The following is a 57671-nucleotide window of genomic DNA, read 5'->3' as shown; positions in this document are numbered from 1 at the left end:
ACATGGGGATATATCCGTTTCTGCCGGACGCGATACATCGCGCAGTGAGAGCAGCGGCAGCAGCAAATTGCTGGGGACTCTGGGAGGCGATGGTTACAGCGCCACGGCAGGCTACCGCCATGAAAAAAACAGCAGTCGGGAAGATAGCAGCCTCGAAAACGGATTGCGCAGCCAGCTAAGCAGCAAAAACGGTAACGTTGTCGCGCAGGCCGGTAACGATCTCTCCCTGTCAGGTACGGATATCCGTGCCGGTAAATCGGTCTCACTCAGTGGCGAAAATGTCCTCATGGGGGTGAGCCGGGATACCCGTGACGGTGAAAACCACAGCAGCAGCGCCCAGTATGGTGTGACGGCATCTGCTGGCGGCTGGGCTGTTGAGGCTGCTAAAGCCGCAGAGACGGCTGCCCGCAGCGCAGAAAACGGCGATGATCCACGGCTGACCGCCATCAGAACAGGCCAGTCGGCGGCAACCGCGGCGCAGGGCGCTATGTCGGACTCGTCGCTCATCAAGGCTAAAGTGTCTTTAACGGCGGGGGCGTCATCTCAGGACAGTCGTTACCACAGTACCGACACGCAGGGCACCACCATTAATGCCGGCGAGAATGTCTCTGTTCGTGCCGGAAATGACATTGCCGGTATGGGGGTACAGATCGCGGGTAAACACGTGGCGCTGGATGCGGGGCGGGATATTCTGCTGTCTGCCTCCCAGAACACAACCCACTCTGAGAGTAAAAACAGCGGCAGCCAGTTCAGCGTCGGTGTCGGTGTGAGCCTGATTGGTGCGCAAAACGGCATCTCGGTGGAGCTGGGAGCGTCACAGCATAAGGGCAAGGAAAACAGCCAGTCGCAGCGCAATACGAACAGCGTTGTCCATGCTGATGAACAGCTTACGGTGAACAGCGGACGCGACACCACCCTGAAAGGTGCGGAGCTGGAAGGTAACCGTGTGGTGGTCAACACCGGGCGCGATCTCACCATCAGCAGCGTGCAGGATACGGCCAGTTATGACAGCAGGCAGTCTTCGTCAGGCGCGTCCCTCAGCCTGTGCATACCGCCGCTGTGTTATGGTGCCTCTTCCGGTAGCGTCAGTGCATCGGGTGAGAATATCACCCAGAATGGTAAGAGCGTTGCTGAACAGAGCGGGATATTCGCAGGCAAGGGCGGCTTTGCTGTCACCACCGGAAATCATACCCAGCTTGACGGCGCGGTGATTGCATCCACGGCGTCTGCAGATAAAAATAGCCTCGACACGGGAACGCTGGGTTTCAGTAATCTCCACAACGAGAGCCAGACCAGCGGCAACGGCTACACGGTGGCGCTTTCCGGCAGCGCGGGCGGCAGCGGCAACGGTGAAAACCGCAACCTGGCACCGGCCATCGGTACGGGCCTGGCAGAAGAGAGCCACACCGGCACGACCTCATCAGCGGTGAGTGGCGGTAGCATTGTCATTCGCAACCCGGCGGGACAGAAACAGGATATTGCTGACCTGAGCCGTGATACGGCTGACGCCCACCACGGCGTGGACGTGAGCGGCGATGTGCAGAAGGTCAGGGATAACCTGGCGGTCCAGAGCGAAGGCGCGGCCCTGGCTACCTCTGCGCTGGATGCTTACGGCAAGTATGCGGAGCAGAAAGCGCGGGAATCCAATGCGGCGCTGGGCGCGAAGCTGGCGTCAGAAGGAAAACTGCAGGGCGATACGCCGCAGGAGCAGGAAGCGTTCCTGAAGACGCAGCCCGGATATCAGAATACCGAATACGGTCCGGGGAGTGCCTTCTGGACGAAGGGCAGCGCAGCGGCAGGATTACTGGCAGGTGCGCTTGGCGGTAACCTGAAGGCAGGCGCGGCAGCGGGGGCGGCCCCTCTGCTGGCGACCCTGGTCAAGGAGCAGAAAGACCCGACAGCCCGTGCCGCGCTGCACGGTATTGTGGCTGCGGCGCTGACGCAGCTGAGTGGCGGGAGCACTGCGGATGGCCTGAAGGCCGGTGCTATAGGGGCTATTACGGCCTCGGCGATGACCGACCATCTGGTCAGTGCGCTGTATGGAGATAAAAAATCCAGTGACCTGACGCCAGAGGAGAAACGGCTGGTCAGTAGTCTCGTGAGTATCGCGGGTGGTCTGGCGGGCGCTGCGGTGACGGATGGTAGCGTCTCCATGGCGGCGATGGCGTCGGAAACGGCGAAGGTGGAGGTTGAGAATAACTCGCTGAGTGTCGTTATACAGGGCGGTAAACTGGCTGCACAGGGATGTCTGAAAATTTCTGCTTGCCGTGATCGCCTGGTTGCCAGTGGTCTGGGTGCTTTACTGGGGATTGGTGCATCCACATCAGCAATGGATACATTGTCACAAGATGAGCAGTTGCATCTGATCTATGTGGCCTCGCTCAATGATCCTTCCCAGCTCAGTCAGTTAAATGATGCTCAGAAAGCGGCCTATGAGTCCCTGACAGGTAAGACGATCACCAGTACTGGTGGTACGCAGGTCATCAACCCGGGACCATCAAACACTGGTGGAGACCAGACTGTAACCGGAAATACGCCCTCCAACACAGGGAATGATAGTGTAGCAACCGGAGGGATAAATCATACTGGTAATACCAACGGTGATGGAGCGTCAAACAATAATGGCTGGACGACAACTACGCCGGTTCCGGATTCTCCTTCAATGGATGATCTTTTCTATCAGAACGAGAAGATCCCCGGCCTTGAAAATGTTCGCCCTGAAAATCCCGGTTATCCAGCCAATCAGAGTGTTATTGAAAAAATGAACGAACCTAAGTTTATTGCCTGGATAGGCAATACAGATTGTACGGATTGCTCAGATATCGCACCTAAGCTTCTCGATGCAGCTGGCGGGCACGGGAAAATTATTGAAGCAAGGCCGACGACTCCGTACAATTTAAATGTGTATGAAAATGGAAAAATTGTACATGAACAAGCTTTCCATCAGGTTTATACCGATGGTCAGTATGTTTACGATCCAAGAGTGTCCTTAAAACCGATTCCTAAAGGAGATTGGGAAAAACATATCAAATCTATAAATCAGGGAAGTGTTACGATCTCTGATAAATTACAGGGGTTAAAATAATGTTTCCGATAGGTAAGAAAGAAACTATCTTGTTGGACTTCATTGGTTCTCTTGGAAAACTGGAGTGGTTACATTATCAGAGCCGTATCGAAGATGAATGGATAAATGACCATTTTGAAAAAATTGATCGCTCTAAGTACCCTCCTTATACCAGTTTTCGATTTGAAAAAGAGGTTCCAGAAGTTATTACCTTACTGGAAGATGCGATTCAATCATATAAAGGTAAAGTTGAGTGGTGTATGACCCATCATCCGAAAGAGTATGGTACTGGTGTTAATCATCGTATTTTGCCTACATTTGTTAAGAATCTCAGAGTCAGTGAAGGTATGGAAGATGTTAACGAGTATATTGAAAACCATTATCCTGATTTTGGCCCAATCGCCTATGAAGATCTTGTTGGACTGACGGAGCATGTTCAATCAGTTTTCAAAAATGCTGGATATGATGCATAAATTTTCTTTATATGCTCTGTAATAACATTTTGATATGGAGCCTTAACCCGTTATGCGTACGGACGGAAAGAAGTGTCAGGTGACTATTTTAATGAGAATGCCTTAACAATAATGGCTAGCGCCACCAATCCTGGCATCTGTCATTTCTCTATCCCGTCGACCCGGTAAGCGAAGCGCCACCGGGCCATGGCAGATTAATATTGACTCATCACCCTTTCGGGAACACCCAAACATGCTTCTCAGGCAACGAAAGATGGCAGTGCTGCGGATCCCGAACCTCATGCCCATACGCGCGGATCACAAAATCATCTCCCACCGTGCGGAACAGGTACTCCCAGCGGTCGCCGAGATACATGCTGGTGAGCAGCGGCAGCTCAAGCTGATTTTCCCCTGGTCCCTCGACCACCGCCACGCGCTCGACGCGGATCACAGCCGTCGCTTCTTCACCGCTCTGCACCCCTTCACCGGCCTGGCCCCACAGCACCCAGCCTTTTCCTTCGATACGCGCTTTGCCGTCGCGCACTTCGGTGACTTTGCCGTGCAGGCGGTTGTTGCTGCCCATAAACTCGGCGGTAAAAAGCGTTTTCGGCGAGCCGTACATCTCCTGCGGCGTGCCCTGTTGCTCAATTTTGCCGTTGTTAAGCAGCAGGATGCGGTCGGAAATCGACATCGCTTCGTTCTGGTCGTGCGTCACCATCAGCGCGGATAACCCGAGCTTGATAATCAGTTCGCGCAGGAACACGCGGGCCTCTTCGCGCAGCTTGGCGTCGAGGTTAGAGAGCGGTTCATCCAGCAAAATCACCGGCGGGTTGTACACCAGCGCCCGGCCAATCGCCACGCGCTGCTGCTGCCCGCCGGAGAGCTGGTGCGGGTGACGTTTGCCAAGATGACCCAGACCAAGCTGGTCCAGCACGTCCTGCACGCGCTGCTGGATCTCTTTGGCCGGGACTTTGCGCAGCTTGAGCGGATAGGCCACGTTCTCAAACACGGTCTTGTGCGGCCACAGGGCATAGGACTGGAACACCAGCCCAAGGTTACGCTCTTCCGCCGGGACCTCGCTGCGCGGCGTGCCGTCGTAAACTTTATTATTGCCAATGACAATGGACCCCTGCGTCGGTTTTTCCAGACCCGCAACGGCGCGCAGGAGGGTGGTTTTACCGCTGCCAGAGGGGCCTAACAGGGAGACCACTTCGCCGCGCTTCAGGTTCATGGAGACACCTTTTAAAACAGGATTGTCGCCGTAGGTTAAGTGCAGATCGTCAACCGCTAATTCAATCATGTATTTTCACTCCGAAACGAAGGGCAATGCCCAGACCTACCACGACCAGCAGGATGTTAATGAAAGAGAGCGCCGCCACGATATCGATGGCACCCGCGGCCCAGAGGGAAACCAGCATCGAGCCGATGGTCTCCGTGCCGGGTGAAAGCAGGTACACACCCGTTGAATATTCGCGCTCAAAGATCAGGAACATCAGCAGCCACGAACCGATAAGACCGTAGCGGGAGAGCGGGATGGTGACGTGGCGGGTGATCTGCCCGCGCGTCGCCCCGGTGCTGCGCGCCGCTTCCTCAAGCTCTGGCCCTACCTGCAGCAGCGTGGAAGAGATCAGCCTCAGCCCGTAAGCCATCCACACCACGGTATAGGCCAGCCAGACGCTGAAAATGGTGCTGCGCAGCGAACGCAGCCAGACGATGACGTTTTCACGCATCCAGTCGGTCCAGGCGAACCCGGAAAGCCAGCCGGATTTCAGCGAGTTATCCAGCCACATCGGCAGGAACAGGAACACCCACAGGAACGCCAGACCCGCCAGCAGGCCAGGCACGGCGCGCGGCACCAGCACGCTGTAGTCCAGAAAACGCGTGGTGTTGTCCGGCTTGCGGTGCATGGCAATGCCGACAAACAGGTAGCACACCACGGCCAGCGCGCCGCCAATCACGCCAATCGCCATGGAGTTGACGATGGCGCGCAGCAGGTTGGGCTGCGCCCAGATGGTGCGGAAGGTGTTCAGAGAAAGCTCGTCCCACAGCGAAACGCCCACGCCCCAGTTGGAGATAAACGCGCGCAATACCACGCCGAGCAGCGGAACGCCGATGGTGACGGTGAGCCAGAAGGCAATCACTCCGCCAGCCACCCAGCGCCATTTACCCAGCGGCAGCGCGCGGGCCTGCGAAGCCTTGCCCTTCATGGTGACGAAGCGGTTGGCGGTGCGCATCAGGCGACGCTGGAGCATCACCAGCGGGATGGTGATGCAGATCAGCACCACGGCAACCGCCGCCATCAGGTTATAGGATGGGGTGCCCATCTTGTTCGTCAGCTTATAGAGATAGGTCGCCAGCACCATGTTGCCTTCCGGGTCGCCGAGGACCAGCATCAGGCCGAACACTTCCAGCCCGAGGAAGAACAGCAGCACGGTGGCGTACAGAATGGACGGGCGCACCATCGGCAGGCTGACGGAGGTCATGACCTGCCAGGGCGACGCGCCCGCGGTGCGTGCGGCTTCTTCCACATCGGAGCCCACGCTGCGCAGCGCAGACGAGATATACAGATAGGCGTGCGGGACGTGCGTCAGGCCGGCGATGACCACAATGCTCGACATGTCGTAGATATTCCACGGCACAAAACCAATCAGCGCCTGAGCCCACTGGGAGAGAAAGCCCACCGGACCGGCGGCCACCACGTAGCCAAAGCCCAGCACCATCGGTGAAACGAAGATCGGGACCAGGATCAGCGGCTCAATCAGCCGGCGGCCGGGCAGGTCGGTACGCACCATCAGAAACGCCAGCACGCCGCCCAGCGGAATGGAGATAAAGACCAGCCCGAAAGCAAGAATAAAGCCGCTTTTCAGGGCCTTATAAAAATCAGGGTCGGTGAAAATAAACTCAAATGATTCAAAGCTCCACTCTTTTGACGGCGAAAAGAACGGGGCGGACAGGAAGCTCTGTATCACGATAAACGACAGCGGCGTATAGATAACCAGGGCGGTTATCAGCACGACGATGCCTCGCGGCAGACTTTGCCACTTTCTGCGTAATGTATTCATGGGGTATCCCTGGTGTTGCGGCCCAGAAAAACGAACTCAGTCGATAAGGGAGCGCGGCGGCCTGCGCCGCGCTCAGACGCTTATTTACCGGCGGCGGTACGCCACTCTTTGATGTACTCCAGGCGTTTTTTCGGCTGCAGGTATTCCAGCAGCGTTTCATCAACCGGAATTGGCTTCAGCGCGTTGCCGAGGATTTTGGTCAGGCCGTCGATATCGTTTTTCCCTTCGATATCGTTACGAATGGAGGGAATATCCGCCTGATTGGCCAGAATGTTTTGCCCTTGTTCAGACAGCACATAGTCCAGCCACAGCTTCGCGGCGTTGCTGTTTTGCGATTGCTGGCTGATGAACGACACGCGCGACAGCACCAGGGTGTAATCTTTTGGATAGGAAATGCCGAGCGAAGGATCGTTCTTCGCGCGCGCTTCCGCGTAGGAACCGAGGATGTTGAAGCCGATCAGGTTTTCACCGGAGGAGACGCGCTCCATCATGGTGCCGGTAGACGACTGCACTGATAAGCCACCTTTGGCGACGTCGGCCAGGGTTTTGAAGTAATTAGGATCGGCGTTGTGATCCTGAACCGAAAGCATAAAGCCCAGACCCGATTTTTCGATGTCGTAGGTGGTGACTTTGCCCTTGAATTTGTCCGTCTGGCTGGCAATCAGCTTCGCCAGCGCGGCGTGAGAATCCGGCACGTCGCCAGCCGGGATCAGGCGCTTGTTGTAGATAAAGACCACCGGCTCATAGGTAGTGCCATAAGCCTTATCCTTCCAGACCGCCCATTTCGGCAGCTGGCTTTGCTCCGGCGATTTATACTCCATGGCGTAGTCGGTGGCGAGCTTCAGGCCGGTGTCCATAGAGGAGCTCCAGACCACGTCGCCGCTCACGCCACCGGAGGCCTGTTCGCTGATGAAGCGGTTGTACAGCTCGGTGCTGTTCATGTCGTTGTATTCGACTTTAATGCCCGGGTAGGTTTTTTCGAAGCCCTGGATCAGCGGTCCGGCGGCCTTGATGTCGGTGGTGGAGTAAATAACAACCTTGCCCTCTTTCGTTGCGGCATCAACAACTTTTTGATACTCAGCAGGATAGCCCTGCGGCAGGGCAGAGAGTGCAGAAGCAGAGAACAGTACAGTAGCGGTAAGCAGAGAAATTCGGAACGTGTTCGACATTATAGTTAACCTTTTAGTTACATTTGAGGAACTAATTGTCAACATAGCGTATCGGGCTCCACCCACAAGAGGGGGAAGCGGGCAATGATTCCGAAGTGTGATTGTCGCCGTCGTTTCAGCAATTAACACCATAAAATCCGCGAACGTTAGCCTGTGAACGATTCTGGATTACGGTTTATCGGGCGCTTTGCGGTATAACCTTCGCGGATGACCTATATTGCCATACAGCATTTCGACGCTGATTAACCCGCTCTCCACGCAGTATTCAAGGTAGCGACGCCCCGTGGTTTTGCTGATCCCCACGTTTTCCACCACCTCTTCAACCGACATCGCGGTATCGGGATGCTCGGCGAACAGGTTTTTAATCCGTTCCAGCGTTTGGGGTTCAATGCCCTTCGTCGACGGCGTAATGGAGGCTTCCGCGGCGGGAAGATTAAACAGGCGATCCAGCGCATGCTGGTCGACCACCTTCACCTGCTGCACGGTGTGGATGAAACGCATAAACCGCTCCAGCGAGGCGTGCAGGCGCTGGAAAAAGACAGGCTTAATCAGGTAGTCAAACGCGCCGCTGCGCATGGCGTGGCTGCAGGTCTGCATATCGCTGGCGGCGGTGATGAAAATCACCGAGCATTCGTAGCTTTTCAGCAGCGGATTATCGATGAGCTCAACGCCTTTACCGTCCGGGAGATAGTTGTCCAGCAGGATAAGTCGCGGCTGGTGCTGACGAATCAGGCTGCATGCCTGCTCAATCGACGCGGCGATGCCCACCACGCGCAGATGGAAATTCTGCTCGATATACTCGCGATGCAGCTCCGCCAGGTGCGGCTCATCTTCAACTATCACAACGTCAAGTGGTCGGGTCATGCTGTCGCCCATTCGGAATAAACACAGAAAAAATAGTGCCCTGCGGCGTGTTGTCGGCAATCTCAATGCTGCCGCCGGCCTTGTCGATATATCCTGCCACCAGAAACAGGCCAATACCGTGCTCGGTACCCACAATGTCGTTTTCGCTGTCCGGCTTGCTGCTGAATCCCTGGCGGAAAATGTGCGGCTTCAACGCATCGTCCACCCCGCAGCCCCGGTCAGCCACCTCGATCAGCAGCTCCTGGTTACGGTCAGAAATGTAGAGTTCTACCGGCGCGTGGACCGGCGCGTTGAGTGTCGCCTCCACGGCGTTGTCCAGCAGGTTACCAATAATGGACATCAGCTCCGTTTCACTCAGCGCGGCAGGCATCCGGGTGAGCTGGCAGGCGGGGTCAAACAGCAGCTCGATGCCTTTTTCGCGCGCGCTGACGTATTTTCCGAGCAGCAGCCCGCACAGCGCCGGGGAGACAAAATGGGCTGAGACAAAGTCCAGCACGCGCTGGGCGCCTTCTGACTGCACCTGAATGTAACGGATCGCCTCGTCATAATGTTTCATCTGCAGTAGCCCGACGAGAGTGGCGGTCCAGTTCAGCTGTTCGTGGCGCATAATGCGCAGGTTATCCGCATAGCGTTTGATCTGACTGAGCTGGCTGCTGAGCGTGTTGATGTCATTTTTGTCGCGAAAGCTGTATACCCAACCGCTTTCAACGCCCGGTTCGACCTCAATGGCTACCCGGTTGACGATCACCTCGCGCTGGTTCAGCACCGCAATCTGGTCGTGGCTGCCAGCGCTCACCGAGGCGTAGCGCTGGGATAAAAACCCCGGCGCCGTCTGCAGAATGTCTTCCAGCGGTTTCCCGATAAGTTCATTCTCACTTTGCCGAATATCCAGCATTTCGCGTGCCGCGCGGTTAATTAAAATCAGCTGCTTCTCGCCATTAACGGCAAATACCCCTTCGTACATGGCTTCTAATAGCGCGCGCTGCTGCAAAACCAGCTGAGCGATATCTTTCGGCTCCAGCCGGAACATCTGTTTTTTTAAATTGCGGGTAAACAGCCAGGAGAAAATAAACAGCAGCAGCAGCAGCGCAGCGCCGTATAGCCCGGACTGCCAGAGAATGCGGGCGTTAATATTGGCAATATACGACGTCAGATAGCCGACCGAGACAATACCAATTACCTGATGCTGCGCGTTGAAGATGGGCGCTTTGCTGCGTAGCGACACGCCAATTCCGCCCTGACGCACGGAAATAATGGTTTTGCCCTTTAACACCTCGGCATTATCCCCGCCGATCATCGGTAAATTAATACGCTCCGGGGATTCCGAATGATAAAGGTGCTGCTCCTCGGTATCGCCAATCACAATGTAGCTGGCATCGCTTTCGGCGCGCAGCGGCTGAATTAACCGGGCTATTCCCGGAATATCTCTGGCCGCTACCATTGCCGCCAGACCCGGCATCAGCGCGATCTGGCTGGCCTGAACCCGGGCGCGCTGGCCGAGATCGTGATGGAGCTGTCGGTCAATAAAATGGAACAGGATTGTTCCCAGCAGAACTAACAGCAGGCAGGAGAAGCACACCAGCGCTAAAAACAGCTTTACCTGAAAAGAGAGTCTGCGTTTCATTCAACCTGCGGAAGTTATGTAAAAGTGACATTTGCCGAGCCTGACATGGGCCAATAGCGGACGCAATCTGGCGAGAAAAGAGTTGTGACCTGGCTTTTCGTTTTCGGCGTTATAGCCATCAGGATCCCGTAAGGCTATGCTTCATTCAGCACGATAATAATTACAGAGGCAATGTCATGGATAAAGAACTACTGGATGCGGGTTACCGGGCCTATACCGGCGAGAAAATTGACGTTTACTTCAATACCGGGATCTGCAAACACTCAGGTAACTGCGTGCGTGGGAGCGCAAAGCTGTTTAATCTGAAACGTAAGCCGTGGATCATTCCCGATGAAGTGGACGTTGAAACGGTTGTACGCGTGATTGATACCTGCCCGAGCGGTGCGCTGAAGTATCGCCAAAAATAAGCGAGGAACCATGGATATTCTGGAAGGCCATAACAAGTTTTACGTCAATGATGCGAACGGCAACCAGGTCGCGGAGATTGTCTTTGTACCGACCGGCGAGCACCTGAGCATTATCGAGCACACCGATGTGGATGAAAGCCTGAAAGGGCAGGGCGTCGGTAAACAGCTGGTGGCGAAAGTGGTGGAGAAGATGCGCGGTGAGAACCGTAAAATTATCCCGCTGTGCCCGTTCGCGAAGCATGAGTTTGATAAAACGCGGGAATATGACGATATTCGGGCGTAAATAACACCGGCGATGGCCGGTGTTTTTTTATCTTACCTGCTCAAACAGCAATACCATCGCGATCAGCACCATTATCCCTCCTGACGCCATGCTCACCCTACGCGCCGCCTGTGGCCGGGTCGCCAGTACCGCTTTCGAACCATACCCCACCAGCAGATAGACCAGCGTACAGGTGATAAGGTGCATCACGCCAAGCGCGGACATTTGCATCGCTAGCGACCAGCTTCCGGTCGGGTCGGTAAACTGCGGAAGCAGCGCCAGGAAAAGCAAAAAGACTTTCGGGTTAAGGCCGCTAATGCAGAGCCCTTTCACCGCCCACTGTCTCCAGTTTCCCGCATGGTGGGTGGCCTTTTCCGGTGCGGCCGGGTGACGCAACAGCCCGATGCCAAGCCAGAGGAGATACACGGCCCCCGCAACGGTCAGCCCGGTTAACGCCAGCGGATGCTGAGCAATCACTACGCCCACGCCAGCCACCACAATCAGCGTAGCTAACAGATGCCCGGACATTAACCCCATCACCGCCGGTACCACGCGTCGCCCGTTAATCCCGGCGCTAATGGCGTAGGCCCAGTCGGCGCCCGGCGTCATGATGAGCAGAAAAGAAACCACCCAAAAGCCGGCCACAATACTCATTTCCATCGTCGTGAAAACTCCCGCAGTGCGTCAAACGTTGAGAAAAAGAATATCGCTAACCCTGCGAAATAGGCTTTCAATGTTATGCTCATAACACCGTGAAAATGAGAAAATCTTCCACATGGATAGCATCGATCGAAAAATTCTTGCTGAGCTACAGTCTGATGGCCGTTTATCCCTGACCGAGCTGGCGGAAAGAGTGAATCTGAGCCTCTCGCCGTGCCATCGTCGCGTGCGGGCGCTGGAGCAAAGCGGGGCGATAACGGGATACCGTGCCAGCCTCGACCCCGCCAAAATGGGGTTCAACTTCCTGGCGATAGTGTTTGCGACGCTGAAGGAGGGTGACAGAAAGGCGGTTAGCGCGTTTGAAGCGGCGGTGGAGGAAATCCCGCAGATCGTGCTGGCACAGCGTCTGTTTGGCGATCCCGATTATCTGATGCACGTCGTGACCCGCGACCTGTCCGCTTTCCAGAAACTCTACGACGAGAAGCTCTCCGCCATGCCCGGCGTGCAGCACCTTCGCTCTACGCTTGTGATGAAAACGGTCGTGCAGGACAGACCTTTTCCGCTGGAATCAGCAGGGCGAGACTGAGAGGCATGCCCGGCAGAACGCCGGGCATGCAGGGCGTTTAGCCGACAAACATCACCGACACGCACAGCACGCCGACGATCAGCGTCAGCAGGTTGCCAATGGAGCGGTACTGTTTCAGTGACGGGATCAGATACGTCGACAGCGTCGGCATGATAAACAGGATCATGGCGATAAGCGGGCCGCTGATGGCGTAAATCATCGAAATGGCGTTCGGGTTAATGCAGCAGACGGCAAAGGTGATTAACGACACCCCCATAATGGAAATCGCGCGGTTAAAGGCGCGGCTCTTTTTCACGCCCACCTGATTGAGCGACGACTTCACGATCTCCGTCGCCCCTTCAATCACCCCAAAATAGGTGCCGAGGAACGATTTCGACATCGCAATAATCGCCACGATAATCCCGGAAATGCCCAGCCACGCCGGAGAAGAAGGCATCATCGACAGCGCGGACAGGATCGTTACCCCTTGCTCTTTGGCGGCCACAATGTACGACGGCGGAATTGAGAGCAGACAGCTGAAGACAAAAAACAGCACGCTCAGGCAGATGATCAGGTATGCCACCTTCATGATTTTCTTGCATTTATCCATAGCACCGTCGGCAAATTTCTCGCGACGGTCAACGGCAAACGTTGAGATAATCGGGGTATGGCTGAAAGCAAACACCATCACCGGAATCGAAATCCATACCTGATGCAGCGTATGACGATCGAACGCCATCTGGCTGGTCAGCAGCGAGGGTTGCCAGCTTCCGGTCAGGTAGAGCGAGACAAACAGAAAATAGGCAATCAGCGGAAACACCAGGAAGCCCATCACTTTTATCGTGATATGGCGCCCCATCAGGAAGATCAGATTCAGAACCAGCACCACCCCCAGGCTGACCAGCACGCGAACGGCGGTATCCACCGTCAGGTGTTTCGCCAGCTGCTCCGTGAGCGAGTTGGTGATGGCCACCGCATAAATCTGTACCACCACAAAGAAGGCGATGAAATAGAGCGTGGTGATCAGGTTGCCTATCTTCCTGCCGTAATAGTGCGAGACGGCGCCGGTGATCCCTTCGTTGCCTTTTGTTTTCGACGACAGGATAAATTGCGCCAGCGCCCGGTGCGGCCAGTAGGTTAAGGGATAGGCCACGAGGGCGGTAATAAACAGGACGATAGCGCCTGCGGAGCCCAGCTGAATGGGCAAGAACAGCGTTCCTGCGCCCACGGCCGTGCCATAGAGAGCGAAACTCCAGAGAGTCTCATCTTTTGACCAAATTTTCGACATTAGAGCAACGTATCAACTATCAAACCATCGGAATGGCGTGCAATTTACCATAGTTATGCCTGAAGAGCGCAGTTGCTTCGACGGAGTTTGGCCGGAACGGGCGTCCGGCCAGAGGCGGTTTAGCCTGCCAGGGCGCGCCGTTGCTGGCGACGCTTAAGAAATTTCTCGCGCAGGCTATCGTATGCCCAGTTATAGAACATGGTGTACGGCAGGAAGAACAGGAAGAAACCTATTTCAAGCGTGAATGCCTGAAGCAGCGTAACGCCCAGCACGGCGGCGACAATCGACACGCCAATCACGATAAACCCGCATTCGAACCCCAGCGCATGCAGCGCGCGCACTTTCGCAGTACGTTTGACGCGCTGAACCGGCCAGAAACGGTCGAAGCCGAAGTTATAAAGAATGTTCCACAGCATGGCGGTGGTGGCCAGAATAATGGTCAACCCCCCCATCTCCACCACGGAACGCTGCATGAGCCACGCCGCCGTAGGGGCGAGGATCGCCGTCGCAATCCCTTCGAAACAGACAGCATGAAAGATCCGCTCCGGCAGTTTACGTTGGAGTGCATCCTGATGTTGCATAGTCATAGACCTCATTAATTCGCCGGTATGGGCGTTGATGCAACCTATTTTCATCGCTAAAGCTGATATATTAAAGATAGTATCCATCGCTAAAGTAGATAGGTTATGCGCTATTCACCCGAAGCCCTTAAGGCGTTTGTCGAGACCGTTGCGGCGGGCTCTTTTTCCGCTGCCGCACGCCGGCTGCGTAAAAGCCAGTCGACGATCAGCACGTCGATTGCCAATCTTGAAGCCGATCTCGGTTTCGAGCTGTTTGACCGCTCGGCGCGCCAGCCGGTGTTAACGGTCCAGGGAGAACAGGTGCTGGGCTACGTGCAGGCTATCCTGGCCGCCAGCACGCGGCTGGATGAGCTGGCGGTGTCGCTAACGGCGCAAACGGAGGCGCGTCTGACGTTTGTCCTTTCCGATACCCTCAACCCGGACGTGCTGGAAGAGATGATGAAGCAGTTTGACGCGCGTTTTCCCCATACGGAATTCGAATGTCTGATTGGCGAGGAAGAGGACGTGATCGATCTGCTGCAAAAGGAGCGAGCGCAGATTGGCCTGACGGAAGCGCGTGACAGTTACCCTACGGATATTGGCGTCACCCGCCTGCCGATGCAGACCCGCATGGCGATCTATGTCGCGACCACGCATCCGCTGGCCGGACAACATGACGTTCAGCATGACGAGCTGCACGGCTGGCGAGAGCTGCGGCTCAGCACCTATCTTGAGCGCGAGGCTGAGATCGCGCGCGGGCCCGTCTGGTCAGCACCGAATTACCTGTTACTCTTGAGTATGGCGGTACAGGGATTTGGCTGGTGCGTGCTGCCGTGCGCGCTGGTGGATGAATTTGCCGCCGCGAAATCCCTGGTACAGCTCAATGTTCCCGGCTGGCCGCGGGCGATCGGCATCGATCTGCTGTGGAATAAACGATCCCCTCCCGGCGTTGCCGGCAGCTGGCTGCGGCAGTATCTGCAGGATGCGCGCTGATCCTTGTGATTAAACTCACTATTTTTAAACAATTAAGATAATTGCCAGTAACAATCCTCTACTATCGTCATGTCATTTAACACAGAGGTCGTGATGAAAGATGTCGTAATAGTGGGTGCGTTGCGTACAGCTATCGGCTGTTTTCAGGGAGCGCTCGCGCGTCACTCGGCGGTTGACCTGGGCAGCGTGGTGGTAAAAGCGCTGGTGGAACGCAGCGGGATCGCAGCACATGAAGTTGATGAGGTGATCCTGGGACAGGTCCTCACGGCCGGTGCCGGGCAAAACCCTGCGCGTCAGGCGGCGCTGAAGGGCGGGCTGCCCAATACCGTTTCGGCCATCACCATCAACGACGTCTGTGGTTCAGGATTAAAAGCGCTGCATCTCGCGACGCAAGCCATTCAGTGTGGTGAAGCGGACGTGATCATCGCGGGCGGGCAGGAGAATATGAGCCGCGCGCCGCACGTGTTGACCGACAGCCGGACCGGCGCACAGCTTGGCAACAGTCAGCTGCTCGACAGCCTGGTGCATGACGGGCTTTGGGATGCGTTCAATGACTATCATATGGGCGTGACGGCGGAAAACCTGGCGCGCGAGTACGGCATCAGCCGTGAGGTGCAGGATGCCTATGCGCTAAGCTCGCAGCAAAAAGCGCGTGCGGCGATTGATTCCGGTCGCTTTCGCGACGAGATTGTCCCGGTCAGCACGCAGCGTCAGAGCGGCGAGCGTATCCTCGTGGATACCGATGAACAGCCGCGCACCGACGCCAGCGCTGAAGGCCTGGCGAGGCTGAACCCCACGTTTGAAATGCAGGGCTCGGTGACGGCGGGAAATGCCTCTTCCATTAACGACGGCGCTGCCGCCGTTATGATGATGAGCGAAAGCAAAGCCCTTGAACTCGATCTTCCGGTCCTGGCCCGCATCAAGGCGTTCGCCAGCGTAGGGGTTGATCCTGCGTTGATGGGGATCGCTCCGGTCTACGCGACCCGCCGCTGCCTGGAGCGCGCGGGGTGGCAGCTTTCGGATGTGGATCTGATCGAAGTGAACGAAGCCTATGCCGCGCAGGCGATCTCCGTCGGAAAAATGCTGGAGTGGGATCCCCTGCGGGTCAACGTTAACGGCGGCGCGATCGCGCTGGGCCATCCTATCGGTGCGTCCGGCTGCCGAATCCTGGTTTCGCTGGTTCACGAAATGAAAAAACGCAATGCCCGCAAAGGGATTGCCACACTCTGTATAGGCGGCGGGCAAGGGGTGGCGCTGGCTATCGAACGCTAACCTCTTCTCATTAAAAATGACCTCCTCCGGGAGGTTTTTTTTCGCGTTTTTTTTCTCCCGGCGGCTTAATTGTGATCCGAACATCATTTTCGCTATAAACAAAAATAAAAATGAAACGTTGTTTTAAATATAATTGAAAAGCCCGCTTTATGCCGATAGTATGTGCTCATTATGAAAAACGGAACGCTGTTTCGTTTATTTCCGCCTTCGGGCATGACCACATCTGGAGGTTACCGTGGACGTCAGAGAAAGCATCCACAGTGCGCACGCCAAAACGCTGGATACTCAGGGGCTGCGCAATGCATTTTTAGTCGAGCAGGTATTCGAGGCCGACAGGTACACCATGGTTTACAGCCATATCGACCGCATCATTGTGGGCGGGATTCTGCCGGTCACGAAAAGCGTCTCCGTGGGCGGTGAGGTCGGTAAACAGCTGGGCGTGAGCTACTTCCTCGAGCGTCGCGAGCTGGGGGTGATAAACATCGGCGGGCCGGGCACCATCACCGTAGACGGAAAATGCTATGAGATTGGCCATCGCGAGGCGCTGTACGTGGGTAAAGGGGCGAAAGACGTGGTCTTTGCCAGCATCGACGGCAGCAGGCCCGCGAAGTTTTACTACAACTGCGCGCCGGCTCACTCCACCTACCCAACCAAAAAAGTGACCACCGCAGACGTCGCACCCGTGACGCTGGGCGATAACCTCACCAGCAACCGCCGCACCATCAATAAATACTTCGTGCCGGACGTGCTGGAGACCTGCCAGCTCAGCATGGGATTGACCGAGCTGGCACCGGGCAACCTGTGGAACACCATGCCGTGCCATACCCACGAGCGCCGCATGGAAGTCTACTTCTACTTCAACATGGATGAGGACGCCTGCGTGTTCCACATGATGGGACAGCCGCAGGAAACGCGCCATATCGTGATGCACAACGAGCAGGCGGTGATTTCACCGAGCTGGTCCATTCACTCCGGCGTAGGGACGAAAGCCTACACCTTTATCTGGGGAATGGTGGGTGAAAACCAGGTCTTTGATGATATGGACCACGTTGCGGTCAGCGATCTGCGCTAGTCGCGGGCGGTGAAGCATAAACCTGCCTGTGAGTGACAGGCTCTGAAAGAGTAAGGAATAAACATGATTCTGGATGCATTCTCTCTGCAGGGGAAAGTGGCTGTGGTTTCCGGGTGTGACACCGGGCTGGGTCAGGGAATGGCGTTAGGCCTGGCGGAAGCGGGCTGCGATATCGTCGGAATTAATATCGTTGAACCGACTGAAACCATCGAACGCGTGACGGCCCTGGGCCGCCGTTTCCTGAGCCTGACCGCTGACCTGCGTAAAATCGATGCCATTCCTGAACTGCTGGACCGCGCAGTGGCTGAATTCGGTCATATCGACATTCTGGTGAACAACGCCGGGCTGATCCGCCGCGAAGACGCGATCAGCTTCAGCGAGCGCGACTGGGATGACGTGATGGATTTGAACATCAAGAGCGTATTTTTCATGTCCCAGGCGGCGGCGAAGCATTTTATTGCCCAGGGGAAAGGCGGCAAGATCATTAACATTGCCTCTATGCTCTCGTTCCAGGGCGGCATCCGCGTGCCGTCTTACACCGCGTCCAAAAGCGCCGTAATGGGCGTGACCCGCCTGCTGGCAAACGAATGGGCGAAACATAACATCAACGTGAATGCGATTGCGCCGGGCTACATGGCGACCAACAACACGCAGCAGCTGCGTGCTGACGAAGAGCGCAGCGCGGCGATCCTGGAGCGTATCCCTGCGGGACGCTGGGGTCTGCCGAGCGATCTGATGGGGCCGATTGTCTTCCTGGCCTCCTCCGCATCGGATTACATCAACGGTTACACCGTGGCTGTAGACGGCGGCTGGCTGGCGCGTTAATTCCACCTGTATTAAGAACCTCTGCCTGTGGGCGGAGGTTTTTTTGCGCAATAATTGGCTTAGTCCATATCGATAAAGATGAAAAATCCATACTAAAAAATCGCAAATGACGGCAATCACACTTTTATTGCTTAAATATTAACTGATTAGTAAAAATACGTGATTATTCGCCACGAGTTGAAATTGTAATGTCCATCACAGAACCGTATGCCGTAGCGGAATAATCCATAACTTCGCGATTTCCTGCCTGACACTTTTCCTCGCTTTCTCGTAATTTCAGTTAACGAATTTTGCTGTTGAGGCAGGAAAAATATGACATCGATAAATGACTCTACCCTAATGCCCGCTGCGCTGCGTGATACTCGCCGCATGAACCAGTTTGTCTCCATTGCCGCCGCCGTGGCGGGCCTGTTATTTGGACTGGATATCGGCGTCATTGCCGGCGCACTACCGTTTATTACCGATCACTTTACCCTCAGCAGTCGCCTGCAGGAGTGGGTGGTGAGCAGCATGATGCTCGGCGCGGCCATCGGCGCGCTGTTCAACGGCTGGCTGTCGTTCCGCCTGGGGCGCAAATACAGCCTGATGGTCGGGGCGATTCTGTTCGTTGCCGGCTCCATTGGCTCGGCGTTTGCCGCTAATGTTGAAATCCTCCTGCTCTCCCGCGTGCTGCTGGGCGTGGCGGTGGGGATTGCCTCCTACACCGCGCCGCTTTATCTCTCCGAAATGGCGAGCGAAAACGTGCGCGGCAAGATGATCAGCATGTATCAGCTGATGGTCACGCTGGGTATTGTGCTGGCGTTCCTGTCTGACACCTACTTCAGCTACAGCGGGAACTGGCGCGCGATGCTGGGCGTGCTGGCCTTACCGGCGCTGGTGCTGATCGTCCTGGTGATTTTCCTGCCAAACAGCCCGCGCTGGCTGGCGCAAAAAGGGCGTCACGTAGAGGCAGAAGAGGTTCTGCGCATGCTGCGCGATACCTCGGAAAAAGCGCGCGAAGAGCTGAATGAAATCCGCGAAAGCCTGAAGCTAAAGCAGGGCGGCTGGGCGCTGTTTAAGATCAACCGCAACGTGCGCCGCGCGGTCTTCCTCGGCATGTTGCTGCAGGCAATGCAGCAGTTCACCGGCATGAACATCATCATGTATTACGCGCCGCGCATTTTCAAAATGGCCGGATTCACCACCACGGAACAGCAGATGATTGCAACCCTGGTGGTCGGGCTGACCTTCATGTTCGCCACCTTTATTGCGGTATTCACCGTGGACAAAGCCGGGCGTAAACCGGCGCTGAAAATTGGCTTCAGCGTGATGGCGCTCGGTACGCTGATTCTGGGCTACTGCCTGATGCAGTTTGATAACGGCACGGCCTCAAGCGGGCTTTCCTGGCTTTCTGTCGGTATGACCATGATGTGTATCGCAGGTTACGCGATGAGCGCCGCGCCGGTGGTGTGGATCCTGTGCTCCGAAATTCAGCCGCTCAAATGCCGTGACTTTGGAATCACCTGTTCCACGACCACCAACTGGGTGTCGAACATGATCATCGGCGCGACGTTCCTGACGCTGCTGGACGCGATTGGCGCTGCCGGAACCTTCTGGCTCTATACGGTGCTGAACGTAGCGTTTATTGGCGTTACGTTCTGGCTGATCCCGGAAACCAAAGGCGTGACGCTGGAACATATCGAGCGCAAGCTGATGGCAGGAGAGAAACTGCGAAACATCGGCGTGTGATTGTTTTGCCTGTTCGAAGGCTTCACTCTATGCCGTAACTGGAAAAGAAAAAGGTGGCTTAGCCACAATAATAATGTGACTAAGATCACTACTAACTCTGGTAGGGAGTAGACACAGAGAGGGAACTGGCATTAGGATTTTTCTTAGATTGTTGAATTGTCGGGCCACCGCTATCAATTGAGCAAAGACGCGTTGCATCCGGAAAAAGAAGAATCACTATGTCAGAAATGGATTTAAGAAAAAGCACGGACCTCGACTTTCACCGTTTTGCCGCCCCGGCTGTAAGCGCAAAAGAGATAGATCTTCTGGGATTGTTTGAGGTCCTTCTGGCGGCGAAAAAACGTATCGCCGCCATTATCTTTACTTTCGCGCTGGTGGGGCTGGCCGTTTCATTTTTACTGCCGCAGAAATGGACCAGTAAAGCGGTGATCACCCCGGCAGAACAGCTGCAGTGGAACCCACTGCGCCAGATGATGGTGGCGTTACAGGTGCTTGATGTGGACGTGAAGATCACCCGTCCGCAAACTTTTGACCTGTTTATTAAAAAGTTCCAGTCACAGTCATTGCTCGAAGAGTATATGACAACCTCTCCTTACGTAACATCGAAGCTGCAAGGCACCACGGTGGATCCGCTTGAGCTGCATCGCGCGATAGTCAACATTTCAGATCGAATGAAAGCGGTGAATAACGCTCAGGGAAAAGAGGCGGATAAAACGCCTTATGTTTCCTGGACATTGAGCTTCACTGCACCGACAGCTGACGATGCGCAAGCCGTCCTGGCGGGGTACATTGATTATATCGCGGCTATTGTAGAAAAAGAGACGGTGCAGAATATCCGCAACCTGATCGCCCTAAAAACGAACGTCGTTGAGCAGCAGCTGGAACTGGATCGAGTTCGTCTGACCAATATTCACAATACCAACCTGCAGCGACTGAATTATTCGCTGGAAGTGGCAAATGCCGCAGGCATCAAGAGGCCGGTTTACAGCAACGGGCAGGCCGTAAAAGATGACCCGGATTACTCCGTTGCGCTCGGTGCTGACGGTATCGCGCAAAAGCTGCAGATTGAAAAAAATTTGAAGGACGTGACCGAGCTGAATGCGGATTTCCAGAACAGGGAATACTACCTCGCACAGCTGAAAAAGCTCTCCTTCGCCGATGTTAAACTTGAGCCATTCAGGTACCAGCTTTCTCCCTCCATGCCGGTGAAAAAGGATGGCCCGGGCAAGGCTCTGATTGTTGTTCTGGCGGCGCTTCTGGGGGGGATGTTTGCCTGCGGTAGCGTTTTACTTCGCGAGGCGATGCTCACCCGTACTTCGCCGCCAGAGCCGGTAGCGAAATAAGCTCTGCAGTTTAAAAAGGCGCTGAATACAGCGCCTTTTTTTATGTACTTCGGTTGTGTTAAAAAAGAAACAAAGAAAAGGAGGGATGATGAAAACGATCGGCCTGTTAGGTGGAATGAGCTGGGAATCGACAATCCCTTATTACCGCCTGATTAATGAAGGGGTAAAGCAGCGTCTGGGTGGTCTGCACTCCGCAAGCCTGCTGCTGCACAGCGTTGATTTCCATGAAATCGAAGCCTGCCAGTCGAGCGGGGAGTGGGGTAAAGCCGGAGAGATCCTGGCCCAGGCGGCGCTGGGACTGGAGCGTGCCGGCGCCGAGGGTATCGTGCTTTGTACCAATACCATGCACAAAGTGGCGTCGCATATTGAGGACCGCTGCTCGCTGCCGTTTCTGCATATCGCGGACGCGACCGGTCGTGCGATTGCCGCATCCGGTATGCGCCGCGTAGCGCTTTTGGGCACACGCTACACCATGGAACAGGATTTTTATCGCGGGCGTTTGCACAGTGAATTTGGGATCGAGAGCCTGATCCCGGATGAAGACGATCGGGCGCGCATCAATCAGATTATCTTTGACGAGCTCTGCCTCGGCACCTTCAGCGAATCTTCTCGGGCGTATTACGTCAGCGTGATTGAAAAGCTGGCGCAGCAGGGGGCAGAAGGGGTGATCTTCGGCTGCACCGAGATTGGCCTGCTGGTGCCGGCCGATCGAAGCCTCGTCCCGGTATTTGATACCACCGCCATTCACGCGGCAGATGCCGTGGCGTTTATGCTGTCATAACGGGTTTTGCAGGTCAGGTAAGCGAAGCGCCACCTGACGCGCGTGCTCCATTAAGTGTTCGGTGAAAGCGTCCACCAGCGCGGAAGCCGGACGGTGCAGCGGGCGGATCAGACTCACGGTGAACGGGACGGAGACGCTAAAGCGGCGGATGACGATCCCGCTTCCGGCATAGTCCAGCGCCGTGAGCGGATTCACCACCGCGACGCCGACGCCTGCACGCACCATCGCGCAAATCGAAGCCGCACTGTGCGTTTCCACCACCATTCGCCGTTTGATCTGATGCTCGGCAAACAGCGTATCCAGCAGCTGTCTGTAACTGTCTGTCTGCGAAAGGCTAATGTAGTTTTCCCCGTGGAAATCCTCCGGCGTGAGCACTGCCTTACCGGCAAGCCGATGTCCTGCGGGCAGAACGCACACTTCATCTAACGAGATCAGCTCCGTGCGTGCCGTTCCCGCTGGCGTGGAAAGGGTTTCGGTTAGCCCTAAATCATGGCGCTGGGCCGAAAGCCACTCTTCAAGCAGGGGGGATTCCTGAGGAACGATAGTGAGGCTGACCTCCGGGTATCGGGCCAGAAAGGGCTGCAGCAGCATCGGCAAAAAGGATTGCGAAAAGACGGGCAGACAGACGATCGACAGCTCGCCCTGGCGAAACTCGCGCAGGCTTTCCGCTGCACTCACTATTCTGTCCAGTCCGTACCAGGAGCGCTGGACTTCCTCGAACAGGCGCAACCCCTGCACCGTCGGGTGAAGCCTGCCCCGGGTACGCTCGAACAGCTTCAGCCCCAGCACTTTCTCGAAGCGCGCCAGCTCGCGGCTCACCGTCGGCTGTGAGGTATGCAGCATCTGTGCGGCTTCGGTGAGATTGCCGGTGGTCATCACGGCGTGAAAAATCTCGATGTGGCGTAAATTGACGGCGGGCATAGGGCACCTGAAAGCAGATAACTGTCCATATCATTTTTGCATAGACTCGCGATAAAACGATATTTTTTATTCTCTTCGCGCTGTGGCGTAATCTTCAAAACGCATTTACCCGGAGAAGACCATGCCACGCCCGCTGAACCAGACTGAGACCGATTTGAACGCCGACAACCTGCTGCGCCTGCCTGCCGAGTTTGGCTGCCCGGTGTGGGTCTACGACGCGCAGATCGTTCGCGAGAAGATCGCCGCCCTGCATCAGTTTGACGTGGTGCGTTTTGCCCAGAAGGCGTGCTCCAATATTCATATTCTGCGCCTGATGCGTGAGCAGGGCGTGAAGGTCGACTCCGTCTCGCTTGGCGAAATCGAGCGCGCGCTGGTGGCCGGATTCGATCCGAAAGCCGACGGCGACGCGATCGTCTTCACCGCCGATGTGATCGACGATGCGACGCTTGCGCGCGTCCACGAACTGCAGATCCCGGTGAATGCCGGTTCTGTAGATATGCTGGAGCAGCTGGGTCAGGTTTCTCCCGGCCATCGCGTCTGGCTGCGCGTGAATCCGGGCTTTGGTCATGGTCACAGCCAAAAAACCAATACCGGCGGTGAAAACAGCAAGCACGGGATCTGGTATGCCGATATGCCTGCCGCGCTGGAGGTATTACAGCGCTATGGCCTGAAGCTGGTGGGGATTCATATGCACATTGGCTCTGGCGTCGATTACGTCCACCTGGAGCAGGTGTGCGGCGCGATGGTGCGCCAGGTTATCGACTTCGGTCAGGATCTGGAGGCAATCTCAGCCGGTGGCGGCCTCTCTATTCCATATCGCGAAGGCGAAGAGGCGATCGATACCGATCACTATTACGGTCTGTGGAGCGCCGCGCGTGACCAAATTGCCGCGCATCTTGGTCACGCGGTGAAGCTGGAAATTGAGCCGGGTCGTTTCCTGGTGGCGGAGGCCGGCGTGCTGGTTTCGCAGGTGCGCAGCGTCAAAGATATGGGGTCTCGCCACTTCGTCTTGATTGATGCAGGCTTTAACGATCTGATGCGTCCGTCCATGTACGGCAGCTATCACCACATTACCGCCCTGGCCGCCGACGGCCGTGATTTAACGCAGGCGCCGCGCGTTGAGACAGTCGTTGCGGGACCGCTGTGCGAGTCGGGTGACGTGTTTACCCAGCAGGAAGGCGGCAAAGTGGAGACCCGCGCGCTGCCAGAGGTCAAACCGGGTGATTATCTTGTGCTGCATGATACCGGTGCCTACGGGGCGTCGATGTCATCTAACTACAACAGCCGCCCGCTGCTGCCGGAAGTGCTGTTTGATAACGGCAAGGCACGGCTGATCCGTCGTCGCCAGACCATTCAGGAACTGCTGGCTTTAGAACTCATCTGATGAAAGTACGGCCCCGTTGTGACCGAATCGCGTAACACCAGCGTGCCGGTAAACGGCGGGATAGCATCGACCGGCTGGTTTTTTGCCAGCCGGATCGCCTGATCGATGGCCGTGACAATCATATTGTCGATGGGCAGATAAACCGATGAGAGCGCAGGCTCCAGCCATTTCGCGCTTGGGGCATCGTCAAAGCCGAACAGTGAAATATCATGCGGAATTTTAAGCCCCGCCTGGTGTAACGCTTTGGATGCACCCAGGGCCATATCGTCGTTACAGGCAAACAGGGCGCTAAACGGCACTCCGTCGGCAATCAACTCCTTGCACAGCTCGTATCCCCGCGTCATTCCCGCATCGCCGTACTTTATCCGACGTTCGTCCAGGCGAATGCCGTGCTTTTCCAGCGCTTTACGGTAGCCCATCAGCCGCGCTTTCCCGGTTGGGGTATGGATCGGAACGGTGATACAGGCGATCTCCCGATGGCCCTGGGCGATCAGGTAATCCACGGCCTTAAATGCGGCATCCTGCTGTTCGAAAAACACGCAGCGATCCGGCGCCTGGCTCACTTCGCGGTTAATGACCACCAGCGGCGTTTTCACGGTGTTCATCAGTTTGACGATCGCTTTTTCGCTCATATAGCGCGTGTAAAGCACGATGGCATCGCACTGGCGATCGGCCAGCATCTGCACCGCCTGTTCTTCCTGTTCCGGCGCGTCGTGACCGTCGGTGACGATCAGCTGTTTCCCGTGAGTTTCCGTCTGCCGCGACGCCTGCTGGAGAAGACGACCAAAGTAAAAGCCGTCGAAGGTCGAGACGACCAGGCCAATGCTGTTGCTGGTCTGGTTAGCCAGCGAACGCGCGAGAAAGTTCGGGCGATAGCCCAGCTCTTCCATCGCAGCAAAGACCTGCTGACGCGTACTCTCTTTAACCTGACCTGTGCCGTTCAGCACGCGCGAGACGGTAGCCTTCGACACGCCCGCACGCAGTGAGACATCCAGCATTGTTGCCATTCTACATTCCTGCTTCCACGTAATGATTTGCAGTTTAACACAGACCTCACGGCGTATAAGCGATGCGGGAAGCGCAAAACTTCTGCCACGATCACGCTTTTTGGTCACGATTCGTCTGGCCTGCGTGAAGTAAAACTAAATAGTCTGACTCTGGTAAAATAATCGCCGAACCGAGCTGGGGCGACAGGCCAGCAAATACATGAGAAAACGCAGGTGAAACGTGAAAAACATAGCCATCCTCCCGCTTTACCAGGCACCGCACTATGCGGAGCAGGTCACCGACTGGCTCTGGCAGGCCTTTGGCGAAGGGCTTTCTCGGGAATTTTTCCACAGCATCATTGAGCACAGCCAGACGCCGGGAGCATTACCGCTGACCTTTATCGCCGTAGAAGACGAACAGCTTGTTGGTACGGTAGGGCTCTGGCGCTGCGATTTGATCACCCGTCAGGATCTCTTTCCGTGGCTGGCGGCGCTCTACGTTGACGACGCGGCGCGAGGCAAGGGGCTGGCAGGAAAGCTACAGCAGCACGTTATTACCTGGGCCGCGCACGCGGGATATGAAGAACTGCACCTCTGGTCTGCCTGCCGCGACTTCTACGAACGTTACGGCTGGCAGTATATCGGTGATGGGCTGGAATACCCCAACACGCGGGTTCACCTCTATCGCTATTCGCTCTGCGCTTCCGCAGGTGACGCAACGGAGTGACGGCGAACCAGCGTCGGGCTAAACAGATGCGTAATATCCGGCGGCTGGCGCTGTTCAGCCAGAGCTAGCGCGAGCTCGGCGGCCTGCGTTGCCATGGTGATAATCGGGTAGCGTACGGTGGTCAGACGCGGGCGCACGTAGCGAGAGACCAGCACGTCATCGAAGCCAATCAGCGAAATTTCTGCCGGTACCTCAATCCCGTTGTCATTCAGCACCCCCATTGCCCCTGCGGCCATCGAGTCGTTATAGCTGGCAACCGCCGTGAAATTTCGTCCGCGACCCAGCAGCTCGGTCATGGCCTGTTCACCGCCGCTCTCATCCGGTTCACCGTAGGCCACCAGACGGTCATTACACGGCAGGCCGTTTTCGCGCAGGGCGTCGTAGTAGCCCTGCAGACGGTCTTCCGCATCAGAAATCGGGTGATTGGAACAGAGATAGCCAATCCGGGTATGGCCCTGTTGAATCAGATGGCGGGTCGCAAGCCAGGCACCGTAGCGGTCGTCGAGGGCCACACAGCGTTTTTCAAACCCGGGAATAATGCGGTTGATGATCACCATTCCAGGCATCTGCTTCATCAGGTGAATCAGTTCGGCATCCGGGATCATTTTGGCGTGAACCACCAGCGCCGCGCAGCGGTGGCGGATCAGCTGCTCGATGGCCTGGCGTTCTTTTTGCTCATTATGATAGCCGTTGCCGATCAGCAAAAAATTGCCTGTCTGATAAGAGACCTGTTCAACCGCTTTCACCATGGCGCCGAAAAAGGGGTCGGAAACATCACCCACTACCAGCCCAATGGTTTCGGTGGACTGCTGGGCGAGCGCGCGGGCATTAGCATTTGGATGATAATTCAGGGATTCCATGGCGGTTTGAACCGCCTGGCGCGATGCGTCACTGGCTTTTGGGGAGTCGTTAATCACGCGAGAGACGGTTGCCACAGACACACCTGCCAGACGGGCCACATCCTTTATTGTCGCCATTCATTACCTTCTTATTGGGGGTAAGCGTTTACACACCAAATAGTGTTGCGGAAAAGCGGCGCGCATTCAAGGGGAGCGGATTTCCGCGCTCCACAAACGTGACGCAGGACAACCCTGGTAGTGTAATCGTTACACGCGCAGTCGTGTCTGAAGAATGTCAATCTGAACCTTTGGTTACACTTTGCGTCAGGCTGTTGCGATTGGCCAATGGCGAGGTGGTCAAAGAGGTTGATACAGTCAAAGTCCCAGAGGTATTGATAGGTGGAATCAACTCCGGTTGATTAACACGCTTTACACCAACCTGCGTTTTTACGCAGGTTTTTTTTGCCTGATAGTTCAATCTGTAACAGCAACAGAGAATATTCACACCTGGTTGCACTTAGGCTCATTCCCTTGCGTTTTCCTGCTGGCGAAGCGCAGGACGAACGGCCACAATCAAGATCCCAGAGGTATTGATTGGTGAGAATTCTTAGTACGGTTTCGTACTCATCTCTTGCACCAACCTGCGCGGATGCGCAGGTTTTTTTTCGCCTCCACTTTTGCTGTCGCTCCCGTATCACTTCTCGTGTAATCTGCCACCATTTACTATCAACCCTCCACACTGGCTGGCAAAGGGAGTTGAGATGCTATTTGGGTTCTTCCGTACACTGTTCCGTATTCTTTTTCGCATCCGCGTCACTGGCGATGCCCAGGCGCTTCGCGGTGAACGCGTTCTTATCACACCAAATCATGTTTCCTTTATAGACGGCATTCTGCTGGCGCTATTTTTACCCGTGCGCCCGGTGTTTGCGGTCTATACCTCTATCAGCCAGCAGTGGTACATGCGCTGGCTCACGCCGCTGATTGATTTTGTGCCGCTCGACCCGACAAAGCCGATGATGATTAAGCATCTGGTGCGTCTGGTTGAGCAGGGGCGTCCGGTGGTTATTTTCCCGGAAGGGCGTATTTCAGTGACCGGTTCGCTGATGAAAATTTACGACGGCGCGGGGTTTGTTGCCGCGAAATCAAAAGCGACCGTGGTGCCGCTGCGCATTGAAGGCGCAGAACTGACCCATTTCAGCCGCCTGAAGGGGCTGGTGAAGCAGCGTCTGTTCCCAAAAATCACGCTGCATATTCTGCCGCCCACGTCGTTACCAATGCCGGACGCGCCGCGTGCCCGCGATCGCCGTAAAATCGCCGGGGAAATGCTGCACCAGATTATGATGGAAGCGCGCATGGCCGTGCGCCCGCGCGAAACGCTGTACGAGTCCCTGCTTTCCGCGCAGCACCGCTATGGCGCGAAGAAAAACTGCATCGAAGACATCAACTTTACCCCGGATACCTATCGCAAGCTGCTGACCAAGACCCTGTTTGTGGGCCGCATTCTGGAGAAGTACAGCAAAAAGGGCGAAAAGATTGGCCTGATGCTGCCTAACGCGGGCATCAGCGCGGCGGTGATTTTTGGTGCGGTTTCCCGGGGGCGCATCCCGGCAATGATGAACTACACGGCGGGGGTGAAAGGACTGACCAGCGCCATCACCGCTGCCCAGATTAATACCGTCTTTACCTCTCGTCAGTTCCTGGACAAAGGCAAGCTCTGGCATCTTCCCGAGCAGCTCACCCAGGTGCGCTGGGTCTTCCTGGAGGATCTGAAAGCGGACGTCACCACCGGCGACAAGCTGTGGATTTTTGCTCACCTGATGATGCCGCGTCTGGCGCAGGTCAAACAGCAGCCGGAAGATGACGCGATTATCCTCTTCACGTCGGGTTCGGAGGGCAACCCGAAAGGCGTCGTCCACAGCCACAAGAGCATTCTGGCGAACGTTGAGCAGATCAAAAGCATTGCCGACTTTACCGCGAATGACCGTTTTATGTCGGCGCTGCCGCTGTTCCACTCCTTTGGCCTGACGGTGGGGCTGTTTACGCCGCTGCTGACCGGCGCAGAAGTGTTCCTCTACCCAAGTCCGCTGCATTATCGCATTGTGCCGGAGCTGGTGTATGACCGTAACTGCACCGTCCTGTTCGGCACTTCAACGTTCCTCGGCAACTACGCGCGCTTCGCCAATCCGTATGACTTCTATCGCGTGCGGTATGTGGTGGCCGGTGCGGAAAAACTGCAGGAGAGCACGCGTCAGATCTGGCAGGACAAGTTTGGCCTGCGCATTCTCGAAGGCTATGGCGTTACCGAGTGTGCTCCCGTGGTCTCGATTAACGTTCCGATGGCGGCGAAGCCGGGTACGGTGGGCCGAATTCTGCCGGGGATGGACGCGCGTCTGCTGGCCGTGCCGGGCATTGAAGACGGTGGCCGTCTGCAGCTGAAAGGGCCAAACGTGATGAACGGTTATCTGCGCGTGGAAAACCCAGGCGTGCTTGAGGTGCCGACGGCTGAAAACGTCAACGGCGAGGTTGAAACCGGCTGGTACGACACCGGTGATATTGTCCGTTTTGATGAACAAGGCTTTGTACAGATTCAGGGACGTGCGAAGCGCTTCGCCAAAATCGCCGGTGAAATGGTCTCGCTGGAAATGGTTGAGCAACTGGCGACGGCCGTGTCCGCGGATAAGATGCATGCGACGGTGGTGAAGAGCGATGCCAGCAAAGGCGAGGCGCTGGTGCTGTTTACGACCGACGCTGAGCTTAAGCGCGACAGGTTACTGAGCTATGCGCGTGAACACGGTATTCCTGAACTGGCAGTGCCGCGCGATATTCGCTACCTGAAGCAGCTCCCGGTGCTGGGTAGCGGGAAGCCCGATTTCGTGACCCTGAAAGGCATGGTTGAAGAGGCGGAACAGCAAAATGCGTGAGTCAGTACACACTAACACATCACTCAGGTCGAAAGGCATGATGGCCGTCATCGCCGCGCAGTTTCTCTCTGCGTTCGGTGATAACGCGCTGCTGTTTGCCACGCTGGCGCTGCTGAAGGCCGAGTTTTACCCCGACTGGAGCCAGCCGATCCTGCAGATGGTGTTTGTGGGCGCTTACATTATCTTTGCTCCGTTCGTCGGGCAGGTGGCGGACAGTTTCCCGAAAGGCCGGGTGATGATGTTTGCCAACGGCCTCAAGCTGCTGGGTGCCGCCAGCATTTGCTTTGGCTTCAACCCGTTTATTGGCTACACGCTGGTGGGCATTGGCGCTGCCGCCTACTCTCCGGCGAAGTATGGCATTCTCGGAGAGCTGACCACGGGCGATAAGCTGGTGAAAGCCAACGGCCTGATGGAGTCGTCAACCATCGCCGCAATCCTGCTCGGATCCGTCGCGGGCGGCGTACTGGCCGACTGGCATATCCTGGCGGCACTGGGCATCTGCGCGGTGGTGTATGGCGGGGCAGTTGTGGCGAACCTGTTTATTCCCAAACTGCCGGTGGCTCGCCCGGGGCAATCCTGGCGCTTTAAACCAATGACCGGCAGTTTCTTTACCGCCTGTCGCGTGCTGTGGCGTAGCGGTGAAACGCGTTTCTCACTGATGGGGACCAGCATGTTCTGGGGCGCGGGCGTCACGCTGCGCTTCCTGCTGGTGCTGTGGGTGCCGGTAGCGCTTGGGATTACTGACAACGCGACGCCGACCTATCTTAACGCGATGGTGGCCATCGGCATTGTGGTGGGGGCAGGCGTGGCGGCGAAGCTGGTGACGCTCGAGACGGTAGCGCGCTGCATGCCTGCAGGGATCCTGATTGGCGTCGTGGTGCTTATTTTCTCGCTGCAGCATGCATTATTGCCTGCGTATGTCCTCCTCATCCTGATTGGTATTCTGGGCGGTTTCTTCGTGGTGCCGCTGAACGCGTTACTGCAGGAACGTGGCAAGCAGACCGTCGGGGCGGGGAACGCCATTGCGGTACAAAACCTGGGTGAAAACCTGGCAATGTTATTAATGCTGGGGCTCTACTCGCTGGCGGTAAAAGTGGGTGTGCCGGTGGTGGGGATTGGCGTCGGGTTTGGCGGGCTGTTTGCGCTGGCGATTGCGGGTTTGTGGATCTGGCAGCGTCGGCGTTGATAAGTGCGGCCTGATGCCCTCACCCCGGCCCTCTCCCACAGGGAGAGGGAGCAAACCCTAAAAACGGCAACCTGCGTTGCCGTTTTGCTTTTATTACGGCGCAGGATACGTATAAACCTGATGCACCGCTTCAATCTCCGCTAACACCTCTTCACTCAGGTTCAGGTGGAAACTCTCAATATTGGTTTTCAACTGTTCCATCGTGGTCGCGCCCAGCAGGGTGCTGGCAACAAACGGTTGACGACGCACGAAGGCCAGCGCCATCTGTGCAGGGTCAAGACCGTGACGCTTTGCGATATCCACATAGGCTGCAACGGCTTTCTGCGTCTGCTCGCCGCTGTAGCGGGTAAAGCGGCTAAAGAGGGTATTTCTCGCCCCGGCCGGTTTCGCGCCGTTCAGGTATTTCCCCGTCAGCGTGCCAAAGCCGAGACAGGAATAGGCGAGCAGTTCCACTTCTTCATATTGCGTCACTTCGGCCAGACCCACTTCATAGCTACGGTTAAGCAGGCTGTACGGGTTCTGGATGGTGACGATACGCGGCAGATCGTGTTTATCCGCCAGATGCAGATAGCGCATTACGCCAAAGGCCGTTTCGTTAGAGACGCCAATGTAGCGGATTTTTCCCGCGCGCTGGCACTCGGTCAGCGCTTCAAGCGTTTCCAGCAGCGTTACGGCGGGGGCGCTCTCATTCCAGCTGTAGCCGAGCTTACCAAAGCAGTTGGTTGGACGCTGCGGCCAGTGCACCTGATACAGGTCGAGATAGTCGGTTTGCAGGCGCTTCAGGCTGGCGTCCAGTGCGGCGCGGATATTTTTGCGATCGAGGATCTGATTCGGGCGGATCCCGGTATCGTTGTTGCGCGCGGGGCCACTGACTTTTGAGGCAATCACCAGCTTTTCACGGTTGCCGCGTTTTGCCAGCCAGTTACCGACGTAGGTTTCGGTAAGTCCCTGCGTTTCCGGACGTGGCGGAACAGGGTACATCTCTGCGACATCAATCAGGTTAATCCCCTGGCTGACGGCGTAATCGAGTTGTGCATGGGCATCGGCTTCGCTGTTTTGTTCACCAAATGTCATCGTGCCCAACCCCAGTTGGCTTATTTCCAGAGCGCTGTGGGGGATACGGTGATAATGCATAGCCGGCTTCCTCAGTAGACTTATAGACCGCGTCAGGGCGTGCCCGACAAAGGAATATAAACATGGCAGAGGGGAAGCAAAAGGGGAAGAAAAAAATCAAAAAGGCCAGCAAGCTACTGACCTTTATCTGTTTATCGCTCGATAATTTGCGATACTTCGTCGCGATTGATCTGCATTTTATTGCCTTCCTGGTCGCGGTAGCTGACCAGACCGGTATCATCGTCGACTTCGGGTTTGCCGTCGGTCAGGATCATTCGACCATCTTTTGTCGCCATGACGTAATCGCTGCTACAGCCCGATACGGCAAACGCTAAACCGACTGCTGAAACTAACACTGCCCATTTTTTCATCGTTATCGTCCTCATCTGGCGCGTATCAAATCATAATCTAGTATTAACCCGATATGGCGACTTGAGGAAGCGGTAAAATCTTAAAAAGCAGTCGATTATGTTTGAGAGCTCGCAAAATAAGTAAAAAACTATGTTTTTAACAGGAAATGACGGGCAAGGAGTGCGCCGGTGAAATTCTTTTTGAGATAAAAACCGCGCGGTAACGTCAGTATCGGCTCACCCTTCGCGCCGATTGCCTCGGTAAGCGCTTTACTGTTGGCCGCTTTCGGGCGCAGCTGTAATACTTCTCCGTGTCGGGCGGTGATGCGCTCTACCTGCCCAAGCACAATCATGTCCATCAGCTCCTCCCAGTCCAGCCGCAGCTGTTGCTCCTCATCGTCGTTAGGACTCCAGAGCAGCGGCGCGCCAACGCGACGGTCAGCCAGGGGGATCTGACGTTCACCTTCAACCGGCACCCACAACACGCGCTTCAGCTTGTGGCGAACGTGGCTGGTTTCCCACGTCACGCCGGTGTTGCCGGTTAGTGGCGCAACGCAGACGAAGGTGGTCTCAAGAGGCTTGCCCTGGCTGTCTATGGGGATGGTTTTTAACTCCACGCCAAGCGCTGCAAAATCCTGCTCGGGTTTGCTTCCTGCGCTGGCACCCAGCCACAACTCAAGCAGCATGCCGATCCAGCCTTTATCCCGTTTCAGATCCTTCGGGATCTGAAGTCCTGCCATTGCCGCCAGCTCGCCAAGCGAAAAGCCTGCAAGACGCTGTGCCTGCTGTAGCAACTGACCTTCGCTGGACGGCGGTGAGAGCAAGGGTGTAAGCGGATGCATGAAGGTAACCTTTTGATTAAAAAATAAACGAAGAAATTGTCCCCTGTGGATAGAGTTTAACTATTTCTGTACCAATATTCCATGTGTATGATTTATAGGTTTTTTTGTTGGTTTGAAATCGTTTCACCAGACTCAGAAAACCGGTTGTTCAAATCTGGTCACTGACAATGAACAGGATCTTACACCATGTTATCCACAGAAAAATGGGATAACTGGGCATAACCCTGACTACTGTTTCAATTTACAGCCTTGACGTGCGATGAAAATCGAATTTTCAAACAAATTGTGACTAACTTATTGGCACAATCTGTGGATAAAACCGACGCTGTTCGATCTTTCATCAGCACGACGATCCCTGATGTGATGATCGTCACGATATTCTGTTTTATGCTCATGAAAATACATTTAACTCTATGAAAAAAAATGCATTATTTAATTCGGGTGAAAAGGGGGAAACTGCATCGTTTGAGGTTGTTCATCGGTAATCAGACACTTCTTCACAACTATATCCACAGAAAAGGTGAATAAAATTCCCTTCAATGCCTCTCATCTGTTTATAACTCAGCACTTATTTGTGAGTTATTCAAATGTTATTAGGTTGCAGCCCTGTAAGAGAGTGGTTTACCGCCTCCCTGTAGTGTGAAACAATCATTCATATATAAGGTTTAGTTTGGGGTAGTCCGGTGATTGATGACGATGGCTACCGCCCGAACGTAGGAATAGTAATTTGTAATCGTCAGGGCCAGGTAATGTGGGCCCGGCGATATGGTCAGCACTCCTGGCAGTTCCCGCAAGGCGGGATCAATCCGGGAGAGTCCCCAGAACAAGCGATGTACCGGGAGCTTTTTGAAGAGGTCGGTTTAAGCCGAAAAGATGTTCGCATCCTGGCTTCGACCCGCAACTGGTTGCGTTACAAGTTACCGAAACGTTTGGTGCGTTGGGACACAAAGCCGGTTTGTATCGGCCAGAAACAGAAGTGGTTTCTGTTGCAGTTGGTGGGCAACGATTCAGACATCAATATGCAAACCAGCAGTACGCCGGAGTTCGATGGCTGGCGCTGGGTGAGCTATTGGTATCCTGTTCGTCAGGTCGTGTCATTTAAACGCGATGTTTACCGTAGGGTGATGAAAGAGTTTGCAAGTGTGGTAATGCAGCTTCAGGAGATCCCGCCTAAGCCGCAGAGCGCACCTGCATGGCGACGTAAAAGAGGTTAAGCTACGCAAATCATGCTCACCCGCTTGCGAGAAATAGTCGAGAAGGTGGCCAGTGCTCCGCGTCTGAACGAGGCGCTGAATATTCTGGTCACTGACATCTGTCTTGCGATGGAGACCGAGGTCTGTTCGGTGTATCTGGCCGACCACGATCGGCGTTGCTATTACCTGATGGCGACCCGTGGTTTAAAAAAACCACGTGGACGCACCGTCACGCTCGCATTTGATGAAGGTATCGTGGGCCTGGTTGGGCGGCTGGCTGAACCCATCAACCTTGCTGACGCGCAAAAACACCCCAGCTTTAAATACATCCCTTCCGTAAAAGAAGAGCGCTTCCGCGCTTTCCTTGGCGTGCCGATTATCCAGCGTCGCCAGCTGCTCGGCGTGCTGGTTGTCCAGCAGCGCGAGCTACGTCAGTACGATGAAAGCGAAGAGTCTTTCCTCGTCACGCTGGCCACGCAGATGGCGGCGATCCTCTCCCAGTCCCAGCTTGCCGCGCTCTTTGGTCAATATCGCCATACGCGCATTCGTGCCCTTCCGGCATCGCCAGGCGTAGCGATTGCGGAAGGCTGGATGGACGCCACGCTGCCGCTGATGGAGCAGGTTTACGAAGCCTCAACGCTTGATGAAGCGCTTGAGCGCGAGCGTCTTACCTCCGCGCTGGAAGAGGCGGCGAATGAATTTCGTCGTTACAGCAAGCGCTTTGCCGCAGGCGCACAGAAAGAGACGGCGGCCATCTTCGACCTCTATTCGCACCTGCTCTCCGACGCGCGTCTGCGTCGTGAGCTGTTTGCGGAAGTGGATAAAGGCTCGGTCGCAGAGTGGGCGGTTAAGAAGGTCATCGAAAAATTTGCCGACCAATTTGCGGCACTGACCGACGGTTACCTGAAAGAACGGGCTGGCGATCTCCGCGCCCTGGGACAGCGTCTGCTGTTCCATCTCGATGACACCATTCAGGGGCCGAATGCATGGCCAAAACGGTTTGTTCTGGTCGCCGATGAGCTCTCGGCAACGACACTGGCTGAACTGCCTCAGGACAGGCTGGCCGGTGTGGTGGTGCGCGATGGCGCCGCCAACTCGCATGCCGCCATAATGGTGCGCGCGCTGGGTATCCCAACCGTTATGGGGGCGGATATCCAGCCGTCGGTACTGCACCGCCGTACGCTGGTAGTGGACGGCTATCGCGGTGAGCTGCTGGTCGATCCTGAGCCAGTTCTGCTCCAGGAATACCAGCGTCTTATCAGCGAAGAGAATGAATTAAGCAAGCTGGCGGAGGATGACGTTAACCTGCCCGCACAGCTTAAGAGCGGAGAGCGGATCAAAGTCATGCTCAACGCCGGTTTAAGCCCTGAGCATGAAGAAAAGCTTGGCAGCCGCATCGACGGTATTGGCCTGTACCGCACTGAAATCCCGTTCATGCTGCAGAGCGGTTTCCCCTCCGAAGAGGAGCAGGTGGCGCAGTATCAGGGGATGCTGCAGATGTTTAACGACAAACCTGTCACCCTGCGAACCCTGGATGTCGGTGCGGATAAACAGCTGCCCTATATGCCGATCAGCGAAGAAAACCCGTGCCTGGGCTGGCGTGGGATCCGCATTACGCTCGATCAGCCGGAGATCTTCCTGATCCAGGTTCGTGCAATGCTGCGCGCCAACGCGGCGACGGGCAACCTCAGCATCTTACTCCCGATGGTCACCAGCATCGATGAGATCGACGAGTCCCGGCGACTGATCGAACGTGCAGGCCGTGAAGTGGAAGAGATGATCGGCTATGCGATCCCGAAACCGCGGATCGGGGTGATGCTTGAAGTGCCGTCTATGGTCTTTATGCTGCCGCAGCTGGCAAACCGTGTTGATTTTATCTCTGTCGGCACAAACGACCTGACGCAATATATTCTGGCCGTCGACCGTAACAATACGCGTGTCGCCAGTATCTACGACAGCCTGCATCCGGCGATCATTCGCGCGTTAGCGATGATTGCCCGTGAAGCGGAACAGTACGGCATTGATTTACGCCTGTGCGGTGAAATGGCCGGGGATTCAATGTGCGTTGCGATCCTGATTGGTCTGGGATACCGCCATCTGTCGATGAACGGTCGCGCTGTTGCTCGCGTGAAGTACCTGCTGCGGCATATCGATATCAACGATGCCCGCGAGCTGGCTGAACGCAGCCTTGACGCGCAGCTGGCCGCTGAGGTTCGTCATCAGGTCGCAGCGTTTATGGAACGGCGCGGTATGGGCGGCCTGATCCGCGGCGGCCGCTAATCATCTTTCTGCCTCTCCCTTTGGGAGAGGACTCCAGCGCGCATAAAACCCTATACACATCTTTTACATCTCTGGCGCATCCTCCGCGCCAGCCTTGTGCTATGATTCGCAACTTTGGAGCCTCTGCTTACGGCAGAATCGCATTTCTACCGCTGTCCACTTTCAGCGGAATAACAACATCTTGTGGTGACAGATGAACAGTGGTTATCTGCATTTTCCGGAATTTGATCCGGTCATTTTCTCAGTAGGACCTGTTTCGCTTCACTGGTACGGTCTGATGTACCTGGTGGGCTTCATTTTTGCCATGTGGCTCGCTGGCCGTCGCGCCAGTCGTCCGGGCAGCGGCTGGACGAAAAACGAAGTTGAAAACCTGCTCTATGCGGGCTTCCTCGGCGTGTTCCTCGGTGGCCGTATTGGGTATGTGCTGTTCTATAACTTCCCGGTATTCCTGAACGATCCGCTCTATCTGTTCCGCGTGTGGGACGGCGGCATGTCCTTCCACGGCGGCCTGATTGGGGTGATCCTGGTGATGGTGATTTTTGCCAAACGCACCAAACGCAACTTCTTCCAGGTTGCAGATTTTATCGCACCGCTGATCCCGTTTGGGCTGGGCGCTGGCCGTCTGGGTAACTTTATCAACGGTGAGCTGTGGGGCCGCGTCGACCCGAGCGTGCCGTACACGATGCTCTTCCCGGGCTCCCGCGCAGAAGATATCGCGCTGCTGCCATCACACCCGGAGTGGCAGTCCATTTTCGATACCTACGGCGTGCTGCCGCGCCATATGTCTCAGCTGTACGAACTGGCGCTGGAAGGCGTTGTGCTGTTTATCATCCTCAACCTGTTTATCCGCAAACCGCGTCCGATGGGTGCTGTCTCCGGCCTGTTCCTGATTGGCTACGGCGCATTCCGTATTATCGTCGAGTTCTTCCGTCAGCCAGACGCACAGTTTACCGGCGAATGGGTACAGTACATCAGCATGGGGCAGATCCTCTCCATTCCGATGATTGTCGCGGGTGCCATTATGATGATTTGGGCGTATCGTCGTCGTCCACAGCAACAAATTTCCTGAGGAACCATGAAACAGTATCTTGAATTGATGAAGAAAGTGCTCGACGAGGGCACGCCGAAAAACGACCGCACCGGCACCGGTACGCTCTCCATTTTTGGCCACCAGATGCGCTTCAACCTGCAAGAAGGCTTCCCACTGGTGACGACAAAGCGCTGCCATCTGCGCTCGATCATTCATGAACTGCTCTGGTTCCTGCAAGGCGATACCAACGTTGCGTATCTGCACGAAAATAACGTCTCAATCTGGGACGAATGGGCAGATGAAAATGGCAACCTGGGCCCGGTTTACGGCAAGCAGTGGCGCGCCTGGCCAACGCCTGATGGCCGCCATATTGACCAGATCACCACCGTGATGAACCAGCTGAAAAACGATCCGGACTCGCGCCGAATCATCGTTTCCGCCTGGAACGTCGGCGAACTGGATAAAATGGCGCTGGCACCTTGCCACGCGTTCTTCCAGTTCTATGTCGCTGACGGCAAGCTCTCCTGCCAGCTCTATCAGCGCTCCTGTGACGTGTTCCTCGGCCTGCCGTTTAACATTGCCAGCTATGCGCTGTTGGTCCACATGATGGCGCAGCAGTGCGATCTGGAAGTGGGCGATTTTGTCTGGACCGGTGGTGATACCCATCTTTACAGCAACCATATGGAACAGACGCATCTCCAGCTGACCCGCGAACCGCGTGCGCTGCCGAAGCTGATTATCAAGCGAAAACCGGCATCAATCTTCGATTACCGCTTTGATGATTTCGAGATTGAGGGTTATGACCCGCATCCGGGCATCAAAGCGCCCGTCGCTATCTGATGCGATAAATCGTGACACAACCGGTGCTCTTTAGCGCCGGTTTTTTTTCGGCTTTATCCCGTTTCCCTAAGCGCTATCCAGAAAGCGTGCAACGCGCTGCAACACTCCTGATTCTCCGGATAACGCCTCGTAAAACGAGGATCCGTCGCTCGTCATGTTCACCGCGCTTCGCCACACTCCCGATATGAAAAAAGAGAACGGTTTTACGCTTATCGAAACGCTGGTCGCGATTTCGCTTGTCGTTATCCTCAGCGCCTCAGGTCTTTACGGCTGGGACAGCTGGCAGCGGCAGCAGCGGCTGTGGCAAACCGCCAGTCAGGTACGAGATTACCTGCTGTTTCTGCGCAATCATGCCAACCGCTACAACCGCGACCATCAAATTACCCATCAGCGGATGGGAGGCATGGATTGTCTGCTGAGCTCTGCCGCGCAAGGCTGTGAGAAGGGCAATCCCTTTGTGCTGATACCACTCTGGCCTGAGGTCGCGATCGGCGAGGTAACGCCGTCGCTCGCGTTCTATGGATTAAAGGATACGGCATGGGCAGGGCGGATACGCGTTCAAAGTCGTGCAGGAGAATGGCTGATTATTGTCTCAAATGGAGGACGCATCAGGATGTGTAAGGTCTCTGCGGGAGGTTCATGTCGATGAAGCAGCGAGGTTTCTCACTGACTGAAGTTCTGATTGCCACGGCGATTAGCAGCCTCCTGCTGATAAGCGCATCGCGTTTTTTACCCGGCTTGCAGCGTGCGGTCTTAGCGCAATCCGGCCAGAGACAACTGGAGGAAGAGGTCTGGCACCACCTGTTCGCCCTGGGCAAACAGCTCCAGCGTGCGGGGTACTGCGCGGGAAACTGTCAGGGACAGGCGCTGGTGACAGCCAGGCAAGGAAGTTGCGTCATTGTGCGGTGGGATGCCAACAGTAACGGCAGCTGGGATAACAGCGCATCAGAAAATGACAGCACCGGTTTTCGACTGGAGTCTGGTGCGCTTGAAACCCAGCGTGGAGCGACCTCATGTGAAGGAAAAGGATGGGAAAAGCTCACGGACCCGGACAGGCTTACTATCGCGCATTTTGTGGTGAGGACAGTGGAACATGCCGGTTTTGCGCCAGAGGTGAATATCGAACTGGCGGCGATTCGTAAAGGCGAGAAGGGGGAGCCCTGGCAGGCGTTGTATACGGTCACGGGGTACAACCTGTGAATCGTCAACGCGGCATGTCTTCGCTGGCGATGGTTCTGCTTTTACTGGTGCTCGGTACCCTGATCCTCACCGGTCTCTATCAGCAGCTCACAACGTTTAGCGCGCTCGTCGGCGGTGAGAGCCGTTCGCTTCAGCAGCAGGCGACGGTGCAGTCCGCGCTTGAGTGGGGACGAGTTCAGAGCTGGTCGTCAGAGCCACAGGTTCAGTGCAAGAAGACTCCTGCGTGGCGAGCGTGTTTGCGCCAGCTGAGTGGGGCGCGTGTGCTGCTGATTGCCGGAGACAGCGACCTGCTGCTCTGGCGCTCAGGAGAGATTGTCGACGGGAACGTTCGCTTTTCGCCTCACGGCTGGAGTGATTTTTGTCCCCTTAAGGAGAGCGCGTTATGCCAGCTGCCGTGAACAGAGAAAAAGGGTTTAGCATGGTTGAGGTACTGCTGGCGATGATGCTGCTGGTGATCGTCGTGACGGCTTTGTCCGGTTATCATCGGGCGTTGGCGGCTCGGTTTACCCTGTTTAACCAGTATCGACAGCTCTGGCATCATGCCTGGAATCAGTCTCAGCTCTCAACAAATGTTCTCCCGGCTGGCTGGCAGGCCAGTCGGGGGCAGACAACGCACGCAGGATGTGTCAGCATCACGGTCACACTTATTTCTCCTCTGGGGCGGCGCGGTGAGATAACGCGCCTGCATTGCCCGGTTAGCCAGTAGTCGGGAGCGTCTATGTTAAGGGTCTACCACTCAAATCGTCTGGATGTGCTGGAAGCGCTGATGGAATTTATCGTTGAGCGCGAGCGGCTTGACGATCCTTTTGAGCCTGAAATGGTGCTGGTGCAGAGCACCGGTATGGCACAGTGGCTGCAAATGTCGCTTTCCCGTAAATTTGGCATAGCCGCAAATATTGATTTCCCGCTGCCCGCGAGCTTTATCTGGGAGATGTTTGTGCGCGTGTTGCCGGACATCCCGGAGCAGAGCGCCTTCAACAAGCAAGGCATGAGCTGGAAGCTCATGGCGCTGCTGCCGGAAATGCTGCAGCACGATGAATTCGCCATGCTGCGCCACTACCTCAATGATGATACCGATAAGCGCAAGCTGTTCCAGCTGGCGTCGCGCACCGCCGATCTCTACGATCAATACCTTGTTTACCGTTCTGACTGGTTAATTCGTTGGGAAGCGGGCGAGTTGGTTGAAGGGCTACCGGAGGCGCAAATATGGCAGGCACCGCTGTGGAAAGCGCTGGTAGAGCATACGGAGAAACTTGGGCAGCCTAAGTGGCACCGTGCCAACCTGTACGATCGGTTTATCTCCATACTCGAGAATGCGTCGGAGCGCCCGGCCCGACTGCCGTCACGCGTTTTTATCTGCGGGATATCCGCATTACCGCCTGTTTATCTGAAGGCGTTGAACGCGCTGGGTAAACATATTGATATTCATATTTTGTTCACCAACCCTTGCCGACAGTATTGGGGGGATATCCTCGACGAACGTTGGCTTGCGCGGCTGGTGACTCGCCAACGAAAGCGCCTTTTTGAAGAACGTTCCGTCCCGCTGTTTAAAGACGGCTCGACTGCCGGGCAGCTTTTTGATGAAGACGGTATCCAGAACCTGCCCAATCCACTGCTTGCCTCGTGGGGGAAGCTGGGGCGTGACTACATTCACATGCTTTCAGACATCACTTCATCAGGCGAAGGTGACGTGGATGCCTTTGTCGATATTGCCCCGGATAGCCTGCTGCATCATATTCAGCTGGATATCCTCGATCTGGAAAACCGTGCCGTGATGGGCGTGACGGCGAAAGAATTCGAACGCAGCGACAGCAAGCGCAAGCTGGATGCTGACGATCGCAGCATCACGATCCATGTTTGCCATAGCCCTCAGCGTGAGGTCGAAGTGCTTCACGACCAGTTGCTGGCGATGCTACATGACGATCCCGAACTGACGCCACGCGATATTGTGGTGATGGTGGCGGATATCGACAGCTACAGTCCCTTCATTCAGGCCGTTTTTGGCAGTGCGACGGGCGAGCGATATCTGCCTTACGCTATCTCTGACCGTCGTGCCCGTCAGTCGCATCCGGCACTGCAGGCCTTTATCACTCTGCTTTCACTGCCGGATAGCCGCTTTATCTCCGAAGATGTCCTGGCGTTACTGGATGTTCCCGTGCTGGCTGCACGCTTCAACATCAATGAAGAGGGGCTGCGCTACCTTCGCCAGTGGGTGAATGAATCTGGCGTACGCTGGGGGATCGATGACGATAACGTTCAGGAGTTCGAACTTCCTCCAACCGGGCAGCACACGTGGCGTTTTGGCCTGACGCGTATGCTGCTGGGCTACGCCATGGAGAGCAGCCAGGGCGAGTGGAATGAGGTGCTGCCTTACGATGAGTCCAGCGGGTTAATTGCTGAACTGGTGGGGCATTTAGCGTCACTCCTGATGCAGCTTAACCGCTGGCGACACGAACTGATGCAGCCGCGTCCGCTTGAAGCGTGGCTCCCGGTTTGCAGGGCATTGCTTAATGATTTCTTCCTGCCAGACAGTGACACCGAAGCGGCAATGGCACTGATTGAAACGCAGTGGCAGGCGATCGTCGATGAAGGCGTGAATTCCCACTATCAGGATGCAATCCCACTGTCGCTGTTGAGGGATGAGCTAACGCAGCGGCTTGACCAGGAGCGAATCAGCCAGCGTTTCCTGGCAGGCCCCATCAATATCTGCACCCTGATGCCAATGCGTTCTATCCCGTTTAAAGTGGTCTGTCTGCTTGGCATGAACGACGGCGTTTATCCGCGCGCGCTGGCGCCGCTGGGGTTCGATTTGATGAGCGCAAATCCAAAGCGGGGCGACCGTAGCCGCCGCGATGATGACCGCTACCTCTTCCTTGAGGCGCTCATTTCCGCCCAGAGTAAGCTCTATATTAGCTATATCGGCCGTTCCATTCAGGACAACAGCGAGCGTTTTCCCTCCGTTCTGGTGCAGGAGCTGGTGGACTATATCGGCCAGAGTCACTATCTGACGGGGGATGAAGAGCGCAACTGCGATGAAAGCGAGATGAGGGTGAAAGCCCATATCACCTGTTTCCACAGCCGCATGCCGTTTGACCCGGTGAACTACACGCCCAGCGAGCGCCAGAGCTATGCGCAGGAGTGGCTACCGGCGGCGAAAAAGGAGGGGAGTGCGCATACCGATTTCATTCAGGAGCTTGACCCGCGCCCTGTCGATACCCTGACCTTCGAACAGCTTCAGCGGTTTTGGGCGCATCCGGTGCGCGCCTTCTTCCAGCAGCGATTGCAGGTCAACTTCCGTTCTGAAGAGAGTGAAATTCCTGATGCAGAGCCTTTTACGCTGGAAGGGCTGGAGCGCTACCAGTTAAACCTGCAGCTGTTGAATGCGCTGGTTGAAGAGGAAGATGCGGACAAACTTTACCGCCGCTACCGTGCTGCAGGACAGCTGCCCTATGGGGCGTTCGGAGAAATTGTGTGGGAGGCGCAGTGTCAGGAGATGACCGCCCTGGCAGAGCGCGTAAGAGCGTGCCGACAGCCAGGGAAAAGCATTGAAATCGATCTCAACTGCAATGGTGTACAGCTTACGGGCTGGTTAACCCAGGTTCAGCCGGACGGGCTGCTGCGCTGGCGGCCTTCTATACTGAGCGTTTCACAGGGTTTGCAACTCTGGCTGGAACATCTTGTCTACAGTGCGGATGGTCATAAAGGTGAAAGTCGGATTTTCGTGCGCAAAGAGGGCGAATGGCGCTTCCCGCCGATGGAGTCTGAGCAGGCGTTACGGTATCTGTCTTTGTACATTGAGGGCTACCGTCAGGGAATGAACAAACCGCTCCTGCTGTTGCCGGAAAGTGGCGGGGCCTGGATAAAAGCCTGTTATGACGCACAGAATGATGCGATGTTAACGGATGAGGCGTCACTGCAGAAAGCGCGCAGTAAATTTATGCAGGCCTACGAAGGAAACATGATGGTGCGGGGCGAAGGTGAAGATGTCTGGTATCAGCGCTTATGGCGAACGCTTGAGCCAGAGTACTTTGAGGCCATCACGGAAGAGGCGCAGCGCTACCTGCTGCCGTTGTTTAAATTTAATCAGTCCTGAGCGCTGTATAAAAATTGCGCAGTGTGGGGTGTTCAATTATGATGCACTTCTTATCACGGACTGATGTACCCAATAAAGAGATGTTGGCGTGTCCAGCACGCAATGTATTAATGATGTAGCCGTGATAAAGAGGTAGCACCTTGTTTAAAGCGTTTGTTTTGTTTTTCGCCCTCTGGGTACCTGTCACTCAGGCAGACTCCGGTTGGCAACCCGTTCAGGAAACTATTCGTAAAAGCGAAAAAGATACCCGTCAATATCAGGCTATTCGTCTTGATAACGGCATGACCGTGCTGCTGGTTTCCGATCCGCAGGCGGTGAAGTCCCTCTCGGCATTAGTGGTGCCGGTTGGATCGCTGGAAGATCCTGACGCGCATCCTGGGCTTGCACACTATCTGGAACATATGACGCTGATGGGGTCAAAAAAATACCCGCAGCCGGATAGCCTGTCCGAATTTTTGAAAATGCATGGCGGGAGCCACAATGCCAGTACGGCACCGTACCGCACGGCCTTTTATCTTGAAGTCGAAAATGATGCGCTGGAAGGCGCGGTCGATCGCCTTGCTGATTCCATCGCCGCCCCCCTGCTGGATAAAAAATATGCCGACCGTGAACGCAATGCCGTCAATGCTGAGTTGACCCTTGCCCGCACGCGAGACGGTATGCGCATGGCCCAGGTCAGCGCCGAAACCATCAACCCTGCGCACCCGGGTTCGCGCTTCTCCGGCGGTAACCTTGAGACGTTAAGCGACAAACCGAACAGCCCGGTGCTTGATGCCCTGCACGCGTTTCGCGATAAATACTACTCCGCCAACCTGATGAAAGCGGTCATCTACAGCAATAAACCGTTGCCAGAACTGGCAGGCATGGCGGCTAAAACGTTTGGCCGGGTGCCGAATAAAAATATCGACCTGCCGCAGATAGACGTACCGGTGGTCACGGATGCGCAAAAGGGCATCGTGATCCACTACGTGCCTGCGCTGCCGCGCAAAGTGCTGCGCGTGGAATTCCGCATCGATAACAACACCGCACAGTTTCGCAGTAAAACCGATGAGCTGGTGACCTATCTGATAGGTAACCGTAGCCCGGGTACGCTTTCTGACTGGCTGCAAAAACAGGGGCTGGTGGAAGGTATTCGCGCCGACTCCGATCCGGTTGTGAACGGCAATAGCGGCGTGCTGGCGATCTCCGCCACCCTGACCGACAAGGGCCTGGCAAACCGTGACGAAGTGGTGGCGGCGATCTTCAGCTACCTCTCTTTACTGCGTGAGAAAGGCGTCGATAAGCGCTACTTTGATGAGCTCGCCCACGTGCTGGATCTCGATTTCCGTTACCCGTCCATTACCCGCGATATGGATTACGTTGAGTGGCTGGCGGATACCATGATCCGCGTGCCGGTGGAACACACCCTCGATGCGGTCAATATTGCCGACCGCTATGATGCCGATGCGGTAAAAGCCCGCCTGGCGATGATGACGCCGGAGAATGCCCGCATCTGGTACATCAGCCCGAACGAACCGCATAACAAGACGGCGTATTTTGTCGATGCTCCTTATCAGGTGGACAAAATCAGCGCGCAGACCTTCGCCGACTGGCAGAAGAAGGCCGGGGAGATTGCGTTGAAGCTGCCGGAGCTGAACCCCTATATTCCGGATGACTTCTCGCTGACCAAAACGACTAAAGATTACCCGCACCCGGCGCTCATCGTTGATGAACCGACGCTGCGCGTGGTGTACACCCCCAGCCGCTACTTCGCAAGCGAGCCAAAGGCCGATGTCAGCGTGGTGCTGCGTAACCCGAAAGCGATGAACAGCGCTAAAAATCAGGTGATGTTCGCGCTCAATGACTATCTCGCCGGGATTGCGCTCGATCAGCTCAGCAACCAGGCGGCCGTGGGCGGGATCAGCTTCTCCACCAACGCCAACAACGGTTTGATGCTCAATGCAAACGGCTATACCCAGCGTTTGCCTCAGCTATTCCAGGCACTGCTGGAGGGCTATTTCAGCTATACGCCAACGGAAGAGCAGCTTGAACAGGCTAAATCGTGGTATGCGCAGATGATGGATTCTGCGGAGAAGGGCAAAGCTTACGATATGGCGCTTATGCCGGCGCAAATGCTGTCGCAAGTTCCTTATTTCCAGCGAGAGGATCGCCGCGCGCTGTTGCCTTCGATCACCTTAAAAGACGTGCTGGTTTACCGTGATGCGCTGAAAACCAACACGCGTCCGGAGTTCCTGATCGTCGGCAACATGAGTGAGGATCAGGCCAAAACCCTGGCAGAGAATGTACGCACTCAGCTCGGTTCGAAAGGCGACGAGTGGTGCCGCAACCAGGACGTGCTGGTTGAGAAAATACAGAATGTGATTTTTGAAAAGGCGGGTAACAGCACGGATTCCGCGCTGGCCGCGGTATTTGTGCCAACGGGCTACGATGAATTCGCCAGCTCAGCGCAGAGTGCCGTACTGGGGCAAATTATTCAGCCGTGGTTCTACAACCAGTTACGCACAGAGGAGCAGCTTGGCTACGCGGTGTTTGCCTTCTCCATGAACGTAGGCCGACAGTGGGGGCTGGGTTTCCTGCTGCAAAGCAGCGATAAACAGCCGGCGTATCTCTGGAAGCGTTACCAGGCCTTCTTCCCGCAGGTGGAAGCGAAACTGCGCGCCATGAAGCCGGAAGAGTTTGCGCAGATCCAGCAGGCCGTCATCGCACAGGTGATGCAGCCGCCGCAGACGCTGGGTGAAGAAGCCTCGCAGCTGAGCAAAGATTTCGATCGCGGTAATCTGAAATTTGATTCGCGTGATAAAGTAGTGGCCGAGATAAAACAGCTGACGCCGCAGAAGGTTGCCGACTTCTTCCATCAGGCGGTCATTAAGCCGCAGGGAATCACCATCCTGTCTCAGGTTTCCGGTAGCCAGAACGGGAAAACGGAGTACGTGAACCCGAAAGGCTGGAAAGTCTGGAAGAGCGTCAGCGCGCTGCAGCAATCTATGCCCTGGAGTAAGAAAGAATGACCGATACCGCTGAGTCCCTTGATCCCTTACGTTTACCTCTGCAGGGTGAACGATTGATTGAAGCCTCAGCGGGAACGGGAAAAACCTTCACCATTGCCGCTCTGTACCTGCGTCTGCTGCTGGGGCTTGGCGGCAACGCCGCTTTTCCACGTCCTTTGAGCGTGGAGGAACTGCTGGTGGTGACCTTCACCGAGGCTGCCACCGCTGAGCTGCGGGGCCGTATTCGCAGCAATATCCACGAGCTGCGCATCGCCTGTCTGCGTCAGAGCACGGATAACCCTCTCTACGCGAGCCTTCTGGAAGAAATTGCCGATAAGCAACAGGCAGCCCAGTGGCTATTGCTCGCTGAACGGCAGATGGATGAAGCGTCCGTCTTCACCATTCACGGTTTTTGCCAGCGTATGCTGAGCCTGAATGCGTTTGAATCCGGCATGCTGTTTGAACAGCAGCTTATTGAAGATGAATCCGTGCTTCGCTATCAGGCCTGCGCGGATTTCTGGCGTCGCCACTGCTACCCGTTACAGCGCGATATCGCCGAAGCGGTACATGCGCTGTGGAAGGGCCCGGAGGCGCTGCTGCGCGCTATCGATCGTTATCTGCAGGGTGAAGCACCGGTCATCAAATCCCCGCCGCCTGCGGATGAAACCCTGGCCTCACGCCATGAAAAAATCATCGCGAGAATTGCCGATATCAAGCAAAAATGGATTGAGTCCGTTGGCGAGATTGACGCAATCATCGAAAATTCCGGGATTGATCGACGCAAGTTTAACCGCGGCAATCAGGGGAAATGGATCGACAAGATCAGCGCCTGGGCGCAGGAAGAGACGCGAGGCTACCAGCTCCCGGATGCGCTGGAGAAATTCTCCCAACGTTTCCTGGCTGAGCGGACCAAAGCCGACGGTATTGTGCCTGAGCATCCTCTGTTTGTGGCGATTGAAACCCTGCTGGCTGAGCCCTTAACGCTCAACGATCTGATTATTACCCGCGCCATGACGGAAATTCGCGACGCCGTCGCGCGTGAGAAACGCCGCCGGGGTGAACTGGGGTTTGACGATATGCTGAGCCGCCTCGATGCGGCGCTGTGCAGTGAAAATGGCGAAGTGCTTGCCGCCGCGATCCGCACCCGCTTCCCGGTGGCGATGATTGACGAATTTCAGGATACCGACCCTCAGCAATACCGCATTTTCCGCCGTATCTGGCGCCAGCAGCCCGGCACCGCGCTGTTGTTAATCGGCGATCCGAAACAGGCCATTTATGCCTTCCGCGGTGCGGATATTTTCACCTACATGAAAGCCCGCAGCGAGGTTGACGCGCACTATACGCTCGACACCAACTGGCGCTCCTCTCCCGGCATGGTGGAAAGCGTCAACGCGCTCTTCAGCCGCATGGATACGGCGTTTATGTTCCGGGAGATCCCGTTTCAGCCGGTAAAGTTCGCCGAGAAAAATGCCTCGTTGCGCTTTGAGTTCAACGGCGAGACGCAGCCCGCCATGAACTTCTGGCTACTGGACGGGGAAGGCTGCGGCGTTGCCGACTATCAAAATGCCATGGCCCAGTACTGTGCCGCGCAAATCCGCGACTGGCTCAGTGCGGGCGCGCACGGTAAAGCGCTGCTGTGGAAGGGGGATAAACCAACCCCGGTAAAGGCATCCGATATCACGGTGCTGGTGCGCAGCCGTCAGGAGGCCGCGCTCATCCGCGACGCCCTGACGTTACTGAATATTCCCTCCGTCTATCTCTCAAACCGCGACAGCGTCTTTGAAACGCTGGAAGCGCAGGAGATGCTATGGCTGCTGCAGGCCGTGCTGGCCCCGGAGCGGGAAAGCACGCTGCGTAGCGCATTAGCGAGCGCGATGCTCGGGCTGAACGCGCGGGATATTGATGCGCTCAACAATGACGAAGCCGCGTGGGATGCCGTAGTAGAAGAGTTTGTTCACTACCGCGAAAAATGGCAGAAGCGTGGAGTCATGGCGATGGTGCGTGAGCTCATGGCGCAGCGCCACATTGCGGAGAATATGCTGGCGACAGCAGGCGGCGAGCGCCGTTTGACCGATATTTTACATATCAGCGAACTGCTGCAGGAAGCCGGTACGCAGCTGGAGAGCGAACACGCCCTGGTACGCTGGCTGGCGCAGCAGATTGCCGATCCGAACAGTAATTCGTCCAGCCAGCAGATGCGACTAGAGAGTGATAAACATCTGGTGCAGATCGTCACCATTCACAAGTCGAAAGGCCTGGAATATCCGCTGGTCTGGCTGCCCTTTATCGCCAATTATCGCGTGCAGGATCAGGCCTTTTACCACGATCGCGAGTCTTTTGAGGCGGTGCTCGATCTCAGCAACGCGGAGTCCAGCGTTGAGCTGGCCGAAGCCGAGCGTCTGGCGGAAGACCTGCGCCTGCTTTACGTGGCGCTGACCCGTTCGGTCTGGCACTGTAGCCTGGGCGTTGCGCCGCTGTTCCGTCGCCGTGGCGAAAAGAGCGGGGAGAGTGATTTTCATCTGAGCGCGCTGGGGCGGCTTATTCAGCACGGCGAACCCAAAGATGCGGTGGGCCTGCGCCAGTGCATCGAATCGCTTTGCACGGAGCATGTTGCCCTGCATATTCCGTCGCAGCCCGACAACAGCCGCTGGCAGATGCCGGATCTGCGTGAGTCAGATCTCCATGCCCGCCAGGTTGTGCGTAACATTGCCGACGACTGGCGCGTCACCAGCTACTCCGGTTTACAGCAGCACGGGCAGAGTATTGCGCAGGATCTGATGCCAAAACTGGACGTGGACGCCGCAGGAGCCGGTAGCGTACCCGCTGAGCCGGTGCTCACGCCGCACCAGTTCCCGCGCGGTGCCTCGCCGGGCACGTTTTTGCACAGCCTGTTTGAAGAGCTGGATTTTACCCAGCCGGTATCCGAAGAGTGGGTGCTGAAAATGTTACAGAGTGGCGGCTACGACGCGCAGTGGCAGCCGGTTCTCACCGACTGGATCCGCGCGGTACTGCACGCGCCGCTCACGACGCAGGGGATCTCGCTGAACCAGTTGACTGCCAAAGACAAGCAGGTGGAGATGGAGTTTTATCTCCCCATCGCCAGCCCGCTCAGGGCCGAGGCGCTTGATGCGCTGATCCGCGAGTACGATCCGTTATCCGCCGGGTGCCCGCCGCTGAACTTCCGCCAGGTGCAGGGGATGCTCAAAGGCTTTATCGACCTGGTTTTCCGCCACGAAGGGCGCTACTACCTGCTCGATTACAAATCAAACTGGCTGGGTGAAAGCAGCGAAGCCTACACCCAGGACGCGATGGCCTCGGCAATGCAAATGCATCGCTACGATCTGCAGTACCAGCTTTACACCCTTGCGCTGCACCGTTACCTGCGCCATCGCATGGCCGATTACCGCTACGAAGATCATTTTGGTGGCGTCATTTACCTGTTCCTGCGCGGAGTGGATGCTAACGACCCGCGTTCCGGCGTCTTTAGCACGCGTCCGGCTGCGGAACTGATTGAAAAAATGGATAACCTGTTTGCTGCAAGCACGGAGGAGGTGGCATGACGATGCAGGCGCTACTGCTGGACGCGGTTGAACAACGGTTACTGCGTCACCTGGATGTGCAGTTCGCCATGATGGTGGCAGGCGAGGAGCCTGCCGTCATGCTGGCCGCAGCCATTCTGAGCAAAGACGCGGGGGAAGGGCACGTATGTCTGCCGCTGTCGCGTCTGGCGGTGGATGAGAAAATGCCTCCGGCTTTACAGGCGTGTTTCGCGCTGCTGGGTGACGAAGTGGACTGGCAGGGGATATTACTCGGCTCGCCTGCCGTGAGCGGAGCCGATACCGGGACGCCGATGATCCTTGTCGGCGAGCGTTTGTATCTTAACCGGCTGTGGCGTAACGAACTGACGGTAGCGCGCTTCTTCAGCGAGACCAACGCCCCGCTTCCCTGCGATGAAGCGCAGCTCCGGCAAACGCTGGATACGCTGTTTACCTCTGACGACGCGACAGACTGGCAAAAAGTGGCGGCAGCCGTGGCCTTAACGCGACGGATCTCGGTGATTTCTGGTGGCCCGGGCACCGGGAAAACGACCACTGTGGCAAAACTGCTTGCCGCGCTGATTCAGCTATCGGGTGAGCAAAAGTGCCGTATTCGCCTGGCGGCCCCCACCGGTAAAGCGGCGGCACGTCTGACGGAGTCGTTAGGCGGCGCGCTGCAAAAACTGCCGCTAACCGGGGATCAGCTTGCGCTTTTCCCCAATGAGGCGAGCACGCTGCACCGTTTGCTTGGCGCACAGCCGGGTAGCCAGCGTCTGCGCTATCATGCCGGTAACCCACTGCACCTTGACGTGCTGGTCGTGGATGAAGCGTCGATGATTGACCTGACGATGATGTCGCGTTTGATCGATGCGCTGCCGCCGCACGCGCGCGTCATTTTCCTCGGCGACCGCGACCAGCTTGCCTCCGTAGAGGCGGGAGCCGTATTGGGGGATATCTGCACCTATGCCAGCCTGGGATATACCGCGGAACGCGCGCAGGAGTTAGCCCGTCTCACCGGATGTTCGCTCACGTCTGAAAACCATTCGCTTGCAGGGGCGCTGCGCGACAGCCTGTGTCTGCTGCAAAAAAGCTACCGTTTCGGCAGCGACTCCGGCATCGGCCAGCTTGCGGCGGCGGTGAACCGGGGCGACCGGCGCACCACCACAGCGGTATTTGACGGTACCTTTACGGATATTGAGAAAAAATCGCTGCAAAACGGGGAAGAGTATCAGGCGATGCTGGACGATGCCCAGCAGGGGTACCAGCACTTTCTGACGGGCGTACAACAGCAAAGTACGCCGGAGCAGGTCATTGCCGCGTTTGGCGAATACCAGCTGCTATGTGCGCTGAGGGAAGGCCCCTTTGGCGTCCGGGGTTTGAACGACAGGCTGGAACAGCTGCTGGCGCAAAAACGCAAAATTAACCGCACCCTGCACTCGCGCTGGTATGAAGGGCGACCGGTGATGATCTCCCGCAACGACAGCGCGCTGGGGTTGTTTAACGGGGATATCGGGATTGCGCTCGACTGCGGTCAGGGCCTGCGCGTCTGGTTCCAGATGCCGGACGGGAGCGTGAAGTCCTTCCAGCCCAGCCGTTTGCCCGAGCATGAAACCGCCTGGGCGATGACGGTGCATAAATCCCAGGGCTCCGAGTTTAACCATGCGGCGCTGATCCTGCCCACGCAGCTTTCACCCGTCGTTACCCGCGAGCTGATCTATACCGCCATTACGCGCGCGCGTCAGCGTCTTTCGCTCTATACCGATGAGCGGGTGCTGGTGCAGGCGATCGCCACCCGAACGGAACGCCGAAGCGGGCTGGGCGCGATATTTGAGTCCCTCTGAACCGGGCAAGACCTATAAGCCGGGTACGCGCAGCGCGTCCCGGCAAGCGTTGTATTATCCCAGGTCAGCCATCAGCACCTTTGAACGACGCTGATAGTTGTACATCTCTTTCTTCGTTTCCGGCAGAGAATCGATATCCACCGGCGTGAATCCGCGCTCCTGGAACCAGTGAATGCTGCGCGTCGTCAGGACGAACAGCTTGCTCAGCCCCATCTGGCGCGCCTGTGCCGCCACGCGTTCAAGCAGCATTTCGCCGCGTGAAGAGCTACGGTAATCAGGATGCACCGCCACGCAGGCCATTTCACCGATCTTCTCTTCCGGGAACGGATAGAGCGCGGCGCAGGCAATGGTCAGGTTATCGCGCTGAATAATGGTGAATTTGTCGATCTCCATCTCCAGCTGTTCGCGTGAGCGACGTACCAGAATGCCCTGCTGTTCCAGCGGGCGGATCAGCTCCAGAATGCCGCCGATGTCATTGATGGTGGCGCGGCGGATCTGCTCCGCACTCTCCATCACAATCTGCGTACCAATACCGTCGCGGGAGAACAGCTCCTGCAGCAGGGCCCCGTCTTCCTGATAGCTGATCAGGTGGCTGCGGCGCACGCCGCTGCGGCAGGCCTTCACGGCGCCACGCAGGAAGCGGACGGTGCCGGAGTGGTAATCACCTTCGGCTTCCAGCGCCTCCACGCGAGCCTGGGCTTCATTCGGGAAGAGTTCTGGTACGATTGTTCCTTCACCGTCCACGACGCCCTGGGAGGAGCAGAACCCAATCATTTTTTCCGCCTTCAGCTTGATTGCCAGCTGCGTGGCGATCTCTTCTGACGTCAGGTTAAAGCTTTCGCCGGTCACGGAAACGGCGACCGGGCCCATCAGCACGATGGCACCGCTGTCCAGCTGGCGGTGAATAGCTTCTTCATCAATACGACGAATACGGCCGCTGTGGCAGTAATCCACGCCATCGTCCACGCCGAGCGGCTGGGCAATGATAAAGTTGCCGCTCACGACGTTGATATGCGCGCCCTGCAGCGGCGTATTGTTCAGGCTCATGGAGAGACGCGCGGTAATATCCAGCTGCAGCAGACCCGCCGCCTGTTTCACCAGCTCCAGGGTTTTGGCATCGGTGACGCGGGTATGTTTATGGTAAATCGGCTCGTGGTGGTGAGCGGCCAGGTTGGCGTCGATCTGCGGACGCGCGCCATAAACCACCACCAGGCGGATCCCGAGGCTGTGCAGCAGGCCAATGTCATTGACGATGCTGGAAAAATTTTCATGCTCAATGGCTTCGCCGCCAAGCATGATGACAAACGTTTTTCCCCGATGGGCGTTGATATAGGGAACAGAATGGCGGAATCCCTGGACCAGTTCGGTTCTACGTTCCTTCACCATGGCACAACCCTTAATGAATGTTTATTCGTAATTTCTGTATTTTTATTCGATTGTGGCCGCGTGTGCAAGCGCAAATTTTCCGCGACCCACAGAAATTGGTAAGTAATCCGTGCGTTAGCGTATGATTGTTTACCCTTTTATAGATGACAGTTTATGCGTCATTCGTTAAAGTTTTCGGTCAATTTGGACATTTTGTATATCAGTCAGTGTTCTTGCTCGGGAGAAGCATGTCGGGATCCAATTCAGCAATAAGCCGCCGCCGTTTGTTAAAAGGGGCCGGGGCAATGTGGTTGCTTAGCGTCAGTCAGGTCGGTCTTGCCGCCACGAGTCAGGTGGTGGCGGTGCGCGTCTGGCCGTCGTCGACCTATACGCGCGTGACGGTCGAATCCAATCGCGTGCTGAAATATAAGCAATTTGCCCTCAGCAACCCGGAACGCGTGGTGGTGGATCTCGAAGGCGTTAACCTCAACTCGGTGCTGAAAGGGATGGCGGCGCAGATCCGCGGCGACGATCCGTTTATTAAATCGGCGCGCGTCGGGCAGTTTGATCCGCAAACCGTGCGCATGGTGTTTGAGCTTAAACAGAACGTTAAGCCGCAGCTGTTCGCCCTGGCGCCCGTCGCGACGTTTAAAGAGCGCCTGGTGATGGATCTCTACCCGGCCAACGCAACGGATATCCAGGATCCGCTACTTGCGTTGCTGGAGGATTACAACAAGGGCGATTTGCAGCGTCAGGTACCGCCTGCGCAAAGCGGCCCGCAGCCCGGAAAAGCAGGGCGCGATCGTCCGATTGTGATCATGCTCGATCCCGGCCACGGCGGAGAAGACTCCGGCGCGGTGGGGAAATACCGCACGCGTGAAAAAGACGTGGTGCTGCAAATTGCCCGCCGCCTGAAGGCGTTGATTGATAAAGAAGGCAATATGCGCGCCTATATGACGCGCAATGAAGATATCTTTATTCCGCTGAAGGTCCGGGTGGCGAAAGCGCAGAAGCAGCGCGCCGATTTGTTCGTGTCGATCCATGCGGATGCCTTTACCAGCCGCCAGCCAAGCGGCTCGTCGGTGTTCGCGCTCTCAACCAAAGGCGCGACCAGTACCGCAGCAAGATTCCTGGCTGACAGCCAGAACGCCTCTGACCTGATTGGTGGCGTGAGCAAAAGCGGCGACCGCTACGTCGACCACACCATGTTCGATATGGTGCAGTCGCTGACCATTAACGACAGTCTGAAGTTTGGTAAAGCGGTGCTGGGCAAGCTGGGGAACATCAATAAGCTGCATAAAAACAGCGTTGAACAGGCCGGGTTTGCGGTACTCAAGGCACCGGATATCCCGTCCATCCTGGTCGAAACCGCGTTTATCAGTAACGTCGAAGAGGAGCGTAAGCTCAAGACGGCAAAATTCCAGCAGGAGGTTGCGGAGTCGATTCTGGCGGGGATACGGGCGTATTTCTCTGACGGGGCGACGCTGGCGCGACGCGGATAATGCTTTCAGCCGGGTAAACGCCCGGCAAATTCACAAACGACAGATACAAAAAAACACCCTTGAGGGTGTTTATTGTTTTCAGAAGTGTTGGTTGCGGGGGCCGGATTTGAACCGACGACCTTCGGGTTATGAGCCCGACGAGCTACCAGGCTGCTCCACCCCGCGTCCGTCTTTCTACTCGTGTAGAAACTTACTTCTTCAAATTTGATTGGTTGCGGGGGCCGGATTTGAACCGACGACCTTCGGGTTATGAGCCCGACGAGCTACCAGGCTGCTCCACCCCGCGTCCGTCTTTCTACAGTCGTAGAAGATACTTCATCAAATTTTAATTGGTTGCGGGGGCCGGATTTGAACCGACGACCTTCGGGTTATGAGCCCGACGAGCTACCAGGCTGCTCCACCCCGCGTCCGTGGATGCGCACTATACTCGGATAGGTTTGTGATGCAACCCCTTTTTCACATAAATCATGATTTTGTATGCAAATTGAACGACATGGCTCTGTTCGGACTATTTTTTGCGCAAAATTTGCCAAAGGGCATGCGATCGCATTTCATTAGCCCTGGCGGTTTGTTATCTTCATCACGCGGAAATGGGCAACTTAAAGACGAGATATAATGAAAGGACGTTGGGCGAAGTATCTGATGGCGGGCGCAATGGTAGCGATTCTTGCGGCCTGTTCTTCCAAACCGACCGATCGCGGTCAACAGTATAAAGACGGGAAGTTATCCCAGCCTTTCTCTTTAGTTAATCAGCCTGATGCTGTCGGCGCACCGATTAATGCCGGTGATTTCTCCGAGCAGGTCTACCAGATCCGCAACGCGTCGCCGCGTCTGTATAGCTCACAGAACAATGTTTATAGCGCGGTCCAGGACTGGCTTAAAGCAGGCGGCGATACGCGCAACATGCGCCAGTTTGGTATCGACGCCTGGCAGATGGAAGGGGCCGATAACTACGGCAACGTCCAGTTTACCGGTTACTACACCCCGGTTATCCAGGCACGACACTCGCGTCAGGGCGAGTTCCAGTACCCTATCTACCGTATGCCGCCAAAACGCGGTCGTCTGCCGTCTCGCGCTGAGATCTACGCCGGTGCGCTGAGCGAAAACTACGTTCTGGCCTACAGCAACTCCCTGATGGATAACTTCATCATGGACGTTCAGGGCAGCGGCTACATTGATTTTGGCGACGGGTCGCCACTTAACTTCTTCAGCTATTCCGGTAAAAACGGCCACGCCTATCGCAGTATCGGTAAAGTGCTGATCGACCGCGGTGAAGTGAAGAAAGAAGATATGTCGATGCAGGCGATCCGCGAGTGGGGCGAGAAACACAGCGAAGCCGAGGTGCGCGAGCTGCTGGAGCAGAACCCGTCGTTCGTCTTCTTCAAACCGCAAAACTTCGCGCCGGTGAAAGGGGCCAGCGCGGTTCCGCTGATTGGCCGCGCGTCGGTAGCATCGGATCGTTCGATTATTCCTGCAGGCACCACGCTGCTGGCTGAGGTTCCTCTGCTGGACAATAACGGCAAGTTCAACGGTCAGTATGAGCTGCGTCTGATGGTGGCGCTGGACGTTGGCGGGGCGATTAAAGGCCAGCACTTTGACATCTATCAGGGCATTGGCCCTGACGCAGGCCATCGCGCGGGCTGGTATAACCACTACGGACGCGTGTGGGTACTGAAGGCGGCGCCGGGTGCTGGAAACGTATTCAGCGGCTGATTGTGGTATTCTGAGCGCAATACGGATTACTGTTCAGGGTGAGGAAAACCTCACCCTTTTTACATTTGAGGTTTTATGTCTGTGGTAATCAGCGACGCCTGGCGCCAGCGTTTTGGCGGGACGGCACGTTTATATGGTGAAAAAGCCCTGCAGCTGTTTGCGGATGCGCACGTCTGCGTCGTGGGCATTGGTGGTGTGGGGTCGTGGGCGGCAGAAGCGCTGGCGAGAACCGGTATTGGCGCAATCACGCTGATTGACATGGATGACGTTTGCGTCACCAACACCAACCGTCAAATCCACGCCCTGCGCGATAACGTCGGCCTGGCGAAGTCTGAGGTCATGGCGGAACGTATTCGCCTGATAAACCCGGAATGTCGGGTCACGGTGATCGACGACTTTGTGACGGCAGATAACGTCGCGGAGTACATGAGCAAAGGCTATAGCTATGTGATTGACGCCATCGACAGCGTGCGGCCAAAAGCGGCGCTGATCGCATACTGCCGTCGCTACAAGGTGCCGCTGGTCACGACGGGCGGTGCGGGTGGGCAAATCGATCCGACGCAGATCCAGGTGGCCGATCTGGCGAAAACGATCCAGGATCCGCTGGCGGCCAAGCTGCGCGAGCGCCTGAAGAGCGATTTTAACGTGGTGAAGAACAGCAAAGGCAAGCTCGGCGTCGACTGCGTGTTCTCGACCGAAGCGCTGGTCTACCCGCAGGCGGATGGCTCAGTCTGCGCGATGAAAAGCACGGCGGAAGGGCCAAAACGAATGGATTGCGCCTCAGGTTTTGGTGCGGCCACCATGGTGACCGCCTCCTTCGGCTTTGTGGCG

At 56.1% G+C, this 57671-nt stretch carries 46 protein-coding genes and 3 tRNA genes (2 of these 49 only partly in view); 31 read left to right on the top strand and 18 right to left on the bottom strand.

Annotated features, from left to right (window positions below):
- Together NWV12_RS17930 and NWV12_RS17925 are read left to right on the top strand one after the other, a co-directional pair.
- Positions 1-3085 carry the final stretch of a hemagglutinin repeat-containing protein gene (locus NWV12_RS17930; RefSeq protein ID WP_101744646.1) on the top strand. The gene continues 10313 nt to the left of window position 1, outside the view, so the window shows 3085 of its 13398 coding nt (coding positions 10314-13398); the start codon falls outside the window, past its left edge; it ends in the stop codon at positions 3083-3085.
- On the top strand, positions 3085-3537 hold the full coding sequence (locus NWV12_RS17925; RefSeq protein ID WP_033146464.1) for a hypothetical protein: 453 nt from the start codon (positions 3085-3087) through the stop codon (positions 3535-3537). The genes NWV12_RS17930 and NWV12_RS17925 overlap by 1 nt, the downstream gene beginning before the upstream one ends.
- Before the next feature lie 208 nt (positions 3538-3745).
- On the opposite strand, the gene NWV12_RS17920 is transcribed toward NWV12_RS17925, so the two are convergent.
- The 5 genes from NWV12_RS17920 to NWV12_RS17900 all read right to left on the bottom strand — a co-directional run bounded on the left by NWV12_RS17920 (position 3746) and on the right by NWV12_RS17900 (position 10235).
- Positions 3746-4816, bottom strand: a complete 1071-nt coding sequence (locus NWV12_RS17920; protein ID WP_023333294.1) for an ABC transporter ATP-binding protein — start codon at positions 4814-4816, stop codon at positions 3746-3748.
- Positions 4809-6578: an iron ABC transporter permease gene (locus NWV12_RS17915; RefSeq protein ID WP_023309073.1), complete on the bottom strand. Its 1770-nt coding sequence runs from the start codon at positions 6576-6578 to the stop codon at positions 4809-4811. The genes NWV12_RS17920 and NWV12_RS17915 overlap by 8 nt, the downstream gene beginning before the upstream one ends.
- Positions 6579-6658: 80 nt before the next feature.
- Positions 6659-7747: an ABC transporter substrate-binding protein gene (locus tag NWV12_RS17910; RefSeq protein WP_023309072.1), complete on the bottom strand. Its 1089-nt coding sequence runs from the start codon at positions 7745-7747 to the stop codon at positions 6659-6661.
- Positions 7748-7915: 168 nt separating this feature from the next.
- Positions 7916-8611, bottom strand: a complete 696-nt coding sequence (locus NWV12_RS17905) for a response regulator (protein ID WP_075202213.1) — start codon at positions 8609-8611, stop codon at positions 7916-7918.
- Positions 8595-10235, bottom strand: a complete 1641-nt coding sequence (locus NWV12_RS17900; RefSeq protein WP_048979853.1) for a sensor histidine kinase — start codon at positions 10233-10235, stop codon at positions 8595-8597. The genes NWV12_RS17905 and NWV12_RS17900 overlap by 17 nt, the downstream gene beginning before the upstream one ends.
- A 176-nt stretch (positions 10236-10411) precedes the next feature.
- Between NWV12_RS17900 and yjdI the strand changes: the two genes are divergently transcribed.
- Positions 10412-10642 carry a 4Fe-4S mono-cluster protein YjdI gene (gene yjdI, locus NWV12_RS17895; protein ID WP_008499689.1) on the top strand — a complete coding sequence of 77 codons (231 nt, stop codon included), beginning with the start codon at positions 10412-10414 and terminating at the stop codon, positions 10640-10642.
- A gap of 10 nt (positions 10643-10652) precedes the next feature.
- Positions 10653-10925, top strand: a complete 273-nt coding sequence (locus NWV12_RS17890; protein ID WP_008499687.1) for a GNAT family N-acetyltransferase — start codon at positions 10653-10655, stop codon at positions 10923-10925.
- Positions 10926-10952: 27 nt separating this feature from the next.
- On the opposite strand, the gene NWV12_RS17885 is transcribed toward NWV12_RS17890, so the two are convergent.
- Positions 10953-11564, bottom strand: a complete 612-nt coding sequence (locus NWV12_RS17885) for a LysE family translocator (protein WP_039263308.1) — start codon at positions 11562-11564, stop codon at positions 10953-10955.
- Positions 11565-11679: 115 nt separating this feature from the next.
- Here NWV12_RS17885 and NWV12_RS17880 point away from each other — a divergent pair, with 115 nt between their 5' ends.
- A complete protein-coding gene (locus NWV12_RS17880) occupies positions 11680-12150 on the top strand; it encodes an Lrp/AsnC family transcriptional regulator (protein WP_023309067.1) in 471 nt (156 codons plus the stop codon).
- A gap of 37 nt (positions 12151-12187) precedes the next feature.
- On the opposite strand, the gene NWV12_RS17875 is transcribed toward NWV12_RS17880, so the two are convergent.
- Together NWV12_RS17875 and NWV12_RS17870 are read right to left on the bottom strand one after the other, a co-directional pair.
- Positions 12188-13417 (bottom strand): amino acid permease, encoded by a 1230-nt coding sequence (locus NWV12_RS17875; RefSeq protein WP_048979854.1) that lies wholly within the window; start codon positions 13415-13417, stop codon positions 12188-12190.
- Positions 13418-13536: 119 nt separating this feature from the next.
- Positions 13537-13998: a multidrug/biocide efflux PACE transporter gene (locus NWV12_RS17870; RefSeq protein WP_039263312.1), complete on the bottom strand. Its 462-nt coding sequence runs from the start codon at positions 13996-13998 to the stop codon at positions 13537-13539.
- Between the two features lie 105 nt (positions 13999-14103).
- On the opposite strand from NWV12_RS17870, the gene NWV12_RS17865 reads away from it, so the two are divergent.
- The 7 genes from NWV12_RS17865 (at position 14104) to NWV12_RS17835 (ending at position 21991) form a co-directional block, all read left to right on the top strand.
- Positions 14104-14970 (top strand): LysR family transcriptional regulator, encoded by an 867-nt coding sequence (locus NWV12_RS17865; RefSeq protein ID WP_047650217.1) that lies wholly within the window; start codon positions 14104-14106, stop codon positions 14968-14970.
- Between the two features lie 93 nt (positions 14971-15063).
- A complete protein-coding gene (locus tag NWV12_RS17860) occupies positions 15064-16242 on the top strand; it encodes an acetyl-CoA C-acetyltransferase (RefSeq protein ID WP_048979855.1) in 1179 nt (392 codons plus the stop codon).
- Positions 16243-16477: 235 nt separating this feature from the next.
- On the top strand, positions 16478-17314 hold the full coding sequence (gene kduI, locus NWV12_RS17855) for a 5-dehydro-4-deoxy-D-glucuronate isomerase (RefSeq protein WP_039263316.1): 837 nt from the start codon (positions 16478-16480) through the stop codon (positions 17312-17314).
- 63 nt (positions 17315-17377) lie between these two features.
- Positions 17378-18139, top strand: coding sequence for a 2-dehydro-3-deoxy-D-gluconate 5-dehydrogenase KduD (gene kduD, locus NWV12_RS17850; RefSeq protein WP_033146454.1), 762 nt, complete (start codon positions 17378-17380; stop codon positions 18137-18139).
- Between the two features lie 312 nt (positions 18140-18451).
- Complete coding sequence (locus NWV12_RS17845; RefSeq protein ID WP_032660200.1) at positions 18452-19867, top strand: sugar porter family MFS transporter; 1416 nt, start codon at positions 18452-18454, stop codon at positions 19865-19867.
- 218 nt (positions 19868-20085) lie between these two features.
- Positions 20086-21210, top strand: coding sequence for an LPS O-antigen length regulator Wzz(fepE) (gene wzz(fepE), locus NWV12_RS17840; RefSeq protein ID WP_048979856.1), 1125 nt, complete (start codon positions 20086-20088; stop codon positions 21208-21210).
- Positions 21211-21298: 88 nt separating this feature from the next.
- A complete protein-coding gene (locus NWV12_RS17835; protein ID WP_048979857.1) occupies positions 21299-21991 on the top strand; it encodes an aspartate/glutamate racemase in 693 nt (230 codons plus the stop codon).
- Here NWV12_RS17835 and NWV12_RS17830 read toward each other — a convergent pair.
- Positions 21986-22912 (bottom strand): LysR family transcriptional regulator, encoded by a 927-nt coding sequence (locus NWV12_RS17830; protein ID WP_048979858.1) that lies wholly within the window; start codon positions 22910-22912, stop codon positions 21986-21988. The genes NWV12_RS17835 and NWV12_RS17830 overlap by 6 nt on opposite strands.
- Before the next feature lie 121 nt (positions 22913-23033).
- Between NWV12_RS17830 and lysA the strand changes: the two genes are divergently transcribed.
- Positions 23034-24296: a diaminopimelate decarboxylase gene (gene lysA, locus NWV12_RS17825; protein ID WP_048979859.1), complete on the top strand. Its 1263-nt coding sequence runs from the start codon at positions 23034-23036 to the stop codon at positions 24294-24296.
- Here the strand turns inward: lysA and NWV12_RS17820 are convergent.
- Complete coding sequence (locus NWV12_RS17820) at positions 24266-25303, bottom strand: LacI family DNA-binding transcriptional regulator (protein WP_045888659.1); 1038 nt, start codon at positions 25301-25303, stop codon at positions 24266-24268. The genes lysA and NWV12_RS17820 overlap by 31 nt on opposite strands.
- A gap of 229 nt (positions 25304-25532) precedes the next feature.
- Here NWV12_RS17820 and NWV12_RS17815 point away from each other — a divergent pair, with 229 nt between their 5' ends.
- Positions 25533-26009, top strand: coding sequence for a GNAT family N-acetyltransferase (locus NWV12_RS17815; protein ID WP_048979873.1), 477 nt, complete (start codon positions 25533-25535; stop codon positions 26007-26009).
- On the opposite strand, the gene galR is transcribed toward NWV12_RS17815, so the two are convergent.
- Entirely contained in the window at positions 25970-26986 is a 1017-nt protein-coding gene (gene galR, locus NWV12_RS17810) for an HTH-type transcriptional regulator GalR (RefSeq protein ID WP_023309052.1), read from the bottom strand. The genes NWV12_RS17815 and galR overlap by 40 nt on opposite strands.
- Positions 26987-27609: 623 nt before the next feature.
- Between galR and aas the strand changes: the two genes are divergently transcribed.
- Both aas and lplT read left to right on the top strand, forming a co-directional pair.
- On the top strand, positions 27610-29769 hold the full coding sequence (gene aas, locus NWV12_RS17805; protein WP_048979860.1) for a bifunctional acyl-ACP--phospholipid O-acyltransferase/long-chain-fatty-acid--ACP ligase: 2160 nt from the start codon (positions 27610-27612) through the stop codon (positions 29767-29769).
- Positions 29762-30955, top strand: coding sequence for a lysophospholipid transporter LplT (gene lplT / locus NWV12_RS17800; protein ID WP_048979861.1), 1194 nt, complete (start codon positions 29762-29764; stop codon positions 30953-30955). Before aas ends, lplT begins: the two co-directional genes overlap by 8 nt.
- Before the next feature lie 93 nt (positions 30956-31048).
- On the opposite strand, the gene NWV12_RS17795 is transcribed toward lplT, so the two are convergent.
- From NWV12_RS17795 to mutH, 3 genes are all read right to left on the bottom strand, one after another.
- Complete coding sequence (locus tag NWV12_RS17795) at positions 31049-32089, bottom strand: NADP(H)-dependent aldo-keto reductase (RefSeq protein ID WP_023309049.1); 1041 nt, start codon at positions 32087-32089, stop codon at positions 31049-31051.
- Between the two features lie 131 nt (positions 32090-32220).
- The gene (locus tag NWV12_RS17790) at positions 32221-32439 is read right to left on the bottom strand and encodes a YgdI/YgdR family lipoprotein (RefSeq protein WP_008499668.1); all 219 of its coding nucleotides are present in this window, start codon (positions 32437-32439) and stop codon (positions 32221-32223) included.
- A 128-nt stretch (positions 32440-32567) separates the two neighbouring features.
- On the bottom strand, positions 32568-33260 hold the full coding sequence (gene mutH, locus NWV12_RS17785; protein ID WP_047060026.1) for a DNA mismatch repair endonuclease MutH: 693 nt from the start codon (positions 33258-33260) through the stop codon (positions 32568-32570).
- Between the two features lie 683 nt (positions 33261-33943).
- On the opposite strand from mutH, the gene rppH reads away from it, so the two are divergent.
- From rppH to recD, 12 genes are all read left to right on the top strand, one after another.
- Positions 33944-34474 carry an RNA pyrophosphohydrolase gene (rppH, locus tag NWV12_RS17780; protein WP_013098553.1) on the top strand — a complete coding sequence of 177 codons (531 nt, stop codon included), beginning with the start codon at positions 33944-33946 and terminating at the stop codon, positions 34472-34474.
- 12 nt (positions 34475-34486) lie between these two features.
- Positions 34487-36733: a phosphoenolpyruvate--protein phosphotransferase gene (gene ptsP, locus NWV12_RS17775; RefSeq protein WP_048979862.1), complete on the top strand. Its 2247-nt coding sequence runs from the start codon at positions 34487-34489 to the stop codon at positions 36731-36733.
- A gap of 193 nt (positions 36734-36926) precedes the next feature.
- The gene (lgt, locus tag NWV12_RS17770) at positions 36927-37802 is read left to right on the top strand and encodes a prolipoprotein diacylglyceryl transferase (protein WP_048979864.1); all 876 of its coding nucleotides are present in this window, start codon (positions 36927-36929) and stop codon (positions 37800-37802) included.
- A 6-nt stretch (positions 37803-37808) separates the two neighbouring features.
- A complete protein-coding gene (gene thyA, locus NWV12_RS17765) occupies positions 37809-38603 on the top strand; it encodes a thymidylate synthase (RefSeq protein WP_014885081.1) in 795 nt (264 codons plus the stop codon).
- Between the two features lie 184 nt (positions 38604-38787).
- Positions 38788-39252: a prepilin peptidase-dependent protein gene (locus tag NWV12_RS17760; RefSeq protein WP_048979875.1), complete on the top strand. Its 465-nt coding sequence runs from the start codon at positions 38788-38790 to the stop codon at positions 39250-39252.
- Entirely contained in the window at positions 39243-39803 is a 561-nt protein-coding gene (locus tag NWV12_RS17755) for a prepilin peptidase-dependent protein (protein WP_048979865.1), read from the top strand. Before NWV12_RS17760 ends, NWV12_RS17755 begins: the two co-directional genes overlap by 10 nt.
- Complete coding sequence (locus tag NWV12_RS17750) at positions 39800-40201, top strand: DUF2509 family protein (protein WP_048979866.1); 402 nt, start codon at positions 39800-39802, stop codon at positions 40199-40201. The genes NWV12_RS17755 and NWV12_RS17750 overlap by 4 nt, the downstream gene beginning before the upstream one ends.
- Positions 40186-40509 (top strand): prepilin-type N-terminal cleavage/methylation domain-containing protein, encoded by a 324-nt coding sequence (locus tag NWV12_RS17745; RefSeq protein ID WP_023309042.1) that lies wholly within the window; start codon positions 40186-40188, stop codon positions 40507-40509. Before NWV12_RS17750 ends, NWV12_RS17745 begins: the two co-directional genes overlap by 16 nt.
- A gap of 12 nt (positions 40510-40521) precedes the next feature.
- On the top strand, positions 40522-43896 hold the full coding sequence (gene recC, locus NWV12_RS17740) for an exodeoxyribonuclease V subunit gamma (RefSeq protein ID WP_048979867.1): 3375 nt from the start codon (positions 40522-40524) through the stop codon (positions 43894-43896).
- Between the two features lie 140 nt (positions 43897-44036).
- Positions 44037-46904, top strand: a complete 2868-nt coding sequence (gene ptrA, locus NWV12_RS17735; RefSeq protein ID WP_048979868.1) for a pitrilysin — start codon at positions 44037-44039, stop codon at positions 46902-46904.
- The gene (gene recB, locus NWV12_RS17730) at positions 46901-50443 is read left to right on the top strand and encodes an exodeoxyribonuclease V subunit beta (RefSeq protein ID WP_048979870.1); all 3543 of its coding nucleotides are present in this window, start codon (positions 46901-46903) and stop codon (positions 50441-50443) included. Before ptrA ends, recB begins: the two co-directional genes overlap by 4 nt.
- Positions 50440-52260, top strand: a complete 1821-nt coding sequence (recD, locus tag NWV12_RS17725; RefSeq protein WP_048983607.1) for an exodeoxyribonuclease V subunit alpha — start codon at positions 50440-50442, stop codon at positions 52258-52260. The genes recB and recD overlap by 4 nt, the downstream gene beginning before the upstream one ends.
- Before the next feature lie 54 nt (positions 52261-52314).
- Here the strand turns inward: recD and argA are convergent, their stop codons facing one another.
- On the bottom strand, positions 52315-53646 hold the full coding sequence (argA, locus tag NWV12_RS17720; RefSeq protein WP_039263334.1) for an amino-acid N-acetyltransferase: 1332 nt from the start codon (positions 53644-53646) through the stop codon (positions 52315-52317).
- A gap of 227 nt (positions 53647-53873) precedes the next feature.
- Here argA and amiC point away from each other — a divergent pair, with 227 nt between their 5' ends.
- Positions 53874-55127, top strand: coding sequence for an N-acetylmuramoyl-L-alanine amidase AmiC (amiC, locus tag NWV12_RS17715; protein WP_029740496.1), 1254 nt, complete (start codon positions 53874-53876; stop codon positions 55125-55127).
- A gap of 88 nt (positions 55128-55215) precedes the next feature.
- Here the strand turns inward: amiC and NWV12_RS17710 are convergent.
- From NWV12_RS17710 to NWV12_RS17700, 3 genes are all read right to left on the bottom strand, one after another.
- Positions 55216-55292, bottom strand: a tRNA-Met gene (locus tag NWV12_RS17710).
- A 44-nt stretch (positions 55293-55336) separates the two neighbouring features.
- Positions 55337-55413, bottom strand: a tRNA-Met gene (locus tag NWV12_RS17705).
- A gap of 44 nt (positions 55414-55457) precedes the next feature.
- A tRNA-Met gene (locus tag NWV12_RS17700) sits at positions 55458-55534 on the bottom strand.
- A 208-nt stretch (positions 55535-55742) separates the two neighbouring features.
- Here NWV12_RS17700 and mltA point away from each other — a divergent pair.
- Positions 55743-56840: a murein transglycosylase A gene (gene mltA / locus NWV12_RS17695; RefSeq protein ID WP_048979242.1), complete on the top strand. Its 1098-nt coding sequence runs from the start codon at positions 55743-55745 to the stop codon at positions 56838-56840.
- 75 nt (positions 56841-56915) lie between these two features.
- On the top strand, positions 56916-57671 hold the 5' portion of the coding sequence (gene tcdA, locus NWV12_RS17690) for a tRNA cyclic N6-threonylcarbamoyladenosine(37) synthase TcdA (RefSeq protein WP_048979243.1). Its footprint extends 51 nt past the window's final position; the window shows 756 of its 807 coding nt (coding positions 1-756); the start codon lies at positions 56916-56918; the stop codon falls past the right edge of the window.

It is taken from the genome of Enterobacter sp. Crenshaw (genome assembly GCF_024734705.1).
GTDB classification, from domain to species: Bacteria; Pseudomonadota; Gammaproteobacteria; order Enterobacterales; family Enterobacteriaceae; genus Enterobacter; species Enterobacter asburiae_B.
This window is presented reverse-complemented; position numbering and strand designations above follow the sequence as displayed.

Excerpts from the sequence above, each read along its gene's own strand:
- NWV12_RS17910 (WP_023309072.1), bottom strand. The coding sequence starts at position 7,747 with ATGTCGAACACGTTCCGAATTTCTCTGCTTACCGCTACTGTACTGTTC.
- NWV12_RS17920 (WP_023333294.1), bottom strand. The coding sequence starts at position 4,816 with ATGATTGAATTAGCGGTTGACGATCTGCACTTAACCTACGGCGACAAT.
- NWV12_RS17905 (WP_075202213.1), bottom strand. The coding sequence starts at position 8,611 with ATGACCCGACCACTTGACGTTGTGATAGTTGAAGATGAGCCGCACCTG.
- amiC (WP_029740496.1), top strand. The coding sequence starts at position 53,874 with ATGTCGGGATCCAATTCAGCAATAAGCCGCCGCCGTTTGTTAAAAGGG.
- NWV12_RS17885 (WP_039263308.1), bottom strand. The coding sequence starts at position 11,564 with ATGGAAATGAGTATTGTGGCCGGCTTTTGGGTGGTTTCTTTTCTGCTC.
- aas (WP_048979860.1), top strand. The coding sequence starts at position 27,610 with ATGCTATTTGGGTTCTTCCGTACACTGTTCCGTATTCTTTTTCGCATC.
- recB (WP_048979870.1), top strand. The coding sequence starts at position 46,901 with ATGACCGATACCGCTGAGTCCCTTGATCCCTTACGTTTACCTCTGCAG.
- NWV12_RS17900 (WP_048979853.1), bottom strand. The coding sequence starts at position 10,235 with ATGAAACGCAGACTCTCTTTTCAGGTAAAGCTGTTTTTAGCGCTGGTG.
- lgt (WP_048979864.1), top strand. The coding sequence starts at position 36,927 with ATGAACAGTGGTTATCTGCATTTTCCGGAATTTGATCCGGTCATTTTC.
- NWV12_RS17795 (WP_023309049.1), bottom strand. The coding sequence starts at position 32,089 with ATGCATTATCACCGTATCCCCCACAGCGCTCTGGAAATAAGCCAACTG.
- NWV12_RS17870 (WP_039263312.1), bottom strand. The coding sequence starts at position 13,998 with ATGCAACATCAGGATGCACTCCAACGTAAACTGCCGGAGCGGATCTTT.
- NWV12_RS17835 (WP_048979857.1), top strand. The coding sequence starts at position 21,299 with ATGAAAACGATCGGCCTGTTAGGTGGAATGAGCTGGGAATCGACAATC.
- argA (WP_039263334.1), bottom strand. The coding sequence starts at position 53,646 with ATGGTGAAGGAACGTAGAACCGAACTGGTCCAGGGATTCCGCCATTCT.
- NWV12_RS17890 (WP_008499687.1), top strand. The coding sequence starts at position 10,653 with ATGGATATTCTGGAAGGCCATAACAAGTTTTACGTCAATGATGCGAAC.
- thyA (WP_014885081.1), top strand. The coding sequence starts at position 37,809 with ATGAAACAGTATCTTGAATTGATGAAGAAAGTGCTCGACGAGGGCACG.
- NWV12_RS17820 (WP_045888659.1), bottom strand. The coding sequence starts at position 25,303 with ATGGCAACAATGCTGGATGTCTCACTGCGTGCGGGCGTGTCGAAGGCT.
- NWV12_RS17915 (WP_023309073.1), bottom strand. The coding sequence starts at position 6,578 with ATGAATACATTACGCAGAAAGTGGCAAAGTCTGCCGCGAGGCATCGTC.
- NWV12_RS17755 (WP_048979865.1), top strand. The coding sequence starts at position 39,243 with ATGTCGATGAAGCAGCGAGGTTTCTCACTGACTGAAGTTCTGATTGCC.
- lysA (WP_048979859.1), top strand. The coding sequence starts at position 23,034 with ATGCCACGCCCGCTGAACCAGACTGAGACCGATTTGAACGCCGACAAC.
- NWV12_RS17875 (WP_048979854.1), bottom strand. The coding sequence starts at position 13,417 with ATGTCGAAAATTTGGTCAAAAGATGAGACTCTCTGGAGTTTCGCTCTC.
- NWV12_RS17830 (WP_048979858.1), bottom strand. The coding sequence starts at position 22,912 with ATGCCCGCCGTCAATTTACGCCACATCGAGATTTTTCACGCCGTGATG.
- recD (WP_048983607.1), top strand. The coding sequence starts at position 50,440 with ATGACGATGCAGGCGCTACTGCTGGACGCGGTTGAACAACGGTTACTG.
- NWV12_RS17880 (WP_023309067.1), top strand. The coding sequence starts at position 11,680 with ATGGATAGCATCGATCGAAAAATTCTTGCTGAGCTACAGTCTGATGGC.
- mltA (WP_048979242.1), top strand. The coding sequence starts at position 55,743 with ATGAAAGGACGTTGGGCGAAGTATCTGATGGCGGGCGCAATGGTAGCG.
- galR (WP_023309052.1), bottom strand. The coding sequence starts at position 26,986 with ATGGCGACAATAAAGGATGTGGCCCGTCTGGCAGGTGTGTCTGTGGCA.
- recC (WP_048979867.1), top strand. The coding sequence starts at position 40,522 with ATGTTAAGGGTCTACCACTCAAATCGTCTGGATGTGCTGGAAGCGCTG.
- lplT (WP_048979861.1), top strand. The coding sequence starts at position 29,762 with ATGCGTGAGTCAGTACACACTAACACATCACTCAGGTCGAAAGGCATG.
- ptsP (WP_048979862.1), top strand. The coding sequence starts at position 34,487 with ATGCTCACCCGCTTGCGAGAAATAGTCGAGAAGGTGGCCAGTGCTCCG.
- NWV12_RS17865 (WP_047650217.1), top strand. The coding sequence starts at position 14,104 with ATGCGCTATTCACCCGAAGCCCTTAAGGCGTTTGTCGAGACCGTTGCG.
- NWV12_RS17925 (WP_033146464.1), top strand. The coding sequence starts at position 3,085 with ATGTTTCCGATAGGTAAGAAAGAAACTATCTTGTTGGACTTCATTGGT.
- mutH (WP_047060026.1), bottom strand. The coding sequence starts at position 33,260 with ATGCATCCGCTTACACCCTTGCTCTCACCGCCGTCCAGCGAAGGTCAG.
- NWV12_RS17860 (WP_048979855.1), top strand. The coding sequence starts at position 15,064 with ATGAAAGATGTCGTAATAGTGGGTGCGTTGCGTACAGCTATCGGCTGT.
- NWV12_RS17745 (WP_023309042.1), top strand. The coding sequence starts at position 40,186 with ATGCCAGCTGCCGTGAACAGAGAAAAAGGGTTTAGCATGGTTGAGGTA.
- kduD (WP_033146454.1), top strand. The coding sequence starts at position 17,378 with ATGATTCTGGATGCATTCTCTCTGCAGGGGAAAGTGGCTGTGGTTTCC.
- NWV12_RS17790 (WP_008499668.1), bottom strand. The coding sequence starts at position 32,439 with ATGAAAAAATGGGCAGTGTTAGTTTCAGCAGTCGGTTTAGCGTTTGCC.
- yjdI (WP_008499689.1), top strand. The coding sequence starts at position 10,412 with ATGGATAAAGAACTACTGGATGCGGGTTACCGGGCCTATACCGGCGAG.
- NWV12_RS17845 (WP_032660200.1), top strand. The coding sequence starts at position 18,452 with ATGACATCGATAAATGACTCTACCCTAATGCCCGCTGCGCTGCGTGAT.
- NWV12_RS17760 (WP_048979875.1), top strand. The coding sequence starts at position 38,788 with ATGAAAAAAGAGAACGGTTTTACGCTTATCGAAACGCTGGTCGCGATT.